Annotated in this window: 59 protein-coding genes, 1 pseudogene and 1 riboswitch (2 of these 61 cut by a window edge); of the genes and pseudogenes, 18 read left to right on the top strand and 42 right to left on the bottom strand. The window is 34.8% G+C overall.

Going from position 1 to position 57,671, the window contains the following annotated elements; genetic code table 11:
- From fliI to ACYVEC_RS10480, 14 genes are all read right to left on the bottom strand, one after another.
- A protein-coding gene (gene fliI, locus ACYVEC_RS10545; RefSeq protein WP_098557270.1) for a flagellar protein export ATPase FliI crosses the window boundary here: on the bottom strand, positions 1–196 show its start. 1,109 nt of this gene lie to the left of the window's left edge; only the first 196 of its 1,305 coding nucleotides appear in the window; it begins with the start codon at positions 194–196; the stop codon falls past the left edge of the window.
- Positions 193–882, bottom strand: coding sequence for a FliH/SctL family protein (locus ACYVEC_RS10540; protein ID WP_033660054.1), 690 nt, complete (start codon positions 880–882; stop codon positions 193–195). The genes fliI and ACYVEC_RS10540 overlap by 4 nt, the downstream gene beginning before the upstream one ends.
- Positions 869–1,873 (bottom strand): flagellar motor switch protein FliG, encoded by a 1,005-nt coding sequence (locus ACYVEC_RS10535; RefSeq protein WP_000883361.1) that lies wholly within the window; start codon positions 1,871–1,873, stop codon positions 869–871. The genes ACYVEC_RS10540 and ACYVEC_RS10535 overlap by 14 nt, the downstream gene beginning before the upstream one ends.
- Positions 1,874–1,886: 13 nt before the next feature.
- Positions 1,887–3,461 (bottom strand): flagellar M-ring protein FliF C-terminal domain-containing protein, encoded by a 1,575-nt coding sequence (locus ACYVEC_RS10530; RefSeq protein ID WP_098557269.1) that lies wholly within the window; start codon positions 3,459–3,461, stop codon positions 1,887–1,889.
- 22 nt (positions 3,462–3,483) lie between these two features.
- Complete coding sequence (fliE, locus tag ACYVEC_RS10525) at positions 3,484–3,783, bottom strand: flagellar hook-basal body complex protein FliE (protein WP_063224078.1); 300 nt, start codon at positions 3,781–3,783, stop codon at positions 3,484–3,486.
- 16 nt (positions 3,784–3,799) lie between these two features.
- Entirely contained in the window at positions 3,800–4,213 is a 414-nt protein-coding gene (gene flgC / locus ACYVEC_RS10520) for a flagellar basal body rod protein FlgC (protein ID WP_000484673.1), read from the bottom strand.
- 20 nt (positions 4,214–4,233) lie between these two features.
- Positions 4,234–4,641: a flagellar basal body rod protein FlgB gene (gene flgB / locus ACYVEC_RS10515; RefSeq protein WP_063224180.1), complete on the bottom strand. Its 408-nt coding sequence runs from the start codon at positions 4,639–4,641 to the stop codon at positions 4,234–4,236.
- A 369-nt stretch (positions 4,642–5,010) separates the two neighbouring features.
- Positions 5,011–5,283, bottom strand: coding sequence for a hypothetical protein (locus ACYVEC_RS10510; RefSeq protein WP_001058080.1), 273 nt, complete (start codon positions 5,281–5,283; stop codon positions 5,011–5,013).
- On the bottom strand, positions 5,273–5,641 hold the full coding sequence (locus ACYVEC_RS10505; protein WP_098557267.1) for a flagellar export chaperone FliS: 369 nt from the start codon (positions 5,639–5,641) through the stop codon (positions 5,273–5,275). The genes ACYVEC_RS10510 and ACYVEC_RS10505 overlap by 11 nt, the downstream gene beginning before the upstream one ends.
- 22 nt (positions 5,642–5,663) lie before the next feature.
- Positions 5,664–7,082, bottom strand: a complete 1,419-nt coding sequence (locus ACYVEC_RS10500; protein WP_199677571.1) for a flagellar hook-associated protein 2 — start codon at positions 7,080–7,082, stop codon at positions 5,664–5,666.
- Between the two features lie 19 nt (positions 7,083–7,101).
- Positions 7,102–7,965, bottom strand: coding sequence for a flagellar hook-associated protein 3 (locus ACYVEC_RS10495; protein WP_460506309.1), 864 nt, complete (start codon positions 7,963–7,965; stop codon positions 7,102–7,104).
- Between the two features lie 41 nt (positions 7,966–8,006).
- Entirely contained in the window at positions 8,007–9,305 is a 1,299-nt protein-coding gene (gene flgK, locus ACYVEC_RS10490) for a flagellar hook-associated protein FlgK (protein WP_097949033.1), read from the bottom strand.
- 17 nt (positions 9,306–9,322) lie between these two features.
- Positions 9,323–9,775, bottom strand: a complete 453-nt coding sequence (locus ACYVEC_RS10485) for a hypothetical protein (protein ID WP_460506306.1) — start codon at positions 9,773–9,775, stop codon at positions 9,323–9,325.
- Positions 9,776–9,791: 16 nt separating this feature from the next.
- Entirely contained in the window at positions 9,792–10,256 is a 465-nt protein-coding gene (locus ACYVEC_RS10480; RefSeq protein ID WP_000946323.1) for a YaaR family protein, read from the bottom strand.
- A 143-nt stretch (positions 10,257–10,399) separates the two neighbouring features.
- Here ACYVEC_RS10480 and ACYVEC_RS10475 point away from each other — a divergent pair, with 143 nt between their 5' ends.
- A complete protein-coding gene (locus tag ACYVEC_RS10475) occupies positions 10,400–10,897 on the top strand; it encodes a hypothetical protein (RefSeq protein WP_001020094.1) in 498 nt (165 codons plus the stop codon).
- Between the two features lie 39 nt (positions 10,898–10,936).
- Positions 10,937–11,719: a protein-glutamate O-methyltransferase CheR gene (gene cheR / locus ACYVEC_RS10470; protein ID WP_142332888.1), complete on the top strand. Its 783-nt coding sequence runs from the start codon at positions 10,937–10,939 to the stop codon at positions 11,717–11,719.
- A gap of 33 nt (positions 11,720–11,752) precedes the next feature.
- Here the strand turns inward: cheR and ACYVEC_RS10465 are convergent, their stop codons facing one another.
- The 7 genes from ACYVEC_RS10465 to ACYVEC_RS10435 all read right to left on the bottom strand — a co-directional run bounded on the left by ACYVEC_RS10465 (position 11,753) and on the right by ACYVEC_RS10435 (position 19,890).
- Positions 11,753–12,469 carry a hypothetical protein gene (locus ACYVEC_RS10465; protein WP_098557260.1) on the bottom strand — a complete coding sequence of 239 codons (717 nt, stop codon included), beginning with the start codon at positions 12,467–12,469 and terminating at the stop codon, positions 11,753–11,755.
- Positions 12,470–12,496: 27 nt separating this feature from the next.
- Positions 12,497–13,858, bottom strand: coding sequence for a hypothetical protein (locus ACYVEC_RS10460; protein ID WP_063224085.1), 1,362 nt, complete (start codon positions 13,856–13,858; stop codon positions 12,497–12,499).
- 29 nt (positions 13,859–13,887) lie between these two features.
- Positions 13,888–15,531 carry a flagellar motor switch protein gene (locus ACYVEC_RS10455; protein WP_275718717.1) on the bottom strand — a complete coding sequence of 548 codons (1,644 nt, stop codon included), beginning with the start codon at positions 15,529–15,531 and terminating at the stop codon, positions 13,888–13,890.
- Positions 15,532–15,704: 173 nt separating this feature from the next.
- Positions 15,705–17,708 carry a chemotaxis protein CheA gene (locus tag ACYVEC_RS10450; protein ID WP_063224086.1) on the bottom strand — a complete coding sequence of 668 codons (2,004 nt, stop codon included), beginning with the start codon at positions 17,706–17,708 and terminating at the stop codon, positions 15,705–15,707.
- 129 nt (positions 17,709–17,837) lie between these two features.
- On the bottom strand, positions 17,838–18,206 hold the full coding sequence (locus tag ACYVEC_RS10445; protein ID WP_000940570.1) for a response regulator: 369 nt from the start codon (positions 18,204–18,206) through the stop codon (positions 17,838–17,840).
- Positions 18,207–18,356: 150 nt separating this feature from the next.
- Positions 18,357–19,034, bottom strand: coding sequence for an OmpA family protein (locus tag ACYVEC_RS10440; RefSeq protein WP_060630271.1), 678 nt, complete (start codon positions 19,032–19,034; stop codon positions 18,357–18,359).
- A gap of 22 nt (positions 19,035–19,056) precedes the next feature.
- Entirely contained in the window at positions 19,057–19,890 is an 834-nt protein-coding gene (locus ACYVEC_RS10435; RefSeq protein ID WP_016088546.1) for a flagellar motor protein MotP, read from the bottom strand.
- A gap of 172 nt (positions 19,891–20,062) precedes the next feature.
- Here ACYVEC_RS10435 and ACYVEC_RS10430 point away from each other — a divergent pair, with 172 nt between their 5' ends.
- On the top strand, positions 20,063–20,665 hold the full coding sequence (locus ACYVEC_RS10430) for an HD domain-containing protein (RefSeq protein WP_063224087.1): 603 nt from the start codon (positions 20,063–20,065) through the stop codon (positions 20,663–20,665).
- A gap of 27 nt (positions 20,666–20,692) precedes the next feature.
- Here the strand turns inward: ACYVEC_RS10430 and hfq are convergent, their stop codons facing one another.
- Together hfq and ACYVEC_RS10420 are read right to left on the bottom strand one after the other, a co-directional pair.
- A complete protein-coding gene (gene hfq, locus ACYVEC_RS10425) occupies positions 20,693–20,881 on the bottom strand; it encodes an RNA chaperone Hfq (RefSeq protein ID WP_000400658.1) in 189 nt (62 codons plus the stop codon).
- 55 nt (positions 20,882–20,936) lie between these two features.
- On the bottom strand, positions 20,937–21,155 hold the full coding sequence (locus ACYVEC_RS10420; protein WP_002096752.1) for an aspartyl-phosphate phosphatase Spo0E family protein: 219 nt from the start codon (positions 21,153–21,155) through the stop codon (positions 20,937–20,939).
- Between the two features lie 239 nt (positions 21,156–21,394).
- Here ACYVEC_RS10420 and ACYVEC_RS10415 point away from each other — a divergent pair, with 239 nt between their 5' ends.
- The 6 genes from ACYVEC_RS10415 (at position 21,395) to ACYVEC_RS10390 (ending at position 26,040) form a co-directional block, all read left to right on the top strand.
- Positions 21,395–21,514 (top strand): YjcZ family sporulation protein, encoded by a 120-nt coding sequence (locus tag ACYVEC_RS10415; RefSeq protein ID WP_000120179.1) that lies wholly within the window; start codon positions 21,395–21,397, stop codon positions 21,512–21,514.
- Between the two features lie 166 nt (positions 21,515–21,680).
- A complete protein-coding gene (locus ACYVEC_RS10410; protein WP_098557412.1) occupies positions 21,681–22,148 on the top strand; it encodes a VOC family protein in 468 nt (155 codons plus the stop codon).
- A 7-nt stretch (positions 22,149–22,155) separates the two neighbouring features.
- Positions 22,156–23,370: an MFS transporter gene (locus tag ACYVEC_RS10405; protein ID WP_063224089.1), complete on the top strand. Its 1,215-nt coding sequence runs from the start codon at positions 22,156–22,158 to the stop codon at positions 23,368–23,370.
- 128 nt (positions 23,371–23,498) lie between these two features.
- Entirely contained in the window at positions 23,499–23,948 is a 450-nt protein-coding gene (locus ACYVEC_RS10400; protein WP_098557411.1) for an ArsR/SmtB family transcription factor, read from the top strand.
- A gap of 19 nt (positions 23,949–23,967) precedes the next feature.
- Positions 23,968–25,188: an MFS transporter gene (locus ACYVEC_RS10395; RefSeq protein WP_275718716.1), complete on the top strand. Its 1,221-nt coding sequence runs from the start codon at positions 23,968–23,970 to the stop codon at positions 25,186–25,188.
- Positions 25,189–25,314: 126 nt separating this feature from the next.
- Positions 25,315–26,040, top strand: coding sequence for a sulfite exporter TauE/SafE family protein (locus ACYVEC_RS10390; protein WP_098557410.1), 726 nt, complete (start codon positions 25,315–25,317; stop codon positions 26,038–26,040).
- A gap of 88 nt (positions 26,041–26,128) precedes the next feature.
- On the opposite strand, the gene nfsA is transcribed toward ACYVEC_RS10390, so the two are convergent.
- The 3 genes from nfsA to ACYVEC_RS10375 form a co-directional block, all read right to left on the bottom strand.
- Positions 26,129–26,863 (bottom strand): oxygen-insensitive NADPH nitroreductase, encoded by a 735-nt coding sequence (gene nfsA, locus ACYVEC_RS10385; RefSeq protein WP_048561285.1) that lies wholly within the window; start codon positions 26,861–26,863, stop codon positions 26,129–26,131.
- A 233-nt stretch (positions 26,864–27,096) separates the two neighbouring features.
- Complete coding sequence (locus ACYVEC_RS10380; RefSeq protein ID WP_000678041.1) at positions 27,097–27,414, bottom strand: DUF4870 domain-containing protein; 318 nt, start codon at positions 27,412–27,414, stop codon at positions 27,097–27,099.
- A gap of 149 nt (positions 27,415–27,563) precedes the next feature.
- Positions 27,564–28,142 carry a YdcF family protein gene (locus tag ACYVEC_RS10375; RefSeq protein WP_063224093.1) on the bottom strand — a complete coding sequence of 193 codons (579 nt, stop codon included), beginning with the start codon at positions 28,140–28,142 and terminating at the stop codon, positions 27,564–27,566.
- A 160-nt stretch (positions 28,143–28,302) separates the two neighbouring features.
- On the opposite strand from ACYVEC_RS10375, the gene ACYVEC_RS10370 reads away from it, so the two are divergent.
- Positions 28,303–28,968 carry a DUF421 domain-containing protein gene (locus tag ACYVEC_RS10370; RefSeq protein WP_275719598.1) on the top strand — a complete coding sequence of 222 codons (666 nt, stop codon included), beginning with the start codon at positions 28,303–28,305 and terminating at the stop codon, positions 28,966–28,968.
- A 35-nt stretch (positions 28,969–29,003) separates the two neighbouring features.
- Here the strand turns inward: ACYVEC_RS10370 and ACYVEC_RS10365 are convergent, their stop codons facing one another.
- The 3 genes from ACYVEC_RS10365 to ACYVEC_RS10355 form a co-directional block, all read right to left on the bottom strand.
- On the bottom strand, positions 29,004–30,359 hold the full coding sequence (locus ACYVEC_RS10365) for an MATE family efflux transporter (RefSeq protein ID WP_063224095.1): 1,356 nt from the start codon (positions 30,357–30,359) through the stop codon (positions 29,004–29,006).
- A gap of 129 nt (positions 30,360–30,488) precedes the next feature.
- Positions 30,489–31,334, bottom strand: a complete 846-nt coding sequence (locus tag ACYVEC_RS10360; RefSeq protein ID WP_063224096.1) for a MerR family transcriptional regulator — start codon at positions 31,332–31,334, stop codon at positions 30,489–30,491.
- A gap of 97 nt (positions 31,335–31,431) precedes the next feature.
- Positions 31,432–33,105, bottom strand: a complete 1,674-nt coding sequence (locus tag ACYVEC_RS10355) for a ribonuclease J (protein WP_063224097.1) — start codon at positions 33,103–33,105, stop codon at positions 31,432–31,434.
- Between the two features lie 331 nt (positions 33,106–33,436).
- Between ACYVEC_RS10355 and ACYVEC_RS10350 the strand changes: the two genes are divergently transcribed.
- Entirely contained in the window at positions 33,437–34,600 is a 1,164-nt protein-coding gene (locus tag ACYVEC_RS10350) for a cation:proton antiporter (protein ID WP_060630255.1), read from the top strand.
- Positions 34,601–34,662: 62 nt separating this feature from the next.
- On the opposite strand, the gene ACYVEC_RS10345 is transcribed toward ACYVEC_RS10350, so the two are convergent.
- The 8 genes from ACYVEC_RS10345 to ACYVEC_RS10310 all read right to left on the bottom strand — a co-directional run bounded on the left by ACYVEC_RS10345 (position 34,663) and on the right by ACYVEC_RS10310 (position 41,217).
- Entirely contained in the window at positions 34,663–34,941 is a 279-nt protein-coding gene (locus ACYVEC_RS10345; protein WP_063224098.1) for a DUF3986 family protein, read from the bottom strand.
- Positions 34,942–35,022: 81 nt separating this feature from the next.
- Positions 35,023–36,372 carry an aspartate aminotransferase family protein gene (locus ACYVEC_RS10340; RefSeq protein ID WP_142332833.1) on the bottom strand — a complete coding sequence of 450 codons (1,350 nt, stop codon included), beginning with the start codon at positions 36,370–36,372 and terminating at the stop codon, positions 35,023–35,025.
- 178 nt (positions 36,373–36,550) lie between these two features.
- Positions 36,551–38,101 carry a solute symporter family protein gene (locus ACYVEC_RS10335; RefSeq protein WP_063224100.1) on the bottom strand — a complete coding sequence of 517 codons (1,551 nt, stop codon included), beginning with the start codon at positions 38,099–38,101 and terminating at the stop codon, positions 36,551–36,553.
- Positions 38,102–38,103: 2 nt separating this feature from the next.
- The gene (locus ACYVEC_RS10330; RefSeq protein WP_275719599.1) at positions 38,104–38,445 is read right to left on the bottom strand and encodes a DUF485 domain-containing protein; all 342 of its coding nucleotides are present in this window, start codon (positions 38,443–38,445) and stop codon (positions 38,104–38,106) included.
- Positions 38,446–38,691: 246 nt separating this feature from the next.
- Positions 38,692–39,321: a sterol desaturase family protein gene (locus tag ACYVEC_RS10325; protein ID WP_063224102.1), complete on the bottom strand. Its 630-nt coding sequence runs from the start codon at positions 39,319–39,321 to the stop codon at positions 38,692–38,694.
- An 83-nt stretch (positions 39,322–39,404) separates the two neighbouring features.
- Positions 39,405–39,698: a hypothetical protein gene (locus ACYVEC_RS10320; RefSeq protein ID WP_063224103.1), complete on the bottom strand. Its 294-nt coding sequence runs from the start codon at positions 39,696–39,698 to the stop codon at positions 39,405–39,407.
- 19 nt (positions 39,699–39,717) lie between these two features.
- The gene (locus tag ACYVEC_RS10315; RefSeq protein ID WP_063224181.1) at positions 39,718–40,350 is read right to left on the bottom strand and encodes a LysE family transporter; all 633 of its coding nucleotides are present in this window, start codon (positions 40,348–40,350) and stop codon (positions 39,718–39,720) included.
- Between the two features lie 138 nt (positions 40,351–40,488).
- Positions 40,489–41,217 (bottom strand): YqcI/YcgG family protein, encoded by a 729-nt coding sequence (locus ACYVEC_RS10310; protein WP_063224104.1) that lies wholly within the window; start codon positions 41,215–41,217, stop codon positions 40,489–40,491.
- A 261-nt stretch (positions 41,218–41,478) separates the two neighbouring features.
- Between ACYVEC_RS10310 and cspB the strand changes: the two genes are divergently transcribed.
- Both cspB and ACYVEC_RS10300 read left to right on the top strand, forming a co-directional pair.
- Positions 41,479–41,676 carry a cold shock-like protein CspB gene (gene cspB, locus ACYVEC_RS10305; RefSeq protein ID WP_001161725.1) on the top strand — a complete coding sequence of 66 codons (198 nt, stop codon included), beginning with the start codon at positions 41,479–41,481 and terminating at the stop codon, positions 41,674–41,676.
- A 119-nt stretch (positions 41,677–41,795) separates the two neighbouring features.
- Positions 41,796–42,044, top strand: coding sequence for a DUF2564 family protein (locus tag ACYVEC_RS10300; RefSeq protein ID WP_000534400.1), 249 nt, complete (start codon positions 41,796–41,798; stop codon positions 42,042–42,044).
- 34 nt (positions 42,045–42,078) lie between these two features.
- On the opposite strand, the gene ACYVEC_RS10295 is transcribed toward ACYVEC_RS10300, so the two are convergent.
- The 3 genes from ACYVEC_RS10295 to ACYVEC_RS10285 form a co-directional block, all read right to left on the bottom strand.
- Entirely contained in the window at positions 42,079–42,255 is a 177-nt protein-coding gene (locus tag ACYVEC_RS10295) for a zinc-finger domain-containing protein (RefSeq protein WP_000358801.1), read from the bottom strand.
- Positions 42,256–42,267: 12 nt separating this feature from the next.
- On the bottom strand, positions 42,268–42,927 hold the full coding sequence (locus ACYVEC_RS10290; protein ID WP_060630245.1) for a ribonuclease H family protein: 660 nt from the start codon (positions 42,925–42,927) through the stop codon (positions 42,268–42,270).
- Between the two features lie 151 nt (positions 42,928–43,078).
- The gene (locus ACYVEC_RS10285; RefSeq protein WP_063224105.1) at positions 43,079–43,564 is read right to left on the bottom strand and encodes a QueT transporter family protein; all 486 of its coding nucleotides are present in this window, start codon (positions 43,562–43,564) and stop codon (positions 43,079–43,081) included.
- Positions 43,565–43,570: 6 nt separating this feature from the next.
- A riboswitch (PreQ1 riboswitch) is annotated at positions 43,571–43,615 on the bottom strand.
- 132 nt (positions 43,616–43,747) lie between these two features.
- Between ACYVEC_RS10285 and ACYVEC_RS10280 the strand changes: the two genes are divergently transcribed.
- The 3 genes from ACYVEC_RS10280 (at position 43,748) to ACYVEC_RS10270 (ending at position 45,995) form a co-directional block, all read left to right on the top strand.
- A complete protein-coding gene (locus ACYVEC_RS10280; protein ID WP_063224106.1) occupies positions 43,748–44,620 on the top strand; it encodes an aldose 1-epimerase family protein in 873 nt (290 codons plus the stop codon).
- Between the two features lie 69 nt (positions 44,621–44,689).
- On the top strand, positions 44,690–45,076 hold the full coding sequence (locus ACYVEC_RS10275) for a reverse transcriptase-like protein (protein WP_000573873.1): 387 nt from the start codon (positions 44,690–44,692) through the stop codon (positions 45,074–45,076).
- A 13-nt stretch (positions 45,077–45,089) separates the two neighbouring features.
- Positions 45,090–45,995, top strand: a complete 906-nt coding sequence (locus ACYVEC_RS10270; RefSeq protein ID WP_063224107.1) for a DMT family transporter — start codon at positions 45,090–45,092, stop codon at positions 45,993–45,995.
- A 2-nt stretch (positions 45,996–45,997) separates the two neighbouring features.
- On the opposite strand, the gene ACYVEC_RS10265 is transcribed toward ACYVEC_RS10270, so the two are convergent.
- A complete protein-coding gene (locus tag ACYVEC_RS10265; protein ID WP_063224108.1) occupies positions 45,998–46,258 on the bottom strand; it encodes a DUF6123 family protein in 261 nt (86 codons plus the stop codon).
- Between the two features lie 181 nt (positions 46,259–46,439).
- Here ACYVEC_RS10265 and ACYVEC_RS10260 point away from each other — a divergent pair, with 181 nt between their 5' ends.
- Entirely contained in the window at positions 46,440–47,000 is a 561-nt protein-coding gene (locus tag ACYVEC_RS10260) for a cysteine hydrolase family protein (RefSeq protein ID WP_063224109.1), read from the top strand.
- A 34-nt stretch (positions 47,001–47,034) separates the two neighbouring features.
- Here ACYVEC_RS10260 and ACYVEC_RS10255 read toward each other — a convergent pair whose 3' ends face one another.
- Positions 47,035–47,895, bottom strand: a complete 861-nt coding sequence (locus ACYVEC_RS10255; protein ID WP_199677574.1) for a GNAT family N-acetyltransferase — start codon at positions 47,893–47,895, stop codon at positions 47,035–47,037.
- A gap of 122 nt (positions 47,896–48,017) precedes the next feature.
- On the opposite strand from ACYVEC_RS10255, the pseudogene ACYVEC_RS10250 reads away from it, so the two are divergent.
- Positions 48,018–57,671 (top strand): annotated as a pseudogene (locus tag ACYVEC_RS10250) (cell surface protein) (it continues 5,341 nt past the right edge of the window).

The following is a 57,671-nucleotide window of genomic DNA, read 5'->3' as shown; positions in this document are numbered from 1 at the left end:
TCTCTTTTTCAATTGCAATTACTTCACATAAGACGCTATGTTCTCCAACGAGACAAACATCACCGATTTTCGCCTTTGGCCCTTTCGCTACAAAAAACTGCTCTTGTACACTATGAACTTTACCGACTTTCGTATAAAACGGCGTTTCAATAAATGTATTCCATTTTTGGTTTTCATTCATTAATAGTCGATTCATACATTTTGCTCCTCAAATAACTTCTCTTCTTCCCATTTCTGGCGAAGTTTCGCAAATATAGGTGCAAATTTAAATTCAAAGAACTCTTTCTCTTCTTCTAGAACAAATTCACCAAACTGTAAGGAGAAATCATATTTCCATTCTACTAATTGTAGCAACCAATACTCTTTCGTATTTTCCTTCTCCTCTTGAATACGTTCAAATGTTTCTGGGTGTACGGTAATGATTAATTTTTCAAACGAAGTAGGCAACGTTTGAACGATACCAGTTAAAATGGGTAACACATCAAGCAATCGTGAATCTACTGCTTGATTCACGATTTTTTCTGCTAGATGAAAAGATTGATTCCATAATAATTCTGTCCATTCATATGCTGTTTCTTGTTGTTCTTTTTGAAACTGCATACGCGCTGCTTCCATCTGTTCCATTTGTTCATGAATATGCATTTGAAATTGTTCTTTATCTTGCAATAGCTGTTGACGCTCTCTTTCTAGCGTTTGCTGTTCTTGCCTTAGCTGATTCATTTCCATATGTAACGATTCTTGTTGCGCACGAAGTTCTGCATGATCAACTTGTAATTCTTCCTCTTCTATATGAACTGCGGCTGGCTTTGGGAATTGTAATTCATACGTTTCTTCAGAAAAAGAAACAGAATTCTTCGGAATTCTGTTTTTAAATAAGGACATCATCTTCACCTCTTTGAACGATAATTCTTCCTTCCTTCTCTAGCTTTTTCACTGTGCCTGTAATCGTTTGCTGTGCCTTTTCAGCATCCGTCATCTTAAGCGGTCCTAAGCCATCTAATTCTTCTAGAATCATCTCTTTACGGTTTGAAGACATACATGTAAATAATTTCTCTTTAATTTCTTCTTTTGCAATTTTAAGTGCTTTCGCAATAACGCCGTTATCTGTAATTTCTTCTAATACACGACGAAGTGCAAGATCTTCAAGTCCGAGTAAATCTTCAAATACAAACATGTTTTCTTTAATTTTCTCAGATAACTCATAATCCATTTCATCCAGCTTTTGAAAGACTGTTTTTTCAACACCTCGTGAAACATTATTTAAAATGTTTACTATTGTTTTCAAGCCATCCGTTTTATTAATTGCATTAAATGCCATATTATTTAATTTTGATTTTAATAAATCACCAATTTGATTTATTAATTCACCATCAACTTGCTCTAGCTTCGCAATCCCCATTACCGTTTCTACTCGCTTATGATCTGGTAATCTCTCAATTAATTGAGAAGCAAGCTGTGGTTTAATATAAGAAGCAATAATCGCAATCGTTTGTGGCGACTCATCATTAAGTACAGTAAGAAGTGGTTCTAAATCTGTAAGTGAATTTAAGAATTCAAACGGATTATCTTTGTTATACCAAAGATCTTCCAATAATTTTTCTAGTTCGTCTTCTGGCATATTTTTAAATATGCGACGAATATATTCTTTATCTGGAGTCACTAGGTTTAATTCTTTTACATTTAATTCATACAAGAACTCCCCTAGTACATTTTCTAGCGTTTCCGGTTTATATACACGAAACTTCGCGATTTCACGAAGTAATACTTCTTTTTCCTCAGCCGTCATATATTCAATGACTTTTGCTGCCACCCCTTCTTCTAATGTACGAATAAGGATGGCAGCTTTTTCTTTGGAGGAGATTTCATCTAACATCGTTGTTCCTCCCTTACTGTCCATTTAACCATTTTTTAATTACTTTTGCAGTTCCTTCTACATGTTCTTTCGTAGCATCATGCACTTGTTCATCTAACGTTGGTTCTTTCGGTTCTTCTGGTTCTGGTTTTGGCTCTGGTACTATTTTTTCTTCAGGAATTTCCATGATACTTTCATTACCTGCAGCAATTTCCTCTTCTGCTAAGTATTCTTCATATTCCTCTTCTTCTTTCTTTCTCTTACGTCTTACTAATAAGAACCATACTAAACCACCAATCGCTAATAAACCAGCTGGAATTCCACCGAATAACCACCAGTTTATACCGCTTTCTTCTGGTTCTTTCTTCTTCTCTTCTTTCGGCTGATCAAACTGAACAGTTACAACGTTAACTTGACCGTTTGTAAAGTTTCCATTCGGATCAGCTTGAAGCCCAGCGGCTGTGCCGATTGCTTCTTTGAAAGTAGTCATATCCATTTTTCGTTTTACTAACGTATCATTGTCTACCCATACTACAACATTTGTTTTTGTTAATTCTGGATGTTTCTTAATTGTTTCAACTGTTTTATCTATCTCATAGTTTTCAATTTTGTTACCATTTTTATTATCATAGACGATTTTACCATTTTGGTTATTGTTCGTACCGTAATTTGGTACTTCACCGTTCGCTGTTATACCAGCGCCTTGTTTCGTCTCTGCTCCTTCTTGCGCAGTAGAGCTTTCTTCTTGCTCTTGTTTACTACGAAGTACACCTTTATCACCATATTTTTCTGACTGGCGTGTAACTTCATCATAGTTTACAGATACTTTCGTATTCACTTTATATTCATTCGGTTTAAACATCGTCATTAATGTTGCGTCAATATCTTGCTTTAGCTTACCTTCAATTTGATGTTGCATCTCTACTTCTTTTTCATAAGAAGAGGAACTAGTAGAATGCGCTTCATCTGCTCCTTTTGAGATAATACCTTTTTTGCTATCAATCACACTTACTTCTTCTGCTTTTACACCAGGAACTGCTGCACTAATCATTTGCTGTATACCCGCAACTTGATCAGCAGTTAATAATTGGCCACGCTTCACTCCAACCGTAATCGCAGCTGTTCCTTTTGCTTTTTCTTCATCAAAAATTGTCTCTTTTTCAGGTAATGTAATTTGAACATTTGCCGTTTCAACTGTCGCAAAGTTTCTTACGATATCTTGCTCCAATTGCTTTTTCGTACCGACAATTTGCTTCATTTTTTTATCTTGCTCACTTGAACCGAGCGAGCTTTCTAATAAAATTTCCTCACCGCTTTTAGAATTAAACGGTAAGCCCATCCCATTCATTTCTTTTCGAACCCATGGAGCATCATTTTTTTGCACACGAATCGATCCATCGGCCGCTAACTGATAATCAACACCTAACTTTGATAATTCTGCTGTAATCTCTTGCTTATCTGCATCATTTAAATTTTGATATACAACAACATATTTATCTGGCAAGGTGAAGTATAAAAGTGCTCCTGTTACAATCGCTAAAAGCGCAGCACCAATTACTAACTTATGCCACGTTTTTAACGATTGGATAACATTTTTCATCTTTTCCATTTAAACACACCCGTCCACTTTCCTAAATTTGCATATTAATTAGTGACTTATAATTTTCAATAAGATTATCACGTACGAGAGCAGCCGTTTTCATTTGAGATTCAGCCTTCTTCTGCTGAATTAAAACGTCATGCGTTTCTCCTACCCCTTTAGTTAGTAAATCATATACTGCTGTTTGCGCATTGTTTTGCGTTTGATTCATATCTTCCAATAAATCAATAAACTTTTTCCCTTCAACTACAGATGTTTGAGAAGTTTTCGGTGCACCAATTGACTGAATTGCTCCAAATGGTTGCGTATTTAGCATTGATTGGATTTTCATATTACTATATTCCCCCTTATCCTCGGCCGATTTCTAAATCTTTATCAAGCATTTTTTTATTCGCATTTAATACACTTGTATTCGCTTCGTACATTTTTTGGGCAACCATTACATTCGTCATTTCAGCAGTCACATCAATATTTGGATAACGTACATACCCTTCTTCATTTGCATGCGGATGTGTTGGGTCATACACTAAGTTCTCAGTTTTATCTGCTTCAATACTTTTTATTTTCACCCCATTAGTAGGAGATCCATCTAACATATTTGCAAAACTATTGTTTGATTCTAGCACTACACTACGACGCTCATATAAATCTGCCCCCGGAGCAGCCGTTGTATTTGCATTTACAATATTGTTAGAAGTAACTTCCATCCACTTTCTCGCTGTCGTTAGTCCTGAGCCACTTGCATTAATTGCCTGAAACATCATTGTCTCTCCTTCTACTTTTAACGTCCGCGTGCCGCTTGGTTAATTGCATATTGTGTATTAATCGCGTTAATTGAAATACCGTATAACTGATTTGCTTTCATTAAATCTAGCATTTCTGTCGTTACATCCACACTATTTCCATCTTTATTCGTTTGCATTGATTTTGTTTGAATCTTTGCATATGTATTTTTCATATTTACTGTCGGTAAGTGCATTTCATTCGTTTGATATAAATCTGGATTGCTCTTTAAGTCTGCAACATTGTTCTTATATAATGCACTACTTTTATTCATTTGCTCAGCAAATGTTACATCTTGTGCTTTATAGCCGGGTGTATTCGCATTTGCAATATTACTAGAAACAGTATTTCGTTTCGTCACTAAATAATTCATATAATGGCCTACATCACTCACTAAATCTGGCATATTCCACACCCTTTCTTTTTTAACTTCATGATCCACTGATGGAAGTTTCACTTCATTATTTATTTTCTTATATGTGTTTATTAAAATATTAACAATCATGTACCCTTACATATTTTATTCCATTTTTCCATTGTTGTCTTTAGAAAAATACAAAAATATAAAAAAGAATACAAAAAAACTGTATACACGCAATAATCTATGAAACATTTCAATATATGATCTACAAACTAAAGTTCATTTTCACATTATTTAGATTACTACTATTTTTTCATTACAGTCATAAAATGAAACCTCAACCAGCGGAAGTCTTTATTTAAACAAAGGAATGGATCCCCTCTTAAAAGGGGAATCCGTTTCTAAACTCTATCACTAAAATTTACCGTAAAATGAATTTGCTTTCATGCGCCCATCATTTGTCATAATCATTTCTTCTAAAATCTTTTGCTTATCTCGAATATGCTGTGCCGCCTTAATAATGAATGGGCTTACTTCTGCTGCAACTTGCGCACGTGTTTCCTCATCCAATGTCATCATCCAGCGATTTAACATCTCACTCTTCTCAGCAAACTCTCCATCTGACACTTGCAATTCACCGATTTCATTAAAACAGCCGACAAACGTCCGATAAATATCATTGTTCATTTTCAAGTGCTCCGCGATAACCATCTATTAAATCTTGTAACACTTTCACAATAGCATCCATGTCTTTTGCTTCACGCGTTACTTTCATCATTTGAATTTGAATGCTAATCCAATCGTATAAGCCATATAAACTATCATATAAATCTTTCGTAATTTCAGGATTTAATTGAAGTTTTAATTCTTCAAAAATACGTTCTAACTTTTCAAGAAGCGCATCTCCTTCTTGTAGTTTAAAAGCATTTAACAGTTCTTCTAAATTACGAAACTCTACAATACATCTTTCATAAATAAAAATTGTATTTTTAATTGGATTACTCGTCATAATATCATTTTGCATATAACGTTGCCATGCTTGCATACGATCACTTCCTTAGCTTTCATTAATCATCACTTTTTTGTTTTGTCATTGCTTTAATTGTTTTTAATTGGCTATCAAGCGCCGCTAATGTACTTTCTAGCTTTTGATACTTCTTCACAATTTCATTTTGTTTGTCCAAATTTTGCTTTTCAATATCTTGAATCTTTTTATCTAAATCACTTACACGTGAGTCAATGTTTTTTACTCGTTCTCCAACTACACCTTTATCACCAAATAACTTATCAAGTGGTTCTTCCATCATTTTTCCTAAACCGTTAGAACTAAAGAAAAATTGCTTCGCTGCATCCGGTTTTTCTTTTAACGCTTTCGTTAATGCTTCGTCATTAACTTCCATCGTTCCATCTTGCTTTAATTGAATACCAAATGAGAATAAGTAATTGTCATCTTGTGAAAATGTTACGACATTGTTCATAGCTTGACGCACACTTTGCATAATAGCTTGTCCTTGGAAGGCCCCACCTTTACCAGCAAAGATATCTACTGTAGCAACAGCTTTATTATAATCTGCAACCATCTTTTTAATAATATTTGATGCGTCTGTTACGTTTGAGTCACTTACTGTGAATTTTAGATCTATGCCTTTTGCTTTTTGGTCTACATCTGTACCAGTTCCGCCTTCTGGTTTATTTTCCACCTTTGATTCCGTTACTTTCAATAGCTCAATCTTTACACCTGGCAATGCTTCAATTGTATTACTATCACTTTTCCCCTCAACACCATTAATGCTGTATTTTGCATCTAACGCTTCATTAATAGTATTTAGTTTCATCTCTGTCGTAGGTTTGTTATTCTCATCTATACCTTCCACTTTCGAATAAAACAAATCTGTAAGTACATTAGGTGGTGTCTTTTCTAATTTAATTTCATTTGTTGCCCCTTCTTTTTTCGAGGTCATGAAAATTTTATTTCCAAGTGTATAAGCCGATACACCATAATCTCCATCATTAATTTTATTAATTAAATCTTTATATGTCATATCAGTTGTTACTTTTAGTTCTTTATCACCTAGTTTTAATGTTTCATCTTTAGGAAGCTTTGCATTTATATCTTTAATTTCATTAGAAGCTATTTGATGACGCTGTGCAAGCTGAGTAATCGTCATATTAAAAGTGCCAGCAATCGCACCACCATCAGCTTTTACATCTATATAGCCTTCTTGCGTTGTCGTTACTTTTTTTTCATTCCCTTTAAAAGCCGCTAAGTTTTTAAAAGTTTGTGTGAAAGAGCTAAATTCCGATTTCAAACTTGTATATAGTAGTTTATCATTTGTAAGGTCGTTCTTTTCTTTCGTATACGGTGTTTTCCTCATATCTAACGCTTGCAGCTCTAATTCTACTAGATTAGAAGTATCGATCATATTATTTCCAAGGTTCCAAATCTGTTGTCTACCACCAATACCTGTCATCGTTGTTCCTGCCATTTTTCTCACTCCTTATAGATTACATGTAGTCTAAAATACTCGTTTTACTCATCGTACTAACTGCTTTAAGCGTTGCCTCATACGTTGCGTTTATATAAGCTAAATCAGAGATGGCAACCGCTAAATCGACATCTTCAATGTCTTTACGGTTTTCTTGAAGTGCTAAGTTTTGCTCGCTTAAAATTGTTTTGAACGTCTCCATTGTGTTCATTGTCGAACCAACTTCAGTTGTACGATTAATGATGCCATCTAAATTTTTCTTATTTTCTCCTAATAAAGGCTGTAATGCTTTTTGGTCACCTTTTTGCATCGCTTCACTCATCTGTTTTAACGTATTTATAACAGGGGATAATAGCGCTTCGCCGTTACGAAATGCTTTTAATTCATAACCGTCATTTAGTTGCCAGTTCACATCATTTTGTCCACCTTGATACGTACCATCTTCTGTAAATGGTGGCTTCTCTGTGCTATCACCACCGAAAATATAACGACCTTGCTCTTTCGTATTTGCTAAATATACAACTTGTTTTAAAATTTGATCAATCTCTGCACCGATGGCTTTCAATTCTTTTTCACCATTTTGCTCACTTAATGCCTGCAACATTAATTGATCTGCTCTTGTTAAAGATTTAAAAACACCTTGTAAAGTATTTTCAGTTTGTGTTAATACATTTTTCGAATCCGCTAAATCTTTTTGCATTTGTTCAATATTCGCCAATGAATGTTGAATCGCAAATGATTTACTTGCCGCAAGTGGATCTTCACTCATAAAAAGGTTTTTCTTCCCTGAAGTTACTTGATTTCGGTGGTATTGTTGTTGCACATTCAAATCCATTAACTGATTCTTTGCCCAGCTTGCATTTTGAAATGTAGATACTCTCATTTCTATCTCCTCCTTATATATTTCCAATCAATTACTATCACTTATCGAATAATCGAAAATAGACTATCAAACACTTCATTCATCGTAGTAATAGCTTTAGAGTTTGCAACGAAATATTTTTGGAAGGCCATTAAATTAACCATTTCCTCTTCCATATTAACGCCTTCAACACCCATCTTTTCTTGCTGAATCCCCTCTAATAAATCCCCATGAATTTTTTGATAAGCATTCACTGCACTTTTATCAGATGCAACACCAACTACAAATTGGTCTAATGCTTGTTTATAAGAAAGACCTTCTTTATAATTTCCATCTGTAATTGCTGCTAGTTTATTTGCTGTTTCAGCTGATATTTTCATTTTCGAAACATCTTTTGCAAATTCAGGGTTTAATTTCATATCTTTCGCTTGATCTCCAACGAAGAACTCTTTCCCCATTACTGTGTTCACTTCATTCTTTACAGAACTCATTAGTTCTTCAAGGTTTTTCTTATAACTAGCAATCTTCGCTTTTGTATCGATCGCTGATTGGATTGCTCCACTAGTTAAAGGAATTTCCGAACCGTAAATTTCAGCAGTCATTGGTTCTTTTTCTTTATTTAATTGAAGTGGATATGTATCTTGTCCATTTACTGTTAAAACACCATTCATTCTAACACTCGCGATATTAGGATTCATAGATTCATAAGACACTTCTATATTTGCATACTTAGACATTTCTGTAATGATACGATCACGTTCATCCAAAAGTTGATTCGGCACTTGTGTACCTGCTTGTCCAATTTTTTTATTCGCTTCCGCTAAACTACCAGCAAGACGGTTAAATTCATTGACATGCGCTTCAATATCTTCTGTCGTTTGTGCTTCTGCTGTATCTAAACCTTTCGCTAGACGATTTACTTGACTTGTAAACTTCCCAGTTTCAGAAATTAATGTATCGTAGTAATTTGGTTGTTCTGGATTTTTTGCAACTTCACGAAAGGCATTAAAGAAGCCATCCATTAAACTAGATAATGAATTCTTTCCTGTCGTTCCAACCATAGATTCTACACGTGATAAAGTCGAATTCATGTAGTTATAGTATGAGAGTTGGGATAATTGATCGTTAAACTGTTTCGTCTTCACTTCATCTGTAATACGGTCAACACCTAACGTTTGTACACCGTAACCTATTTTTTGTTCCGGTGAATAGCCCTGACTTGCTCCAGCCGATCCGTAATTCACCATTTGACGCACATAACCAGGCGTATGAATGTTTGATAAATTTTGTTTCGTCGTTTGTAATCCCATTTGTGCCGCTAACAAACCCGATAGCGGCGTATTATAATCAGATAATCTCATAATGTTTCACTTCCCCTTTACAATAGTTCGTTCATAAAGATTTGTGAATTATTGTTTCGCTCTAAATTATATTCAGAAACGGAATCCACAATACTTTCTGTAGTTTTTAATAGTACGTTTAAGTAATATTGATTTTTCAAAAGAATCATTTTTACATTCTCTTCTAATTCAGCTACATTTTTTTGTAATTCTTCCATTTTTCCAATTTCTTCGTTAGAAAAATACGAAAATAACGCACTTACGCGAAATGATTCCACTCCCTGTTCTTTACAAAACTGAACAACCATTTCTTCAAATGAACTTGATAACTTTTTTAAACCATCAATGTACTGCAATTGCTCTACTTGTAACTTTTGAACTGCATTTACATTTTTATGCTTCAAATTCTCATATATTTGTTCACCGAGCGTTTGAATGTTTTCATATGCTTTTTGAATAATAACGAGCTTTTCATATAATTGTATGTACATATAGCTTCCTTCCCTTTTACAAGACTAAATTTACAATTAAACCGTGTATTTCTCCAATTTGATTTAACATTTCTAAATGTCCCGTTTTCGTATTAATTAAATTCATAACATCTTCTAACTCATTTAATCCCATTTCCGCCTGTTTCACAATCGTCATTTTCTGTGAATATCCGTAACGCGGATGACGAGACATGACATCTTTATATTGCAATACATTATCTACGTAAAAATTCAAAAATGATTTTACTGTATTTTTGTATTCCATTACATTATCAAGCGTTAATTCCATTTCAATTTTCTCTTTAATTTCTCCAATGTTATCGACAAATGCTTCCATTTGTTCTAGCAATTTGTCTTTTTTCGGATCTGCATGCAAATTATCCGAAAATGCAAGTCCTGTCCTGACATTTGCTTCTTTCGGCATTTGAGTAGCAGGCGGTATATGCGATAAAATTGGATTATGCGAGATCGAACGCAGCATATATATCACCTATTTATTTTATTATTTCTTCCTAAACTTAATCGTAAAATCCAGTTATTTATAATTATACTCTGAACACTAATATTTTGCAGTTATTTTTTATAAAAGATATGTTACAATTTAGCATGAGGTGGCACAAATCTATGAATATTTTTCTTTGTGGTTCAAATCAATTAACAGCATTAGATCAGGAAGAAATAAAAAAATTTTTAACTGACTATGCTCACAAACATAAAATTTACATATTATGTTATAAATCTATTGAAAATGAGATTCTTCGTTTTTTCATCGAAAACGAAAGACTCGCTCAAAATTTATGCCTTTACACGCTACAGCCGTTACAAGCATTAACAGATGAATTTCAAGAGGTCGTTGATTACTTAAAAAAACACGGAGCCGAGTATGTCGCTTTTGATCATCCTTCCGACTCCATTTACCGCTCCGATTATATGTTTTTTGTAAAACAAATAATCGAAGATACCGATTTAGTTCTCTGTTTTTATAATGGGGACAAACATACATCTGTCATTCCCGTTGACGTTGCAAAAGAAGCAGGAATAGATGCTGTTATTTATGATTTACCAGGTTTACATGAAAAACAGATGAAAAAAAACTTTGAACAAAAAATCCGTATGATGTAAAGGGGGAGGCACAATATCGTTATTGTGCCTATTATAAATATGATAATTGAACAAGATTATGATCATTTTATCGCGAGTTTCAAACAACAATTCAATATGGATATCGCTTCATATAAACAAGATAGAATGCGTCGTAGAATCGATGCTTTTATTTCGAGAAAGGGCTTTGAGAACTACACTAGTTTTTTAAGCAATTTACGTACCGATCAAAATTTATTTTTAAGTTTTATTGACTATATTACAATTAACGTTTCAGAGTTTTTTAGAAATAAAGAACGGTGGCAAACATTAGAAACGAAAGCACTACCAAAATTACTTGAACAAAATAACGGAAAATTAAAAGTATGGAGTGCCGCTTGCGCTGCTGGTGAGGAACCATATACACTCTCTTTAATTTTATCGAAACATTTAGCTCCATTTCGTTTTGAAATCCAGGCAACAGACCTTGATTTTCACATTTTAGAAACTGCAAAACGCGGTCAATATACAGAACGTTCTTTAAAAGAATTACCTATCGATTTGAAAGAGCGTCATTTCACAAAAGAGAATGAAATATATTCATTACATCAAAACATTAAACAAAACGTGACGTTCAAACAGCACGATCTTTTAATGCAGTCGTTTGATACAAATTATGACTTAATCATTTGTCGTAATGTAATGATTTACTTTACTGAAGAAGCAAGGGTAAAACTTTATGAAAAATTTAGTCGCGCTTTACGAAAAGGCGGCGTATTATTTGTTGGTAGTACTGAACAAATTTTAACACCTGAACGTTATAATCTTCAGCGATTTGATACATTCTTTTACGAAAAAATATAAAAGAGGTCGTCACAATGTAAAGTGACGACCTTTTTATATAACTCGAATTAAAATAATAGCAACAATCCATACAAAGAGAAAAAGAAACGTCATAGACCATTTATGTTCTTGCATCGTATGTTTTAAAGCCTGTGATAATTGTGTCATATTCATTTCTGCAAGTGCTCTCCATACGCTTACATCCCGCTCTTTAGCAGTGCGATCTGTAACGCTAATTAAAATGGTTTCGTTAGACAATTTCGTTATATAAGCAGTAATAACCGTTACCATTAAATTTATATTTCCTTCTGACGAATCACTTTCTACTCTAGAAATAAGTGCACTTACATCTAATAACGGAATATGTACCTTTCTACCAAATGATAGTTGTACTTCTGCGAAATCATAAGTTCCATCTAACAAAGGAAGTTCTTTTATATGCGCTTGCTTAACAAGTCCTTGCAAGCTTCTCATTACTTGTTCAAATATTTTATCTGTTTGCTTTCCTTCTCCAGATAACGTATGTAACTTTTTAAAGAGTTGCAATACTGTATCCATCTCTTTAGAAAGCATTTCCTTCATAACCTTTCCATCACCTAAACTTGCAAGCAAAATGCCTATTTCATTATTTTTCGTAATAATTTTAGAATGTCCAGTAAACACTAAATTACTACGCTTTCGTTCTTTCTGAATTTCATGTTCCGAAATAGCTGCAGGCTGTTTTAATGGTTGTAGCGTCTTATCTTCAATTGTCGTACGTTTAATTTCCATTTAAGCGCCTCCACTACTATGAAATACTTAGCCCCATTCTTTATTACTCTTTAAAACTAAAAATAGTACGAATAAACCTGACATGATAGCAAATACATTAGAAGCTTCTATTCCCTGTTCACTTTTTGCTTCTTTCTTCTCTTCTGGCTCTTCTTTTTTTTCTTTCTTTTTAGAAACGACTTGATTGTTATTTTTATTATCTTTATCTTTTTGAGCCTTCGCTTTATTTACTTCCTTGTTGTCTGTTAGAGGCTCTTTTATAAAATAAGTAATTTTTTCTTTCTCTATCAATGGTTCTTTTATTGGATCATTTACTTTCTCTTCTTTTTTTGGAATTTGAACAACTGGCGGTTTTTCTTCCAGAAGCGGGATCTCTACTTTCGAGTCTTCCTGCTTCTCAGTTTCTTTCTCATCCGTTTCTTTCTTATCCTCTAATTTATCTTCATTCTCTCGTTCTTCTATCTTTTTATCATCTTCTGTTTTTTGCTCCAAAACAGAAACGATATACTCACTTTCCTCAACCAGTTTATTTCCGGCCGCATCCACTATCTCTACAAGTAATTCGTATGAGCCAATTGGCAACGCATCCGTTATTTCAAATACTTTTTGCCAATCCATATCGCGCTTATTGTAATCTAATAAAAATGTAGTCTCTTTATTTTCTTTCCCCTTTAATGTCACGCGGACCTCTTTCACAACCGATTCTTTGTCTGCCGCCTTCACTCGCACACGTATAGAATCGCCTTGTTTCCGTTCAATTAACTTCTCTTTCGCTTCATCAATAGTAACTGTATGTAACTTCGGCAATTCTTTATCTATAGTTGGCGTTTCATTTTTAATCTGAACGAGCGGGACTTTCACTTCATTTTCAGTGAGTTCTTCTTTCTCATTTTCTTTATAGCTTTGAATGAGCTGCAGGTTCCAATTACCTTGCAAATCAAAAGTCTCGACTTTGTAGTTAGCAATCCATCGCTTTGTTTCCTCTTCATACTTAAACGATAGCATTCTTTCTTGTTCATACTGATCGCCGTTTTTTGGCAAGCGCAAAATACCTTTTATACTTTGAACATTTTGCTCTTTCGGCTCTACAATAACCCGCACTTCTTCGCCAACTTTTAATTCCGGCTTATTTACTGTAATAACCCCTTGATCCGTCTCTATCTTTTTTTCGACCTCTTGTTCATTTGCTACTTCTTGTTGTTCCTCTTTACCTTGATTCACTTCCACTTGCTCTGGCTGCTCTTGAACTTCTTTGTTTTCTTCTTGTACATTCATTTCATTTAGTTTTTGATCTGGCTCAATTTGTTCTTCCGCCTGACTTTGCAGAGGGAAGAACAGACACACATTTATAAATAACCAGCTCATTAGAAAAAACTTTACGTTTTTCATCTACTAGCTCAAACTCCTATTTCAACGACTTATAGCGATTTCGTCACTTTTACTCCGAAAAACCCATCTACATTTACAAGTTCACCATACGCCACCAATACATCATTTACATAAATACGAATTGGCTCGTCAATATCCTCATCTAGTACAACCGCTTCATTCTCTTGTAAACTTAAAATATCTTGAATTGTTTTCACTGTGCTTCCAAATACAAATTTCACATTCATTTCTACATTTTGTAAGATGGATGTGTCCATGTATACTGGTTCCATTTGTTTTACTTCTTTAAATTCAATAGGTTGCACAACAGGTTCTACAATTTTTTCTTCTTCAATTTCTTCCGTAACAATCTCTTCTTCCTCTTCCACCATTGGATATAGAAGTCTTCTTACCATTTCTTTCGCTTCTGAAACCGGTAAAATTTGATACATTTTCGATTGAAGCAGGTCGCCAATTTCAAGGTTAAACGTAATTTGAACGAGTTCGTCCACTTTCATTGACTCTCCCAAATATTCCATTTCTTCTTTTAACGTTACGAATTTAACATTTGGCGGTGTCATGTCCATTTTTTCTTGAAACATTTCTGACATCGCCGTTGCAGCATGCCCCATCATTTGGTTCATGATTTCTTTAATACCGCTCAGTTCTAATTCACTAAGCTCCTTCTCTGGATCAACTTCCCCTGTTCCCATCATCATTAAATCTACCATTGTTAAAGCGACATCTTTCGTAAATACGAATACATTCTCATTCTTTAGTCCTTCAACAAAATCAACATTTAAAATAACAAACGGGACTGGTACTCCGTCATAATGACGAACATTGATTGATTCTACATTGGGCGTACTAATTGTAACTGGCTGATTTAATAGTGTTGACAATACTGTTGAAGCGGAACCAATTGAAATATTTGCAATTTCACCAAGGACATCTTTCTCTTCTTGAGTTAAATGCTCTTTTTCAAATTGTTCTTCTACAATCTCAGTTTCCACTACTTCTGCTGGCTCATCTTTTTCTTCTACTCCACCAGATAATTGCATTAATTTATTTACCATTTGTTTCGCATGTTCAACTGAAACAATTTGCACAAGTTTAGAGTTTACAAGATTATCTATCTTTAAATCAAACGATACTTTAACAATCGTTTGATTCCCATCAATCTCAGAAATTTTCTCCATTTCTTCTGATAACTTTACAACTTTAATTGTCGGCGGAGACATATCTACTGTATCTTGAAAGAATTCTGACATAGATGTAGCTGCGAACCCCATCATTTGATTCATCGCTTCTTGTACAGCACTTAGCTCTAATTCACCAAGTTCTTTTCCATCTTCCACTTCACCTGTTCCCATCATCATTAAATCAGCAATGGATAATGCAACATCTTGCTTAAGGACAAGAAGGTTTTCCATATCTAATCCTTTTGTAAAATGAATGTTTAATACAACGTGTGGAACTTCGACGTCGCTTGAATCATATAAATCTACCAATTCTATGCGAGGAGCAGTAATGCTTACTTGCCTATTTAAGATTGTTGATAATACAGTCGAAGCTGAACCAAATGATATATTTGCAATTTCGCCAAGAATATCGCATTCTTGAGGCGTTAAATGCTCATTTTCTTTTTCTAGCACAATTGTGCTCGTATCCCCTTTTGTGTGTTGCTCAGGCATTTTCTCTGCCTCCTCATTTCTGTTTTTCTATCAAATGATATAAACTCTCATTTTATTTTAACAAACTTATTATATAAAACGTTAATATGTATTTATTCCCATTTTCAAATTAGTAACGATTAACCAAAAAGCTCCCCAATTGTATACAAGTGGGGAGCTTTCCTTCATTCCTATTATAAACCTTCTGGGTTTAAAATGAGGACCACTCGTCCATCACCGAGAATTGTCGCACCAGAGAAATAATTAGAACTCTCTGCAAAGAAGTCACCTAATGACTTTAGGACTATTTCTCTTTGACCGATAATTGTGTTTACAATAAGTCCATAGCTGCGATGTGTATTACGAACAATTAACACAGGAACCATTTGACTATCATATGACGCAAACGCCTCATCTACTGTTTTCTCACCAAATACAGTACTTAAATGCTTCACTTCAATAATTTGATTACGGTAATTTAACACATCTTTTCCTTGTAAGGATTGGATGTCTTCTCTCTTAATCCGAATTGCTTCAACAATATTACCAAGAGGGAAAGCATAACGTTTATCATTCGTTTGAACAAGCATAGATTGAATAATGGACAACGTTAATGGAAGTTCAATTCTAAATGTACTACCTTTTCCTTCTTCAGAATCAATAATTAAATGTCCACCTAAACTATGAATCGTATGTTTCACAACATCTAATCCAACGCCACGCCCAGAAAGGTCTGATACAACTTCAGCTGTACTAAATCCTGGTTGGAAGATTAAATCAAATACTTCACGGTCCGTTAATTTATTTGCCTCAGATTCTGTTACAACACCATTTTTAATCGCTTTTTCTAATACTTTTCCTTTATGAATACCGTTTCCGTCATCCGTAATTTGAATTACGACATGATTTCCACTATGGAACGCTTCTAATTTAATCGTACCTGTCTCATTTTTACCTGCATCACGACGTTGTTCAACAGTCTCAACACCGTGATCAATTGCATTACGGATTAAATGAACGAGTGGATCACCGATTTCATCAATAACAATTTTATCAACTTCAGTATCTTCACCTGTAATTTGTAAATCGATTTTTTTCCCTAAATCTTTCGCTAACATACGTACCATACGTGGGAAACGATTGAAGACTGTTTCAATTGGTACCATACGCATGTTTAGTAGTACATTTTGAATATCTTTTGAAATATCGCCTAATCGATTTAAATGCTCAATTAACTCCTTATTTTGAATCCTTTGTGCCAATTCATCAATGCGCCCACGTTCGATTACACTTTCTTCAAACATATTCATTAATCTTTCGATTTTCTCTAATTGGACACGAATTGAACGATTCTCCACTTTAGCGTTTTTCGTCTTCGCATTGCTTTTAGCTGGTGTAGCACTAGCAGGTTGCTTCGATATTTCTTTAGTTGATTCCACCTGCGTAGCCACTTGTTTAACTTCTTGTACCACTTCTTGTGTAGCCAACTCTTCCGAAACTACTTCTTTTGATGTATGCCCTTGCTTCACTTCTACTTTCTCAATTTCAGAAACATGAAGCACTACTTGTTTTAATTCTTCTTCACTTTGATCAGTATCCATAAATACTGTGAACTCAAAACCGAAAGCATCTGCCTCAATTTCTTCAATACTTGGAACTGTTTTTTGTACATTACCCACATTTTGCAATACTTCAATACACATAATCGCACGTACTGCTTTTAAAATAGCTTGTTGCTCAACAGTTATATGCACTTCATGTGAAACTGCATCATCATTATTTATAGGTTCTTGCTCAATATATCCAGCAGGATTTTCTACATTGCCATTCAATAATGCTTCTAATTTCTGCTTAGTTGTAACTACATCAATATTGCCCATTCCGCCTTGTTGCACATCTGCAACCATCTTCTCTAGATTATCAATGCACTCAAAAATCACATCAATAATCTCCGCATGTACAACTATATTCCCATGACGAATTTCATCTAAAACGTTTTCCATTTTATGCGTTAAATCCGCCATTTCCGTAAATTCCATACTCGCTGACATACCTTTGAATGTATGGGCTGAGCGGAATATTTCTCCCACAACATCCATATCGGCAGGATTTTGTTCTAAAGTTAGCACATTTTCATTTAGTGATTGTAAATGTTCTTCCGATTCCTCAAAAAATATATTTAATAGATCTGTTTGCATTTTAATCCCCTACCTGTCTAACAAACATTTCATTTATGTATAACAATTTAGTGTTTTAAAACAAGAAAAAAGGGGGCCACACGCATATCCGCTATCAATGTTTAGATTCCTTGTGGCACCCCTTCTATATTAGCTGTTTGCTACTTTTGTTAAAGCTTCAATTACTCGATCCGCTTGGAATGGCTTTACAATAAAGTCTTTTGCTCCACCCTTAATTGCATCTAATACCATACCTTGTTGTCCCATTGCAGAACAAATAACAACTTTTGCACTTGAATCAATTTTAATAATTTCTTTTAATGCTTCAAGTCCGTCCATTTCTGGCATAGTAATATCTAATGTTACAATATCTGGTTGAAGTTCTTTAAACTTCTGAATTGCTTCTACTCCATTCTCTGCTTCACCAATAATTTCAAATTCAGAATTACTTTTTAATAAGTTTTTAATCATCGTTCGCATAAACATCGCATCATCTACAACTAAAATTTTATGTGCCATTCTTTTTAATTCTCTCCTTCTATGTATAAGTATATCTTAATATTTCATCTTATCATTCTCACTCATTATACAAAATAAAATGATAAAATTTAATATTTTTTAAAAAGAATTTTCGTATTTTTATTATTTTATTATTAAAATGATAATATACTATTCTTTTATGTAAATGACAACGCGACGGTTTTTCTCCCAATTTTGCGGTGAATCATTTGGTACAACTGGCTTTGTGTCTGCATATCCTACCGCAGCTAGCCTTTTATCATCCACATTATACACTTCGATTAAGTGGTGAATCATATTTGCTGCTCTTGCTGAAGACAACTCCCAGTTAGAAGGGAATTTGTCATTATGAATAGGTCTACTATCTGTATGCCCTTCCACAACAATCGGATTTGGTACGGATTGGAAAAACCCAACTAATTGACTTATTATCTCTTTCGCTTCTGGTTTAACGTTCGCGTCACCCGTATCAAATATTAAATTATCTACTATAACGACGCTTACTCCCGTATCCTCTCGATATACATTCACTTGACTAATACCGTTATTATCTACATATGCTTTTAACTTTTTATATAATTCGTCCATTCTCTTTTTAGAGACCATTTTTTCATCATTTTTTTCATGTGAAATATCTGGTATTGTATTTTCCATTACTTTTGCATCTACTTGCTCCACATCACTAAACTTTTCAAGCATCTTCGACAATTTTACTGCATCCTGCTTTGATGTAGCAACTAGTAATACAAAGAAAGTTAATAATAACATCGTTAAATCTGTAAAAGTTGTCATCCAACGAGGCGATCCCCTTTGCGGTCGTTTTATCATCACCTTACCACTCCTTGAAATATTAGGCTGCTCGTTTTACTTTTTTTATCTTTGTTTCGTATACGTATGTATCCAGTTTTAACTTTAATTTAGAAGGAATTTGTCCACGATACAATTCTGAAATTGCTTCAATAACAAACTTCTTCTCTGTATATAAATCCTCAATACCACGATACACTTTTTCAGCAAGAGGGATTGCAATCATATTTGCAAGTACTGATCCATACAATGTCGTTAACATCGCAACTGCCATCCCTGTACCAATTTGCGATGTATCTTGCAAGTTTTGAAGCATAATGATAAGACCGATTAAAGTCCCTATCATGCCCCAAGCTGGAGCGAAATCGCCAATTTTATCTAATAACGCTGCTCCTTTTCTTAACTCATATACTTCTGTTTCAATATCTTTCATTAATACTTCTTTTAATTCATCTTCATCGTAACCACTTAACATTAATCGAATTCCTTTTTGAATAAAAGGATTGTCTACTTGCTCTCCATCAACTTCTAAAGAAAGCAGGCCATGTTTTTTAGACTTTTTCGAAAAATCAACGAACAAATCCGTTAACTGTTCTAAATCTGCTTCTCTTCTATGTAAAACAGTAAAAATACTTTTCGTATATTTTTTTATTTCTCCAAATCGATATGCCACAACAATTGTCGCTGTTGTTCCCCCTATGACAATTAAAATAGATGAAACATCTAAAAAGTTTTTAAAAGCTTTTATTCCACCGCCACCAATCATAATTGCCGCTATCACTATAGCAAAACCTACTATAATGCCAACTGGGCTAGAAATGTCAAACTTCCTTTTTCTTCTTTGTGGTCTAGCTAATCCTTGATTTTCGTCTCCCATATTCCTGCCCTTCCCTTTTCATTTTTATAAAACATTTTTTTATTTTAATAATGCGTTTTCACATATAATATGTATTATACGCTTATCATCTATTTATCGCAATATACTCATAGAATTGACACATTTTATTTCCATATTAGAATTACAGTATAGAAATATGAGGAGGATCACGATGGAACATAACATTTTACAGGTCATTGCACTAGCAGAAAAACTAAAATATGAAATGCGGCATAGCTGGCTTTCTAACGGACGTCAAGAAAGCGTTGCTGAACATACGTGGCGCATGTCTCTAATGGCCATTTTAGTTGAGCCTTATTTGGATCAAAAAGTCAATGTTGAAAAATTACTTAAAATGGTTATTATTCACGACCTAGTCGAGGCAGAAGCTGGTGATATTCCTGCTTTTGATACAATGAATAGTCATGAATTACAATTACAAAAACAAATAAATGAGCAAGAAGCAATTTTAAATATTAAACGCACATTACAAGGTTCTCTCGGTGAGGAATTATATGATTTATGGATGGAGTTTGAAGCGAAAGAAACGTACGAAGCAAAAGTTGCTAACGCACTTGATAAACTTGAGGTGAAAATTCAGCATAACGAAGCTGATATTGATACGTGGCTACCAATCGAGCATAAAATGACATTCCAAGTAGCAAAGCATACAAACTTTGATTCTTTCCTATCTAAATTACAAAAACTCATCGAGCAAGATGGAGAAAAGAAATTACTAGCTGCCGGCATTGACGTTGCAGCTTGCAAAAGATAATGAAATAAGACACTCAATATGAGTGTCTTATTTCATTATTGTTGATACAGCCTGCTTGTAAATAAGTTGTTGTTTTCCATCAACTAACATTAAAACAGTAAATTTGTCTATCGCAACAATTTCTCCTACTATTCTAACGCCACTCTTTAAAAAGATTGTAACAATACCTTTTTCTTCTTTTATTTGTTTATACAGCTCTTCTTGTAAATGTTCCAAATACTGTTCTCTCCTTCTTTTATGAAATATCTTAATATAAAAAACTACAAATTTTTTATTTATGTACTTTATCTTTTACATTCATAAACTTATTAATTAGTATATCTAAATCTCGGCTAAATAACAAAACTTTATCATGATCCAACCCGTGTCTAGCAACAAGTTGAATTAGCTCTTTCTTTTTGTTTTCTATTTTATTATGTAATTTTCCCATCTCCATCTCTTTACTAAAACTCCCTTTTCCCATAATATTACTTGTAAAATTATAGTACAAATCCTCTCATAAAAAAATATAAAAATGGTTTTTTTTACAATTTTTATATTTTTTTATGAACAAATTGCAAAATATATAACGATTCATTCATACATCCCTAGCTCAATATACACTTAAAATGACCACACAGGCGTTTGTCTAATTACAAAAGAGACTGGCTCCTTTTCCACACAAAAAACATACTGTATACAGTAGTCCATGAATTATATAGATTAACTTATTTAAAAGGAGGAAAACATATGAGCTATGGTGGAAGTTGCGCTGGTTTCGGCGGTGGATTTGCTTTGCTAATCGTACTATTCATCCTTCTAATCATCATCGGATGTAGCTGTTGGGGTGGCGGCGGATACGGATACTAATATATCCTATCCTTAACAAATGAACGAAAAACTATACGAAAACAGCTCATATTTGAGCTGTTTTTTCATACTTTCGTATGAATTTATATCCTTCTTATTTGTGATTTCAACTAACAAAATATCGTTTACTATGGAATAAGAAACATTTTTATTAAGGAGGATTACCATGATTAAAGGTCTTTACGAAGCGCATTTACCCGTCCGTAACTTAGAGAAATCAATATCTTTTTATGAATCACTTGGACTGAAATTATATAAAAGAGGAGATGATATTGCTTTCTTTTGGATTAAAGAAAATGAAAGTTGGCTCGGTCTTTGGGAAGGCACAGAATACAAAGTGAATTATCACCCCTCTTTACGACACATAGCCTTTCAAGTAAGCTTACATGATTTAGAAAATGCGATACACTGGTTAAATCAAAAAGGAATTTCAGCACGAAAAGACTTTGGAATGGAACCAATTGAACCAATTGTTTTTCCAGAATTAGCACATGCCGCTGTATACTTTAACGATCCTGATGGAAATAGTTTAGAATTGATTGCACAATTACCTGTTGGACTTTCTACAGAAGAGAAAGTGTATTTAAGCGAATGGAAAAAACAAGTTCAAGCATCATCATTACATAAAGATTAATCCTTTTATGTCAGTTTCTTATTCCGCACTACTTAAAACAAATAATAACTTCAAAAAACTATTTTACGGTCAAACATTAAGTGTACTTGGGGATTGGTTTCACACGGTAGCTTTATTAACATTCGTCTATAGCATAACGGAATCTCCGTTTATGATCGCACTTACTTTTATAAGTAAAGGTTTACCCCAGCTTCTTCTTAGCCCTTTTATTGGCGGTATTGTAGATCGTTTTTCTAAAAAGAATATTATGATTTTTACCGATATTTTACGAGGCATGCTCGTCCTCACTTACTTATTTGCACCATATAAAATTGAGATTATTTTCATTGCTAATATATGTTTATCTGTACTTTCTTGTTTATTTGAGCCGGCTAAACAAGCAACTTTAAAGAATATCATATACCAAAATCATTTCGTAACTGCGAACTCTCTTTCTAGTACAATGAATGGTTTTATGTCTATTATGGGGGCTTCTTTAGGCGGAATAGTTGCACAATCTTTCCATATTGAGTTCGCTTTTTTAATGAACAGCCTGTCGTACTTTATTTCAGCCTATTTTATTTATAATATGAGTATCTCTACTCATGATACTTATAACAGGAAAAAAACATTTTTTACTGATATAAAAGATGGTTATACATACATATTGCAAACAAAAATCATTTTAATATTAATTCTTGTCGGCATTTCATGGGGCATTATTGGAGGTTCTTATCAGCTGCTTCTAACAATCTATGCTGAAAAAATTTTCTACACTAACATTGGAGTTTTATATTCGGTTCAAGGGGCTGGGCTTATCATCGGCAGCCTCCTCGTTAATCTTTATATCTCTCATAATAAAGAGAAAATGAAAAAAGCATTTGGTTGGGCCTATTTCCTACAAGGAATTTTCTTTCTCGGATTCATTTTATCTGATCAACTTATTATCGGTATCATTACATTGCTCTGTATGCGCATAGCAGGAGGCATCATCGTTCCACTTGATACGACATTACTTCAAACTTACACGCACGAAAATATGATTGGTAAAGTTTTTTCATTTCATTACTCAATTTATGGTTCGCTTATACAGTTATCTATGTTCATTACAGGGTGGCTATTAGAAATTCTTTCTCCTCAAATTATTGGTAGTTTTCTAGCTATATGTTGTATTTTAGTTAGTTTTATATGGCTGTTTTTATTTTATCGCGGGGAATTTAATGAGGAATCTACCTCCAATTAATAGCATGTTTATGTACATGCTATTTTTATTTATGTCGAAATATAAAGGAAAAAGACGATTTATTTCCCTTACGTTCTAATTTTTTAGAATGTACAATAAATTTAGATTATAAGAAAGGGGATGCCATAATGTTTGACGATAGACTTACTATTTCAGCTGAGCAGCAGAAGCTCATTTCTAATGCAACTCGTATTCAAATCCTTCACCTTTTAAAAGACGAAGCACTCACTGCAAAACAAGTAGCTACTAAACTAAACAAAACTGCTGGAAGCGTACATTATCACGTTCAAATTTTATACGATGGAGGGTTGCTTGAATTAGTAGAAACGAAGGAAAAACGAGGGATTATTGAAAAATATTATAAAGCAAAAGCATCTCACTTCTATATTGAAGAGAGCGGCACAGAAGGAACGAATACAGGTAGTCATATTGTATCTCATCTATTTTTAACTCCGGAGGAATTACAACAGCTTACTTGGGAGATTACACAAGTTTTATTACGCTGGGAAAACAAAACCGCTCGTCAATCAAACTCTGAAGAAGAATACGCTATTTCCTGCAAGATTAAAAAACAATGAAAGAAAGGGCCATTTGTTCATGAAAAATAAATTATTATTATTGTCAGGAACAGGAATTTCTCGTTTAGGTGATTTTATGTATCTTATCGCTCTAAACTTAATGGTGTTAAATAGCACAAACTCCCCTGCTGCTGTAGCAGGATTATGGATTGTAGGTCCAATTGCCACCGTTGTTACAAAAATATGGTCTGGTAGCATAGTAGATCGATTAAACAAACGGGCCATTATGCTCATCACAGATATAATTCGAGCAGCTCTCATTGGGTGTATTCCACTATTTGATTCTATTTGGGCCATTTATATTTTTATCTTTTTGACTCGTATTGCTACATCATTTTTCGATCCAGCTTCATTTTCTTATAAAACAATGCTCATACGAGCTGAAGAACGCGCTCAATTCAACGCTTGGAATAACTTTTGTACAAGCGGGGCTTTTATTATCGGTCCAGCCCTTGCTGGAATACTTCTCACCACGTACTCAGCATCCTTTGTTATTTACTGCAACTCACTTTCCTTTCTACTTTCTACCATTCTCATTTACTTCTTGCCGAACATTACATTACAAACAAAACAAAACGAAGAAGTTGCAAATACTTTCGTACAAACATTACGAAGTGATTGGAAACAAGTTTTTTCATTCGCTCGAACTGAAACTTACATCATTCTTATATTCGTTTTATTTCAAGCGACTATGCTTGTTTCTATGGCGCTCGATTCACAAGAAGTTGTATTCACAAATCAAGTACTGTCTTTATCCGACATGGAATATAGCATGCTTGTTAGTATAACTGGTGCTGCTTATGTTTTCGGTTCATTTCTTGTTTCTCTCTTTGCCAAACGATTACCAATTCAACATTGTATCGGACTCGGTATGATTTTCACAGCAATAGGTTATGTAATTTTTGCCTTTTCAAATTCATTTATAGTTGCAGCAGGCGGTTTCATTTTACTTGGCATTTCTTCATCATTTGCTGGTACTGGCTTTATCACATTTTATCAAAATAACATCCCTGTACATATGATAGGACGTATCGATAGCGTGTTTGATTCCATAAAAAATTTCATCCAAATATTTTTCGTTTTAGCAATTGGGGCATCCGCACAATTTCTTTCTGTTCAAATTACTGTAATAAGTAGCTCGTTACTCATTCTTTTCCTTTCCTGTTTATTAGCACTCCGAGTAATGACTCCTTCACGTGAAAAGTATTTTAAAGCTACAGAATCGTCATTAGAATATTAACTGCAACATAAAAAGCGGCTATTTTGCCGCTTTTTTCCCGTATTAAAAGATAGTAAGCCCCCCACTGATTAAAGTTTCTCTTTATGTTAAAATATGCATTGGATCTGATTATGTAGGAGGGCTATTTTGGAGATTATATTCATTTTTATATGTATTATATTAGTAGCTTCTATTTTACAAACAAGTACAGGTTTTGGCTTTTCTATTATGGCAACCCCTTTCTTACTCATGGTATTTCTACCACAAGAAGCTATACAAATAAATATCATTTTATCATTAATTATTTCCATATCACTCATTTGGAAAATAAGAATGGATATTGATTTTATTCTACTGAAAAGGTTAATTTTCGGAAGTATAGTTGGTGTACCTTTTGGTATTTTCATTTTCATTACCATTAACATCAACACGTTTAAATTAGCAATTAGCATCCTGCTCTTACTATTAACGTTGATGCTAATATGCAACCTTAAGATTAAATCAACAAAATCTAGAGATTTCTTAGTGGGCGGATTATCCGGTCTTTTAACGACAAGTATCGGTATGCCAGGACCACCCCTGTTACTGTACTTTACAGGAACCGATACGAAAAAAGAGAAATTGAGAGCAACTACTTTAGCTTTTTATCTATTTATATATTTCATTAGCCTACTAACTCAAATACTCTTTACTGGCACAAACAAAACAATTTGGGAATCAAGTTTTTACGCTATTCCAATCGTATTTCTAGGTTTGTATATAGGTCAAATTATTTTTAAATGGCTTAATCAACGGGTTTTCAAAATATTTACGTATATCCTTTTGAGTTGCACGGGTATGTATCTTCTTATTGAAAGTTTGCATTTGTTATAAGTAAGTTTTTCAAGATAAAAAGATTAAAGCTTTCTTCATATTATCTCCTCCAAAAAAGGCAAACCTGCATTCAGGTCTGCCTTTTTACTCATTTCTTATTAAGTCCTTTTTCACTTAAAAACTCTTTCATATGCATTCTTTTTTCTTTGGACATAAATGAGCTCATTGATTCCGTCCATGCTACGCTTTTCTTGTTTGATGATCTTTCTTTATAATACGCACTCATCGTTTCATCGTATTCATTTAATAATTCATCATATTTCTTTTCATCATATCCATTTTCATGAAGGATTGCTGCTACTGGTAAACGTGGTTTCACTCCATGATCTTCATCTGGCACACCGACTGTCATTCCGAATACAGGATATACTTTATCTGGTAAATGAAGCAATTCACTCACTTCTCTCGGATTATTACGAATACCACCAATATAACAAATGCCGTACCCTAACGATTCTGCTGCTAACGCTAAGTTTTGCGCAAAGAGTGAAGTATCTACCGTTGCCACGATAAAGTCTTCTACTCCTTCATGCTTTATCTCTGTGCTATGTTTTTCACATGCCATTTCAAGTCGTTTTAAATCTGCACAACAAACAAAGAATGCTGCGCAGTCTTTCACGTGACGATTTCCAGATAGCTCTGCTAATTTAGCCTTTAGGTTTTGATCTGTTACATATATAACAGAATAGGCTTGTACAAAATGTGAGGAAGCCGCATGCTGCGCAGCTTGCACCATTCTTTCTACTACATCTTTCGGAATTGATTCTTCTTTATATTTACGAACTGAAACGTGTTGCTCCATCTTATGTATGATCTCATTCATGAAAATCACTCCTTTTTTCTCTTCATAATGAAAAATTAACACATCTTTTTCAATATTCACAACTTATAAGCACAAAAAGAGCAATTCTTTTTAAATTGCTCTTTTTTAAAACGTTTATCAATACGGTAAATGAAATTATATCAACGATTTTTCGAATATATCAACGATTCGACAAGGGATATCGACTTACCGACAAATAACGACAGATTCACATCATATTATTTCTTATCTTATTACGCCGTTTTCAAAACTTTAATACCTTTTACGATATTCCAAATGAAGTAGTAAATTCCTACAAGAATGAACACTGCATATGTGATCATCATTCCAATTCCAGCACCGTCAGATTGATTGAATCCTAAACCGTATATTCCTGATATCGCTAATCCTCCGAATAAAATTGCGTACGGGAAAATATGTGACCAAAATGCTTTTTTCGCGTGGTATTTCACTTCATCCTCTGCAACGAAGTACACGATAATTGGTAGTAAAAATGGTGCAAAAAAGATACTAAAGTAACATAGTGAAGATAATATATTATTTCCTTTCATCCGATTCACCTCTAAATAGTTTTTGTTATCTTCATTATGTCAGGAATCTATTCCAGAAACTATCGCTTTACCTTTCATGAACATGACATATTTGTAAGATTTCCCTCAAAAATAATCCCGCCTGGACTTCCAGACGGGATTACTTTTCTCTATATTCGATTCATAAACCAATATTGCGTAATGGCTAAATACTCTCGTATATTCGATGAAATGACAATTCGCCTCGGCGTTTCGGCTGATAGCCCTTCTAATTGTAAACCTTGTTTTGCTGCTATTTTTTTCGCTCTAAACATATGGAAATCGTTTGTTACGATCATTCCTTTTTTCATATTGTCCGGAATTAAAGGTTTTGAGTATTTAATATTCTCATCTGTACTCGTTGACTTATCTTCCATTATAATGCGGTCTTCTGCAATTTTTAGTTTCATTAATCCATTTTTCATTGCTAATGCTTCTGAAATATCTTCTCCTTTTCCTTTCCCTCCAGACACAATAGCGATTGTTTTCTCATGTGATTTTAAATACTCAGCTGCTTTATCAATACGATATTGCAATGAGTAAGATGGTTTCGTCCCGTTTACTTTCGAGCCTAACACAATTATATAATCCGCATCGTAGGTGGCATTCATATGCCCATGCTTATAAATGTTATATTGTAAAAATCCCGCATAAACAGCGCAAACCATTATGATTGCTATAATATATTTAATTATTTTCTTCTTTTTCATATCTGTATACTCCTATGTTTTTTGCTTCTTTCATCATAATATCCATTTATTTGTTTGTATACAGACAAATTCCAATTCACCCTAATTTATCCTCTAGAAAGTAATATTTATATTCCTTTCGGGAACAGTAAGTACAACTTTGCACGAAGGAGTGTCCCTATTGCTTCTCTTTTTATGTAACGTATCATTCTTTTTTATCTTATTTTTATTATCACTTAAGATGCTCGGTCAATCTGCTTTAGCACAACTAACTCCTCATGATTTTGGTGCTATTATCTTTTTATCTTATTTAGCTTTTCAAGCCATACCAGTCTCTGGTGCTTTGCAAGCTTTTCTTGGTATGGTCGTTATTACATGTTTGCATTTAATCCTTACAAAATTAAGCCTATTCAACAAACTAAATCGTTTTATTCTTGGACACCCTATCATTTTAATTAAACATGGTGACATTATTTTTGAGAACCTACAAAAAAGTAGATATCCCATTGCTGAACTACTTTCTAACCTTCGCGTTGCAGGATACCCGAGTGTTCACGAAATTGAATATGCTATTTTAGAAGCAAATGGAGCCATTAGTATTTTGCCAAAGCGTGAACTTGTACCATTAACTCCAAAAGATTTGAACATAGATGTTAAATATGCTGGATTACCAATTGCCCTTATCGTTGATTCACAAATTCAATACGATAACTTAAAGTTAATTCATAAGGACAAACAGTGGTTATATAAAGAGTTAAAAGAAAAAGGAATTACAAATATTAAAAACGTTGCCTTTGCTTCTGTTCAAGAAATAGATGGATCTTTTGCAATTAGTTTAAAAGAATAGAAAATCCCCTTAATTGCTTAAGGGGATTTTCTTCATTATATTACTTCCTTCTCTCCCGCCATGTTTAATGGAACAGGATGTTTCATACGATTCATCGTAAATAGGATAATCGCTGTTATTACTTCCGCTACTGGCATAACGAGCCAAATTCCGTTTATTCCAAATAACTTTGGCATAATCCATAACAATGGAATAACAAATAGTAACCCTCGGCTCATTATAATAAGCGCGGATTTTTTCGTTTGTCGCACTGATTGGAAGTACTCTCCATACACAATGTTATAGCCTAAAAATACGTATTGGATAAAGAACAAACTAATACCTGTTAATGTTAACTCCAATAATTCTGGAGATTGGACATCAAATAGACCAATAATATATTTCCCGAAGAATAATCCGACAATTATCGCAACGCCCCCAAGTACAACTGCAATTTTCACAGCAAACTGTAATCCTTCACGCAATCTTTCTGATAAATTTGCACCGTAATGGAAACTAGCAATTGGTTGCAATGCAGCACCTACACCGAAGAATAATAGTAATGTCATCGCATGAATGCTATTGACCATCGCATAGGAAGCTACTCCTACTTCTCCTGCATATTGGACGAATGCTATATTAAAACCAATCGTCACGATTGCCACCGTACTTTCTGTTATAAAGCTCGGAAAACCTATTATCATAATTTGTTTAATCGTATCCCATTCAAAATGGAATTTCGTCCACTTTAAAATACTACTTTTTCTAAAGAAATGAGTTAATAATACAAGGAAACCAATCGCTGCCGAAAGAATAGTTGCTGAAGCAGCACCTGTTACGCCCCATCCAAAAATAAAAATAAAGATATAGTCAAACATTATGTTTAATACAGCCGTTACAACAAGACCTGCCATTGCTAAATTAGGATTTCCATCATTTCGTATAAATGTACTTAAAATATTTTCTAAAACGTATATCATCCCAAATGTTAATAACACGTGTAAATAGTCTAACGCATACGGTAAAATCACTTCATTCGCACCGAATAAGTATGCTAAATCTTCTATTCTCCATAAACAAATCGCTGCTAAAATACCTACGATAATTACTGCTACCGTCATAGATTGAGTAAAAATAGACCTTGCTCTTTCTATTTTATTTTCACCTAGTGCAATAGAATATAACGTTGCCCCGCCCATTCCAATCCATAATGAAATAGAGAAGAAAATTGAAAACGCTGGAATAGCGACGTTTACTCCTGCTAAACCGTTTGCTCCAACTCCCCTACTAATCATAACCGCGTCAATTACAATATTAACTGACATTAATACCATCCCGAGAACAGCTGGTATTAAATAAGAAATAAATAAACTTTTAATTGGTTTTTCTCTTAATTTTTCTGTTACTTCCATACTATTATGCTCCTTTTTTCAACGCTCTGTTCACAGTTTAAACCTTCAAGTAACTTGAAGGTCAAGAGAGAATTAAAAAATAGGTAACTTAATTATCGTGTTAAATGCCAATTTGTAATTATAGGAGTTCTACAACTTATTGCTTTGTTTTTTCATTATAGGAATTTGAATTTCCGTTACTTGCTCATCTGGATTTTCTGTTACAGACCAATCAATTAATGCAATCTCAATCGCATCTCCACTTACTTCGTATCCTTCTTGATCAATGTATGCAAGTAATTCCTTGTACGTTGCATCTGTTTCTTCATAAGGTCCATGATGATAAGAACAAGCATATAAACCTTCCTTAATCTCATCTGAATTATGCACTTCATACGGCATATAATCCAAAAGAATAAACACGCTACTATACGCTTGAAACTCCTTTTGCATTAATCCTTTTTTTGCAACGGTTACACCGATATCTCCAGAAAATAAGCTATCATCCATTTGCCTCATATTTTTTTGCAACGAATGAATATAGTACTCAAACATATCATCCGTCGTATTTGGGGCAACTGCGATTGCTGTAATTTTCCGCTGCGGTATCTCTTTAATTACCATTTGTTCAGCTTTCGCTTTTGTTGCTTCCTTAATTAAATGAATTCTATGCTCCATTTTCGCCAAAGCATACTCAATCTCTCTTTGTTTTTTTAACATCATTTCTTGTTGTTTTTCCAGTAAATTGAGTGCGTATGCTGGGTTTCTTTCATCAATATATTTCTTAATTTCCTTTAATGGAATATTTAATTGACGTAAAAATTTAATCGTATCTAATAGTGAGAACTGATCGATTGTGTAATAGCGATAATTCGTTTGCGGGTCCACAATGGACGGATGAAAAATTCCTTTTTCATCATAATAACGTAAAGTAGATTCCGCTATATTATGCATTTTTGCCATTTCTCCAATTGTAAAGCGTTTATTTAATAACATCTTTTATTCCCTTCCAATTTCTATTTATTTCATTATATGTTCATTTTGTCTTCAAAACAAAAAAGAATTCCCATACGAGAATTCTTTTTATTCATTATTAAACCTCTATTATTATAGGAAGAATCATCGGCTTTCTTTTCGTATTCGTATATATATACTTCCCTAAAGCTTCTCTTACTTCTCTTTTCAAAATACCCCAGCTATTCACTTTCTCTTTCTTTAAATTATTAATCGTACTAACAGCTAATTTATTTAATTCCTTCAAAAATTCTTCTGAATCACGAACATATACAAATCCACGAGAAATAATATCAGGACCTGAAATTATTTCTCCATCCACTTTATTAAAAGTAATAACTATTACGAGCATTCCATCTTCTGAAAGTTGTTTACGATCACGTAATAAGGCATTTCCAACATCACCAATTCCTAATCCATCTACATATATATTTCCTGCCTGTATTTTTCTAGATTGAATTGCCACTTCGTTACTTATATCTACAACATCCCCATTACGAACGATAAATATATTTTCTTTTTCAACACCAATTGATTCTGCTAATAAACTATGGTGATGTAGCATTCTGAACTCTCCATGAATGGGAATAAAATATTTCGGCTTCATTAATGTGAGCATTAATTTCAGTTCTTCTTGATACGCATGACCAGATACATGGACTCCAGTAGAACTACCGGATCCATAAATCACTTTGGCTCCTAAAGCAAATAGATTATCAATAATTCTCGAAACGTTACGTTCATTTCCTGGAATAGGAGTCGCGGCTATAATAACCGTATCTTCTGGTAATACATCAACTTGTCTATAGTTTCCACTTGCTAAACGCGCTAAAGCTGCCATTGGTTCTCCTTGGCTTCCTGTACAAAGTATTGCGACCTGCATTGGATCTAAACGATTTACCTCACTCGCTTCAATTAACATACCGTCTGGAATATGTAAATACCCTTTCTCTAGAGCAACTTCTACTACATTTACCATACTTCTACCGAGCAAAGCCAGTTTTCGATTTGTTCTTATACAAGCTTCAACTATTTGCTGAACACGATTCACATTAGAAGCAAATGTAGAAATAATTACTTTTCGATTTGCTTTCATAAATATTTCCTCTATCCGTTCCCCTACCGATCTCTCTGATGGAGTAAAGCCTGGTCGTTCTGCATTTGTACTTTCAGATAGTAAAGCTAGCACACCTTCACTACCTATTTTAGCCATTTTATGAATATCAGGATGTTGATTATTTACTGGTGTTAAATCAAATTTAAAATCACCTGTATGTACTACAGTACCTTCTGGTGTATGGAAAGCAATACCGAGACAATCTGGAATACTATGATTCGTTTTAAAAAAAGTCGTCTTAATAGAAGCAAAATCAATTTCTGATTCTGAATGAATAACGATTAATGCTGTATCATCTTGAAGATTATGTTCCTTTAATTTAATTTCAATTAAACCCAGTGTTAACTTTGTCGCATAGATTGGTACGTTTAGTTGTTTTAAAAAATATGGTATTCCGCCAATATGGTCCTCATGCCCATGTGTCACTACTAACCCGCGAATTTTTTCTTTATTCTCTTGCAAGTATGTGATGTCTGGAATTATTAAATCAATTCCTAATAAACTTTCATCTGGAAATTTAGATCCACAATCAATAACGACAATATCATTTTCATATTGAATAGCATACATATTTTTCCCTATTTCATTTACTCCACCTAAAGCAACAATAGACAAGTTGTTTTTTAATGACTTCAAATTATAAGTCCTCCCTTTCACAGTTATAATTCGTGAAATCGTATTTAGGCTTTATTATTTGTAATGGAAAAGAACTTCATACTATTTCATAAATATAAAATTCACACGCTACTCTTATACCTATATCCCCAATAGCACAGCTTCTTCCTCAAAAAGCTCCCATTTTTTCATTGATTTTTTGTAAAATCTATTATATATTAATTACAGGTTCAAATTACGAGTTCAAAAGAACTTGTAATTAGACCCTTTGTTTAATGGGTTTTACATATTTTCATTAGGCAAATTCCGAGAAATCGTATGATAAAAATAAAAATGATGAGGAGAGGATCCGATGGAATTCGAATTTTTCTTTCAAATTGCACTTATTTTATTAAGTACAAAGCTTGCTGGTGATCTTAGTGTTAGATTAGGTCAACCTTCTGTACTAGGTAAATTAATTGTCGGTATCGTTATCGGTCCAGCTGTATTAGGTTGGATTGAAAATTCAGAGCTTTTAACACAATTAAGTAATGTCGGTGTTATTCTTTTAATGTTTATGGCAGGACTTGAAACAGACTTAGAAGAATTAAACGCAAATCGTAATTCTTCTTTAGCTGTTGCACTTGGAGGTATTATTCTTCCATTCGTAGGTGGTTATGTTTCTGGTCTTGTTATGGGAATGGAACAAGGAAATGCTGTATTTTTAGGATTACTTCTATGTGCGACAAGTGTTAGTATTTCCGTACAAACACTTCGCGATTTAGGAAAGATGAAAACACGTGAAAGTACAACGATGCTTGGTGCTGCTGTATTTGATGACATTCTTGTTGTTATTTTATTAGCATTTGCAATGAGCTTCTTAGGTACAGACGATGTTAACTTAACAATGGTTATCTTGAAGAAAGTTGTATTCTTCGCTTCTATTATTTTAATCGGATGGAAAGGTGTTCCTGCGATCATGCGCTGGTTATCACCACTACGCGTATCTGAGTCTATCGTGAGTGCGGCTCTTATCATCTGTTTCTCATTCGCATATTTCGGCGAACTATTAGGAATTGCTGGTATTATTGGTGCTTTCGCAGCTGGTATCGCTATTTCTCAAACGAACTACAAACATGAAGTAGAAAAGAAAGTAGAACCAATTGCTTACGCTATGTTCGTTCCCGTGTTCTTCGTAAGTATCGGTATGAATATTACATTTGACGGTATTGGCAATCAAATTTGGTTCATCTTAGCATTAACAATAATCGCTGTATTAACGAAACTAATTGGTTGTGGATTTGGTGCACGAATGACTGGATTTGACGCTAAGTCTTCTGCAATTATCGGTGCTGGAATGGTTTCTCGTGGTGAAGTTGCACTTATCATCGCAGGAACAGGACTTTCTTCAGGTCTACTAGCACAAGATTACTTTACAGCTATCGTTATTGTCGTTATTTTAACTACAATGATTACACCACCAATGTTAAAATACACTTTTGGTGCAAAAGATAAAGCAATGAAAGCAAGTAAATAAGTTTCATATAATAAAAGGAGATTGCTATCTTATAAGATAGCAATCTCCTTTTTATTATATCTTTAAACAATCCCGTTCTTTTTTAACCATTTTTCAAAAATAATTCGTGCTTCTTCATCATCAATATCATTACGAAATGAATACACCATAATGCCATAATCATCTATATATTCACCTAACTTCATTTCCTCCACTTTCTTATAAAAATCGTCTACCTCATAGCGAGGAATATAAGCATCCCAAATTAGTTCATGTATTCTTTTGTACGCTGTCAGTTCCAAATCATATCCATCTTCATAATATCCGATTTGATAATGTTGACTAGGATCATATTTTGTCATAAAATTCCCCTCCCTAAAAAAAATTATCAGATTTCACATAATAAATAAAAGCGAGCTGTATATTACAGCTCGCTCGATTCATTAAATGCGCTCCATCGCTGTCTTCAACGTTCCAACAACGAAAGCAATCTCTACACTTGAAATAACAAGAGGCGGCGCTAATGTTAAGACGTTATTATATCCTGCTGTTGTCATACCGTTTCGTCCTATAATTAACCCTTTTTCTTTACAAGCATTTACAACACTTGCGATTTTATCATTATCAATTGGCTCTTTCGTCTCTTTATCGTTTACTAGTTCAATTCCAACTAGTAGACCTTTTCCTCTAATATCCCCAACAAGTCGATGCTCTCCAATTTCTTCTTTTAATTGCTCTAATAAAAGCGAGCCCATTTGTGCAGATCGCTCAATTAAATTTTCATTTTCCATAATCTCTAAGTTTTTAAGTGCTAATGCACAAGCTGCTGGGTTCCCACCAAAAGTATTAATATGACGGAAGAATTCATATTCTCCCTTGCCTTTAAATGCTTCATATATTTCTTTTTTCACAGCTGTCGCTGATAACGGTAAATATGCGCTTGTAATCCCTTTTGCCATTGTAATAATATCTGGCTTCACATCATAATTCATAAATCCAAATGCTTTTCCTGTACGTCCGAAACCGCAAATCACTTCATCACTAATAAGTAGTGCACCGTGTTTTTGACACGTTTCATGAACAGCTTTCATATAGTCTTGTGGCGGCATTAAAATGCCCCCGCCCGTAATAATTGGTTCCATAATAAAAGCTGCAATCGTTTCACTTAATTCCCATGTCATGACACGGTCTACTTCTTTTACACATTCCACATCATAAATGTTCTCTCTTTCTATTCCAGGCATACGATAACAATCTGGCGGCGTTACATGTAAAAATCCTGAAGCAAATGGCTCATATTGATATCTACGCTGTGCTTGTCCCGTCGCTGCCATCGTTGCCATTGTATTTCCATGATACCCGCGGTAACGTGACATAAATTTATAACGATGTGGTTCACCTTTTTGCGCATAGTATTGCCTTGCTATTTTAAAAGCTGTTTCGTTCGCTTCCGAACCACTATTAGAGAAGAAAATAACATACTCTCCTCCAAGCCACTCATTTAATTTTTCTGCAAGCTTTATAGCCGGTTCATGCGATTGTGACATCGGAAAGTATGATAATGTTTGTAATTGCTTATATGCCGCCTCTGCGAGTTCTTTTCTTCCATATCCACTATTCACACACCAAAGACCACTCATTCCATCTAAATATCTTTTCCCCTGTATATCTTCAACCCAGCACCCTTCTGCTTTTGCCCCTACCATTGTACTATTTGGACTAAAGGGACGCATTCCGTGCCAAACATATTGCTCGTCTTTTGCTAATAACTCATCAGTCTGTTTCGTTTTCATCATTTCTTCCACCTTCCATAACAACTTATTTTTCACAAAAGCTGCACTGGTGCCATGATGATTTAAATTTCTCCCTGCTTATTTTCATTCCACAAAATTAAGACAAAATCCTACTAACAATACAGTAATATTTACATGAAAAAGGAGCTTTTCTTATCTATCGAAAAGCTCCTCTTTTTTAATGCGAGGATGCATCGCTAATACCATGACCAGTATTAGATTTCACAAGAATTTCATCAAATTTCGCTACATCTTCTTTCTTACTAGATAAAACGGTTCCTAAATATGCTGCCAGGAATCCGAGCGGGATCGAAATAATTCCAGGTGTCGTATATGGGAATATCGCTTCCCCAACAAATATAGCTTTTCCAGCTACAGGGTTCCAAACATTTGGACTTAACGCTACAAGAACAATAGCTGATACAAGACCAACAATCATACCAGAGATGGCACCTGTTGTATTGAAGCGTTTCCAATATATTGTGAATAATATAACTGGTAGATTTGCACTCGCTGCAACTGCAAATGCTAACGAAACTAAAAATGCTACATTTAATGTTTGGGCAAATAACGCTAGTATAATAGACAATACCGCTACTCCAATAGACGCATAACGAGCCATGGATACTTGCTCTTTTTCCGTTGATTTTCCTTTACGAAGAATCTCATTATAAAAATCATGTGCGAATGCTGATGCTGCTGTTAATACAAGTCCTGCCACTACAGCTAAAATTGTTGCAAAGGCAATGGCTGATACGAAAGCAAATAAGAAATCTCCACCTAACGCTTTAGCTAATAAAGGTGCTGCCATATTACCAGCAGGGTTTGCTTTAATAATCGCCTCATTTCCTACAAACGCCGCTGCTCCAAACCCTAAGAAAATTGTCATAATATAAAATGCACCAATTAACCACGTAGCGTATACAACAGATTGACGTGCTGTTTTTGCATCACGTACTGTAAAAAAGCGAACAAGAATATGTGGTAATCCTGCAGTACCAAGGACTAGTCCTAAATTTAAAGAAAGCGTATCAAGACCATCTTTATACTTTACTCCTGGATTTAAAAACGAATCTTTTAACGGCGTAGCTGTTTTCATTTGAGCGAACATTTCAGTCACACTGAAATTAAATTTTGAAAAAACAATAACAGAAATAATAAATGTACCAGCCATAAGTAGTACAGCCTTTACAATTTGAACCCAGCTCGTAGCTGTCATTCCTCCAAAAATAACATACACAGTCATAAGTGTGCCGACGATTAATACAGATGTTGTATATTCAATACCTAATAATAGTTTAATAAGTGCACCCGCACCAACTAATTGTGCAATCATATAAAAAATTGAAATCGTCATCGTATTAAGCGCTGCAACTCCACGAACTTTTTTCGCATCAAAACGTGCCGCAATCATATCCGCTAACGTGTACTTTCCTAAATTTCTAAGCGGTTCTGCGACAAGGTATAGAACAACTAAATAAGCAACTAAAAAGCCGATACTATAAAAGAATCCATCAAACCCAGTTAACGCTATCGCTCCAGCTATACCAAGAAATGATGCAGCAGACATATAATCTCCCGCAATGGCCAGACCATTTTGCCAACCAGTTAATCCCCCTCCAGCCGTATAAAACTCACTCGCATTTTTCGTTTTTTTCGATGCAAAATAAGTTATGACGAGTGTACCAAGAACAATAATTAAAAATAGTGCAAACGCAGTCGTATTCAAGTTCAGCCCCTCCCTTTTTGTATATCTTGTAGAATTTTTTGCGAGATTTCATCAAAGGATTCCGCCTTTTTGCTATAAATCATACATAAAGCCCACGTCATAATAAATTGCGCAAACGCAAATACCCACGCCCACGTAACATCACCAAATGCCGGTGTATTGAGCACCTTTGAATACGATGTTAAAATAGGTAACGCAATAAAAAAACTTAAGAAGAAAATACTCATCGGAATGATAAACTTCTTTTTCGTATTTAATAGCAATTGAAATTCTTCTGACTGAACAACTTCGGTATAATTCACCTCATTTTGTAACTTACGTGCTGAAGTATCATCTCGTTTCATTCTCCGATCCCCTCTCTTACTAGAAATACATTTCCCTCTTGTATACCTAAAGACTAAATTTTATAAATATTCAGAAACTTATTTTCATTTTAGACAATCCATACATTCCTGCAAAGATTTTTCGATAGACATTTTTCGGCAAATTCCCCTAAGTTTTTAATATACTATCTCAACATAAACTTTTTGACTTTTCAATCCACACTAATCAAGCTTTTATTCTGGTTAAAACAAAAACAGAAGTAGAGCTTATTGCACCACTTCTGTTTTTTTCTCTTTTTCTAAATTACGAGCTGTTTCGCTTAATTCAACGTCTTTCCCATCTTTAAGCGTTCCAAATATGAAATCGAATACTGGATTCGAGACACCGAACCAAAACTTTTCATTTTTATAATGGTGTAATATGTGCTGTTTTTTGAGCCATCTTCCAAACTTAGTAACGGGACGAATCGGCTTATGTGCAATATAATGTTTCCATTCATAAACAAGAAGCATGATAATCATTCCGATTCCGAATGAAAGTGTAACAGTAACACTTTTTGTTATAGCGTATGATATAAGTAAATATACAGTAAAGCTAGGTATACTAAACCATACAGGCAAAAATAAAAGTTTTAAATCATCTGGATACACGTGATGATCATAATGTAATCTTCTTAACATTTTTAATAAAAATACGTTTTTAGGTGGCTTTAAGTGAAATAAAAACCGATGTGTCATATATTCGTTAAGCGTATAAAAAACAATCCCAAACAAACACGCTAACATACCGACCCATGTGAAAAATTGCATTTTTAAAATAATGATAAAAACAAATAGGATACTATACATAATAAAGATATCATGTTGTAAAAAGAACTCTTTCCCCACTCTCTTCATCTTCCTTCCCCCTTTTTCAAAAAAACAGCCGCAACATATCGTTACGACTATTTCTTTTATTTTCTATTCTTATTCTATTCACTTTACAAATTTGCCTGTTGCTCTATTGTCGAGAAAAAATTATTCGATCCAAATATATTTTGCTTTGGAATAATATGTTCCACCGCAAACACTGTTACTTCTCCTCTTTGTACCTCTCCAATAATGAGCCCAAATACTTCATGATTTACCGCAAACGTTGGTTGCTTTGTTTGTAGTAATCTTGCTGCATTATAAAATACCGCTTCATATAGTGGATTCCTATTAGTAATTTCTTTTCGAATTTTTGGTGCTAACGTAATAATAATTTCTTTTCCGTTAATAGTGGTTCGATACATAAAAATCTCCCCTTCAATCTTATGTGAACAACTGTAAAGCTTTGTATGCAAAATGGATAGAATATCCTACTAAAATAATACCTGCTCCGGCTGTTATATAGCCGAGTGCTTTTTGCTTTAATAAAGTTCTGCCAAAATGGACAGAAAAAGCAATATTTAAATTCCACAAAATAATACCAACGATAATACAAAGACTGTACAAAAAGGCTTCTTGTTTCGTTACCTTCGTAAGCAATGAGCTAAGTGTACTTCCGTATATACCAAACCAAAAAACAAGATTTAATGGATTGGATATCGCAATTAAAAAACCTGCCATAAACGATTGTTTAAGGCCACCTACCTCTTCCTTTTTATATTCCATATTCGAGTGAGAAATTCCTTGTTTTACACTTTGAAATCCTAAATAAAATAATAAGAAAAACCCTATGCAATACATAAAAGCTTGTACATATGTATACATAAACACAGAAGATAAACCGAAGTAGATGAGAAGCATAAACAAAATGTCTGCAGTCATGCCACCAATTCCAACAATCCAGGCATGCCAAAAACCTCGTTCAATTCCTCGTTTTAACATTTCAATATTAATCGGACCGACTGGCGCCGCTAATGAAATACCTAATACAATTTGTTGTATAATCGCTCCAAACATCGTTCTATCCTTTCTACTTCCTTTACTATTAAGTAATGATGTAATGATTAAAAATAGACTAGCTTTCATCAAAATATTCACTACTAAAATACCCTTTTTTATCCAAAATATGCAAAAGAGCCATTCAGATGATGGCTCTTACTTTTCTATCTTATGAAGAAAAGGACATTTTCCTTTTATCGGCTCTACATCGTCTCCTATAAAGTATTGTTTCCATTCCCGATGTTCGTGATCACCATAATGACTAATGTTAGGATGTTTCGGCAGCTGATCCCACTTTTCAACTCGATCTCGGACCGTTTGTCTTGAATATGCTCCTTTAGGACGGTCGCCTTCTAATCCATCAAAAATGGTACGTGGCTGAAACCCAATAACAAGAGAATTTCCTAAATGCCTAGTTTTTCGTTGTTTATAAGCTGGCGCATTTCCAAATGCGAATATCGGTTCCCCGCCAAATGAAAATTCCCATAAGTAATGATCTGGGTCTTCAGGAATTTGCTTCGGCCATGTTTGATTATCGTTTTCATGTAAATATTGTAGTACTTTCCAAAAGTAATCACGATAATATTCGATTGATTGTTCCTCACATTCCGGTTCCACAAAAAGAAAAAAGCCTCTTCTTACAATTGGGCGTTCTTTCATTAACTCTAAAAAAGATAACATTGTATGCGGCAAATGACTCCAATCATTATGAGAGAGAAAGGAATAACGAAGTTCATTCTTTTTCAAAGCAGTTAAACCAAAAAAACATGGAAAAGTTGGTTCTAATACGATGTTTGAAAAATTTTCAAATTCTTTCGCAACCCAATTCGGTATATCCGTTCTCATTCTCATTCCGTCATTATCTAATAAATAAGACTCATTCATTCTTTCACCTCATTATGTATAGCATTCAATTAAGGCTATTACATACTCGGCCTGTCCTATACCTATTTAAAATTCGGTTGAAAATTATTTAAAAATACAAAAAAATAAAATCGCTTACTTGACTAAATTCTCCCAATTCGTGTATATTTAAATTAATCATTTAGCAGAATATTCAAGATTATAGCATTTTTAGTTTATCTTATCTTTTCAAATGGATTTCACTAAATGAAAAAAGCAAATGTTTTTAGGAGGAATTGTAACATGCAAGGAAAAGTAAAATGGTTTAACAACGAAAAAGGTTTTGGATTTATCGAAATTGAAGGCGCTGACGATGTATTCGTACATTTCTCTGCTATTCAAGGAGACGGCTACAAAGCTTTAGAAGAAGGTCAAGAAGTATCTTTCGATATCACTGAAGGAAACCGTGGACCTCAAGCTGCTAACGTAGTAAAACTTTAATCCAACATATGAAAGGAGGTTACCTTACTTGGTAACCTCCTTTGTTATTCCTTTGTATATTTCCGTTTTACAGAGCAAAAACTATGTGAAATGCGCAATATACAAAGGAGGCAGTAAAAATGGGATCAGAAGTAAATGATTTTGAAGAAGTGAAATTCCGTGTAGAAACGGCACAAAAGATGGTGGGTTCAGCAACAATTTCAATGGATCCAGACACTTTAGAGCATGCCACAACTGCTGTAGAAGCAGCTCGCTCTCAGCTTGAAATTATGAAATCTGTTGCAGTAGATTTAGATGAGCCGTTTCTAATGAATGAGGAAAAAAAATTAAGCAAATGCGAGCAGCAATTAAACGAAGCAAAGCACTAAAAAAACATCCAGAGAATGTTCTCTGGATGTTTTTTCATGACAACTGTTCCCCATACTTTTTCAATGTTTCTCCAACTGTACATTGCCTAATACAAAATGAATGAGCATAATATTTACTATTTGTCTTTCGATTATGTTCTCGCAAAAAACACCCTTCACAATACGTTTCTAATAAGTCATTTACCTCTGTAATGAGTTGCTTTTTATCCACGGTTGCACCTCTCTATTCGGTTATTTCTTTATGACTATCAATGACTGTTCCTTCTAATGCTTGCGTTGCTAATTGATGTGCTTCTTTATTTTGTTTTCTAGATATTGGCTCGCATACAAGTTTTAATTTCATTTGCTTCGCTTTTTGTTCAATTTGGTCTAAATAATGATTTAAATGCTCATCATAGCAAGGCCATTCTCCAGCCAATTGTTGCAATACCACTTGAGAATCCCCGCGAAGTGTAACTGCTTCATACTTAATCCCTAATTCCTCGAGTATATTCATACCGTATAATAATGACGCATATTCGGCTTCATTATTATCATATATACCTTCTATATATGCGTTGCGGCGAATTCGGTAGTTTTTATTTCCTTTTTTATAGTACACACATATACCTACTCCAGCTTCTTTCGTCTGCACATCATAACCACCATCAAAATAAACGAGTATTTCTTGGGGCTCATCCTCCACTTGCTTACTCAGTTTTTTCATCTCTTTTAATGACCATTCTGCATCCATTTCATCGTAAAATAATAATTCTTTTACTCTTCCTGTTTTCTCGAAATCCTCTGCAAATTGCAGTACATCTTCTATGTTCATATAATCTGTCGTTAATTCCGTCTGCAAACCGCGCTTTGTTTTATACAACCAATGAATTTTATATTTCATACTAGATTCCCCTTATGTAAGACTTCTTATATGTATCCAGCTAATGAAAGCCTCACTTTATTTTATTATATTTTATCAAGAGTCTCTGAATTATATTCAATATTATCACATGCAAAAAGAGCTATCCCTTTAGGAATAGCTCTTTCATCTATTACATAAATCTTTCAAATTGTACTCGCTTATTAATCCAGTACATTACAGGCATACCAATGGCCATTACAACAAATTCACCGGCTGCACATGTTAACCAAGTCAACATAAATGGTAAATCAAATGCAAGATGAAGTTCAATTGCAATCATAAACATTGTAATTGTAAAGATAACTGTATTAAAAATCATACGAGCCCAAACACCTTTAATGAATCGCATAGAAATAATGGTTGCAACTAGTGCAAGAATAGATTGCCCTACTCCAAATACTAAATCGTAAGCGATCATAGGTGAGAAAAAGAGATTCGTTAAAAATACACCTAATACAATTCCGTAAATTGCTTTCTTATTAAATACAACGAGATGATTAAACATCTCTGAAATACGAAACTGTACACTCGTAAAGCCAAATGGCTGAATAAGCATAGAAACAGCAATATATAATGCCGCTAAAATACCATTACCGACTAATGTTCTAATATTCATGACAAAATCTCCTTAGTTTTTTTACGTGGGATGGTTTCGAACCACGTTATTCGTTTTTTAAGCAACAAGATTATATTTTACGCGGTAGCCCCCCTTTCGTCAATAGATTCCTATCATGAACTACCTTTTTTCTTTTAGACAACGTATAATGAAATATATGAAAGATTTAGGAGGTTTTACTTCATGACTGCAACAATTCAAAATGAAAACGTGATCGTTACCATCTCTGACAAAGGTGCAGAATTACAAAGCGTTCGCTTAAAAGCAGACAATACAGAATACTTATGGCAAGGTGATTCTACTTATTGGGGACGCCGTGCACCAATTTTATTCCCAATTGTCGGCCGATTAGTAGATAATACATACTACGTAGATGGTAAACCTTATTCTTTAACACAACACGGCTTCGCTCGTGATCTTACATTCTCTGTAAAAGAACAAAGTGAAACGAAAATCACTTATATCGTTACTAGTAATGAAGAAACATTAAAAAAATACCCATACGAATTTGAATTACTCGTGTCTTATGAACTAGAGGGACAAATCGTTCATGTAACATATGAAGTGAATAATCCCACTTCAAAAGAAATGTTCTTCTCAATCGGAGCACATCCTGGTTTCAACTTCCCGTTATTAGAGGGCGAATCATTTACAGATTATCATTTATCATTTAATGGTTCTGAACGCTTAGAAACAAGTGTATTAGAAGGACCTTACCTTTCAAGTAAAAAGCAATTAATCGCTGAAAATACGAATGAATTACCACTTACATACGATTTATTTAAAAATGATGCGCTTATTTTTGAAAATATGAATACGGATGAAATCTCTATTCGTTCTCATAAACATAATAAATTTGTAAAAGTAGAATTTGACGGATTCCCATTTGTCGGCGTATGGACACCAGGCGAGAATGCACCTTTCCTATGTATCGAACCTTGGTACGGTATTGCTGATGAAGTAAATCCAGCAAAAGATTTCAAGGAAAAAAAAGGAGTTCAATCTTTGCAAGCGAATGAAACATTTACATGTCGTTATAGCATTACAATTGGCTAATTACTCTATCCCCTACTTCAAAGAAATATATAAGTAGGGGATCATCTTATAATTTGGAGGTTTCTCATTTTGATTGAAGTATATATTGATGGTGCATCAAAAGGAAATCCTGGTCCTTCTGGTGCAGGAGTATTTATTAAAGGAGTTCAACCAGCTGTACAATTATCATTACCCCTCGGGACAATGTCCAATCATGAAGCAGAATACCACGCTTTACTTGCGGCATTAAAATATTGCACGGAGCATAATTATAACATTGTCTCTTTTCGTACAGATTCGCAACTTGTCGAGCGAGCTGTTGAAAAAGAATACGCAAAAAATAAAATGTTTGCACCACTATTAGAGGAAGCACTGCAGTACATAAAAAGTTTCGATCTCTTTTTTATTAAGTGGATTCCAAGTAGTCAAAATAAAGTCGCTGATGAATTAGCTAGAAAAGCTATCTTACAAAATTAACGGGGGTATGAGTGTGAAAAAAGATTGGATTGCTCCTCTTGCTTTATTATTTGTCTCTTTTATTTGGGGAGCTACATTTGTCGTCGTTCAAAATGCTATGTCTTTCGTTGGCCCATTTACTTTTAATGGTATTCGCTTTTTATTCGCCGGAATTATTTTATTATTCGTTCAAATGATTTTCTCAAAAAAAGCTTCAAAACACGATATAAAACAGAGTAGTCTCGCGGGATTAATCGTTGGATTCTTTTTATGCGTTGGCTATGTATTACAAACATTCGGCTTACTTTATACAACTTCTTCAAAAGCAGGTTTCTTAACAGGGCTTAGTATCGTTATGGTACCAATTTTGTCTTTTATCTTTTTAAAACAAAAAGCTACCATTTTTATCGTAATGGGCATTGCTGTAGCAACAGCAGGTTTATACTTATTAACGGCTGGTGATTCTTTTCAATTAAATATTGGAGATATACTCGTTCTCGGTTGTGCAGTTGCTTTCGCTGCTCATATTCTTGTTAACGGCTTCTTTTCTAAAAAAATATCACCTTTATTGTTAAGTACGTCGCAAGTATTAGCTGTCGGTATGTTTTCTTCTATTTGCGCCTTTCTGTTTGAAGATTGGGAAAAATTATTTTCAGTAGCACTATGGACGAATTCTTCCTTTTTATTTGCTCTATTCCTAACTTCCCTATTCGCGACATCCATTGCTTTTTTCATCCAAACATCAGCACAAAAACATACATCTCCAACGAGAGTAGCCATTATTTTCGCAATGGAGCCCGTTTTTGCTGCCTTAACAGGCGTTCTCGTTGCAAACGAACAACTGTCTATTTCTGCTATTATCGGATGCCTATGTATTTTCCTAGGCATGGTTTTTGTTGAATTACCTTCCAAAACAAAAAAAGAAGCGCAGGCTGCGTGAAGTTACGCTTGTAACTTCCGCATAAAAGCCTTAGCGCTTTTTTTATCTGTAATTTCTTCCTCTTTCAATCGTTCTAATAACGCAACAAAATAACTGCCATCAAACTGAAATTGATGTTTAATTGTCGCTTCTATCGCTGCGTTAACAATTCCATCAGATGCACCAGTATATCCTTGTCCGAACATAATAAACCCTTGTGCTTCCTCTGATAATTTAAATCCTTTCGTATGTAAGAATGAAAGATAATCTTCTACTGTTTGCATGTTATTCCCACCTACTCAAAAATTCTCCACTTCTTATCATACATGTTTTTACACGCTATGAGAATGAAATTTATTTGACAACTTTGTAAATCAGTCTTTACTTCATTAATAATGGAGGATTTCCTTATAATATGGAGGAATATGTACAGTGGAACTTATTTCATATTAAAGGGGAGACACGATGAAACAAGCACTATTAATCATTGATGCTCAGCAAGAATTAATGGATGGAAATGAAAAAGAAAATGAAGTTTTTCGTAAAAAAGATCTATTATCTACAATAAATACAGCCGTACAGAAAGCACTAGATGCAAATGCCCTTGTTGTTTTCGTAAGAGATATCGATGTTGCTTCTGGTAGCGGAGAAGGATTTGAAGTACATAATCAAATTCAAGTGCCTCAGTCTGCAATCCTTATTAATAAAGCAGCAACAAATTCATTCTATGGCACTTCTTTACTTGAAACTTTAAAAGTAGAAAAAATTAACCATATCGTTATCGGTGGATGTAAAACAGAACATTGCATCGACACCGCTGTTAGGACAGCAACTGTACAAGGCTTTGACGTTACATTAATTAAAAACGGTCATTCCACAACTGATTCTAATGTGTTGACTGCAGAGCAAATTATTGGTCATCACAATAAAATTCTACACGGTCATTATAATGTTGACCATTTTTCTATGGTGAGAGATGTCGAGGAAGATCTCTTTCAGCCAACTCACAATCAGTATCGTGATTAACGAAAAAGAATCCTTCGTTCAGAAGGATTCTTTTTCATCCAAAAATTTGCGCTGCAATGCTATATAACTCATTATTCCTTTTTAATAATTGATTGCTATTTTTCATCATTATTGGTGGTGTATTCACCTTTTGAAAACCAGCAATCTCTAACTCTTTCAGAAAGTCGTCCTTTCCTTTTGGTACATCCATTCTTAATCTCCCATCATGCCCTCTTGCTAAAGCATGTACTATTCTCATTGCCATTGCATCATTTTTAGCAACGATCGGTCCTATTATTTTATTTTCTGGCGTTTGTATACTTATACCGTATCCTACTACATTTTCTTTTGTATCCTTTACAACGACACACTGTTCACTTTGCATAATTCTTTGTTTTAAAAACTCGTTTCGACTTATTCCAAATGCGCCTTCATCTATTTTTATTATCCTTTCTAAATCCTCCTCTTTATAACCCTTCATATATTCTTCATCTTCTGCACATTTATAATTTGTATTGTACGAGTTACATATGTATTTAGAAACATAACTTACTACCCTAAATCCTAATTTTTTATATAAAGGCTTTCCCTCATCTGTAGCAATCAGCATAATTGAAGTTTGAGCTGATACGCTATTCATGCAAGAACTCGTTATCGCCTTTCCAATCCCTCTTCCCTTATAATCCGGATGTACAATTACCATTCCTATTGACGCTAACGCCTCTCCGTATAATATAATTGCAGCGCTTGCAATAAGTTTTTTTCTCTCATTCCATACGCCATATACAATACCTGAGTTAAAAATCGTTTCAACTTCTTCTCTGTTATAATCCCAACCAATATAAGAAGATAACGCAACAATATCATTTATATCTTCTTTTCTAAGACGCTCCACTCTTATTTTCAATCCAATCATTCTCCAACCCCTTATTTAGACATTTAAATCATTATTACTAAATCAACTCGTACATGTTTCCCTTTATTTGTCACATACATATCCTATTTTGACCAAGACTATATTGTAAATGAGGTGACAACATGCCCATTACGAATCGATTTTCTACCACCACAAACGGCGCACTCGCTATTACAGGAAATACTTTAGGCTTAAGTAAAATTAGTAATCAAAACCGTGCTGGTACAATCGGGGCAATTGGTGCATTCGCAACTACGAATACCGCTTTACAAGTACCTACTTTTCCTGCTGGGACAACGTTAAACTATACACAAAATAGTTCTACCGCTATTTTAAATATCCCTGCTGGTAGTACGATTCTTTACGCAGAACTCATTTGGGGTGGCAACTACTTATCTCGTGATCAAAACATTACGAATGTTTTAGGAAACCCTATTTCTTTTACAACACCTGTTTCAACATACTCAATTACTCCTTCTGCTGTTACTGCTTCCAATCAAACATTCGTTTCCGGATCCGTCACATTTGGATTCTATACACGTTCTGCAGATGTAACATCTCTCGTTCAAGCTGGAGGATCTGGCTCTTATACAACCGGCTCTGTCCCTGGACTTGTAGACCCTATAGATGCTTCTAACGGAACAATTAATTCGGCTGGATGGACACTTATCGTCGCTTACCAAAATGGAACATTACCTGCAAGAAACTTAACGATTTATGTAGCAGGTAACCGTGTTTCTGCAGAAACTGGTAGTGCCGATGTATCTGTCTCAGGTTTTTTAACACCTTCAGGGGGACCTGTAAGCGGGAGATTATTTTTAAGTTCTACTGAAGGGGATGCTGATTTAACTGGAGATCAAGCTTTATTTGGACCAAATTTCAGTTCATTAAACGCTTTATCTGGGCCAAATAATGCGATAAATAATTTCTTCGGTTCTCAAGTTAATAATGCTGCTGGAAATTTAGATACAACTGGAACATTTGGAACGCGAAACCAAAGCGCTTCTACAAGTACAAATATATCCGCAGGAAGACAAGGCTGGGACATTACTTCCATTGATATTTCTCCTTATTTAACAAACTCCCAAGTGTCCGCCGCAATCCGTTTAACAACTAACGGAGATGCATATATGCTAAATACAGTCGGGTTACAAATTAATATAAACTCACCTAACATACAAGCAACGAAAAGCGTGAATAAAAGTGTTGCAGCAATTGGAGATATTCTCACTTATACAGTTACTATCCCTAACACCGGGCTTCTTCCCGCCAATAATGCTATTTTTATAGATAGTCTCCCTAACGGTACTTCTTTTATACCTGGCACTGTAACAGTAGATAACGTACCACAAACAAATGCAAATCCTACCGCCGGTATAACTCTTGGAACAATTAATAATAGTGCTTCTCGTACAGTAACTTTTCAAGTAACTGTCGTTTCTCTCCCAAGTCAAAACCCCATCGCTAACACTGCTAATATTACATTTCAATATACACCAATCGCCGGAGGAACAACTTTTAATGGTCTTGCAACAAGCAACTCTGCTGGAACACAAGTTAACCTCGCAGATATTAATGGCACAAAATCAGTTAACAAACTTTTTACCGATATTGGTGAAACGTTAACTTATAGTATCGCCTTAGCTAATATAGGAAATATCGCTGCAACTAACGTTATATATACGGATCCGATTCCTAGCGGGACTACTTTCATTCCGGGGAGTGTAACTGTTAACGGAGTTAATCAGGCTGGAGCAAATCCCGCTACTGGTATATCAATTGGAGCTATTGCTGCTAATTCTACGACTACTGTTTCATTTCAAGTACTCGTTCCTTCTATTCCCCAAACAAATCCAATATTAAATAGTGGAACAACAACATATCAATACATTCCTGTACCAAATCAACCGGCAGTAAGTGGGACTGATACGACCAATATCGTATCTACTCAAGTGAATAACGCTACTGTAACTATGGCAAAAGCAGTAGATAAAAATTTCGCAGATATTGGTGATACACTAACATACGCCGTTTCCTTTACAAGTACAGGTAATACGAATGCGAACAACGTTATTTTTACAGATGCTATTCCTACCGGAACAACTTTTGTCCTTAACAGTTTAACAATAGATGGCACGACACAAGTGGGCGCAAATCCCGCTAACGGCGTGAACATTGGATCCATCCCAACTGGCACAACAAAAAATGTTTCATTTCAAGTAGTTGTAAATACAATACCCGCGCTAAATGTCGTATCTAATGGATCAAGCGCTTCTTATCAGTACACTGTCAATCCAAGCCAATCACCCGTTACAAAAAACATTTCTTCTAATCTCGTTTCCACTCAAATTAACAATGCGAATGTAGCATTAACAAAATCAACAAACAAACAATTTGCCACAATTGGTGAAACGATAAGTTATACAATTCTTATTACAAACAGCGGAAATACAGCTGCAACTAACGTGCAACTAACAGATCCACTGCCAAATGGAACGATTCTAACACCAGGTTCTGTAACACTCAATGGCGTTTTACAAAATGTAGACTCTCTCGTTGCTTTACCTATTGGCACAATTCCTGGTGGAGCTACTTTTACCCTTTCTTTCCAAGTAACAGTCATCAATATTACCGCCCAAAATCCTATCATTAATAATGCTTTCGCCTCTTATCTATATACTGTAAATCCAAGTCTGCCACCAACTTCAAAAACAGCAAATTCTAATTCTGTTACATCAACAATTAGACTAGCAAATCTTCATGCCAATAAATCTGTAAGTCAAACGTTTGCGGAAGTTGGGGATGTATTAACTTATACCTTTTCTCTTACAAACGATGGAAATGTTATAGCGAACAATGTAGTACTATCCGATTCAATCGCGAATGGTACTACCTTTGTACCAAACAGTGTTACGATTAACAATGTTACTCAACCAGGCGTTACACCAGCTAGCATCAATATCGGTAGTATCACTGCAGGTACTACAATTACAGCTTCATTCGAAGTATTAATAACTAGCATTCCAAACCCAAATCCTATTTCAAATAGCGCTTCTATTTCCTATAACTTTATCGTTGATCCAAACGCTTCCCCTGTAAGTAAGAACACAACTTCAACCACTACATTTACTCAAGTAAATGACGCAAATGTCATTTCAGCAAAAACAGTGGATCGAGCGTTCGCTACTGTTGGGGATGTATTAACTTATACTATTCTTTTAACGAATGCAGGAAGCGTTACTGCTGATAGTCCAACTTTCATAGATACAAATCCAGATGGAACTACCTTTATTCCAAACACTTTCCTTATTAATGGTGTGCTCCAAAATAACGCAGATCCGAACATTGGTGTTCCATTACCTTCCATTCCTGCTAACGGTGAAATTACTGTTTCTTATCAAGTAACTGTCACCTCTTTACCAGCCCAAAACCCAACAATAAATTCATCTAGTACAGAGTATAGCTTTATTCTAAATCCAGGTGATCCACCAACTATAGAAACATCTTTAAGTAACACTGTCAGTACACAAATTAATTTAGCAAATGTAATTATTTTCAAAGATGTAGATTTAACTATCGCCGATGTTGGGCAACCAATCACATATACAATTGCCTTAGCTAACCCTGGAAATACTCCAGCAAATAATATTGTTGTTACTGATATACTCCCTCCTGGTACGACTCTCGTACCAAATAGTATTTTTATAGGTGGTGCTTTACAGCTAGGTGCGGATCCAAGTGTTGGTCTTCAAGTTGGTACGATTCCAGCAGGCGGAATTACAACAATTGTTTTCCAAATTAGTGCAAACAGTTTACCTTCACCAAATCCAGTTCAAAACAGTGCTGCACTTCAATATAGCTTTATCGCTGATCCAAATTTACCTGCTGTTGTTAGGAACGCTATTAGCAATATCGTAGCTACACAAATTAATACTGCTAATATTGTCGCTACGAAACTAACAAGCACAAATTTTGCTGATGGTGGCGATGTCATAACTTATGCAACGATTTTAACGAATAATGGCAATATCCCTGCCTCTAATGTAACGTTTACAGATATCATTCCAGCTGGTACCATTTTCCTTCCTAATACTGTAACGATTAACGGTGTCCCTATAGCTAATGCAAATCCTGCTAACGGCATTTTAATTGGTACAATTGGAGCGAATTCATCACGTACTGTTGCATTCCAGGTTTTTGTACCAACTATTCCTAGTGCAAATCCGCTTACGAATCAATCGAACACTACATTCCAATACACGTACGATCCATCCAAACCAGTTGTAACGCAGATGGTGGCCTCTAACACTGTACAGACAACTATTAATAATGCAACGATTATCGCTGCAAAGTCTGCAGATAAACAGTTTGCTAACGTAAATGATATTATTACGTACACGACTACTTTAACGAATAATGGGAACACCCTTGCATCAAATATAGTATTTACAGATGCCATTCCAAGCGGGACGTCTTTTATTCCAAATAGTGTAACCGTAAATGGTACTACACTCTCTAATGCAAATCCAGCAAATGGCATAGCAATTGATCCGATAAATCCTAATACAAATACAACAATCTCATTTCAAGTAATCGTAAATTCCATTCCTAGTCCAAATCCAATCCCGAACCAAAGCAATACAACGTACCAATATGTCGTAAATCCTAACTTACCTCCAGCATCCGCCAATACGCTAAGTAACGTAATAACAACTCAAATTAATAACGCTACTATTATCGCTACGAAGTCAGTGAATACACCGACAGCTGCAATTGGAGATATCGTTACTTATACGATTGCCGTTACGAACACAGGAAATATCCCTGCTAGTGCTACAGTTTTAACAGATGGACTTGGACCAGGGGCATCCTTCATACCGAATTCCGTTACGATAAATAACGTTTCCCAACCTGGATTAGATCCTTCATTAGGTATTCATTTAGACGATATTTCACCAGGAGGCACTACTTTCATTACATTCCAAGTGAAAATCCTAGCTATTCCACCTAGTGGAACTTTAACGAATAATGCTCTTGTAAACTACGAATATGCAGTGAATCCAAACCAAACACCAGCTGTTGGTAGTACAATTACGAATACGACGGTTACTCCAATTATTGATGCTACTTTAGTTTTAAATAAAAATGCGAGTACAACTTTCGCTACGATTGGTGATACGATTACATTCACTTCATCTGTTACAAACACAGGAAATACTACTGCAAACAACATTGTTTTTACAGATACAATTCCAAACGGTACTGCCTTTGTCCCAAATAGCTTTAAGATAAATGGTGTAACCATCCCGAATGCAAATCCACAAAACGGTATCAATATTGGTAACTTGAATGCAAACGCATCAGTTACACTCAGCTTTCAAATAAACATTACAACGCTTCCAAACCCTAATCCAATTCCTAACCAATCATCGCTTCAATATAGCTTTATTGTTGATATAAATGAACCGCCTGTTTCACGAACAGTTCAATCCAATAAAACTTTTACACAAGTAAATACCGCTTCCGTTATCGCAACAAAAACTGCAAGCAGTGCATTTGCCGCCGTTGGCGATACAATTACGTATACAACTACTCTCACTAATGGCGGAAATACTACCGCAAACACACCTGTTTTTATCGATATATTACCACCTGAACTTTCATTCGTTCCTGATAGTGTACAAATTAATACCATCCCACAACTTGGATTTAGGCCCGATAACGGTGTTCCTTTAGACTCAATTCCAGTTGGAGGAACGACAACAATTAGCTTTCAAGCTATCGTTGGCTCAATACCAGCTACAAATCCAACATTGAACCAATCTAGCACAACATACTCTATCATTGTTGATCCTACCCAACCGCCGGTGACAGAAACAGCTACAAGTAATCCAACTTTAGTTCAAATTAACGAAGCAATCATTCAAGCAACGAAAAGTGTGGACCGTATCTTTTCTGACGTCGCACCTGGAAATTCATTTTTAACGTATACTGTTTTATTAGAAAATATAGGGAACACGACTGCTACTAATATCATTTTTACAGATCCGATTCCAAATAATACAGTATTTATAGAGGATAGCGTTCGAGTAGGCGGAGTTTTATTACCTGGAGTAAATCCAGCGACCGGGATACCAATTGGGGATATTATTGCAGGAGATTTTATAAACGTTACCTTCCTTGTGCAAGTCGTTAGCATTCCAAATCCTATTTTTACAATCGGACCTGGAGGACCAAACTCACCAGTTGTAAACGGCGCTTCTATTGATTATCAATTTATGACAGGACCTAATTTACCACTTGTTTCACGAAATACGACATCTAATTCTGTTTCGACACAAATAAATTCTGGGGAAATTGTGGCAATCAAATCTGTAGATAAAAATTTCGCTACGATTGGCGATACAATTTCTTATACAATTACATTAAGTAACCCGGGAAATGTCACTTCACAAAATATAATTTTCACAGATATTTTACCTGAAGGAACAACATTTATTTCCGGAACTTTGACAAATGATTCTGGTACACAGCAAATTGGAAATCCAGCTAACGGCATTCAGATTGAAAATATAAATCCAAGTGGAACGGCCGTTATTACTCTTAATGTACTTGTTACAAACATTCCAAGTATAAATCCGATTTCTAATTTTAGTTCTGTACAATTTGCACATGTGGTCGATCCTAGCCAACCTGTCGTAACACAAACGAATGTATCTAATACCGTTTCTACAACCATTAATAGCGCAATATTAAATACGACAAAAACTGTTGATAAATCTATCATTTCTGTTGGAGATACGATTACGTATACAACTACTATTACAAATACAGGAAATACAACGGCAACAAATATAACATTTACGAGCGCAATTCCAGCTAGCACTACCTTTATACCAAACTCAGTCACAATAAATGGAGTTCAACAATCTGGTGCACAACCAGCACTTGGAGTAAATATACCAAATATCGCTCCTGGTGAAACAGTAACCGTTACTTTCCAAGTAAATGCTCTTTCTGTTCCCCCTTCAAGCTCGATTATGGGTAACGATACGATTTTATATTCTTATACTGTCGATCCAAACGGAGCTCCTGCGACAACTTCTACTTCAACGAATATTGTTACCAACCCTGTATTAGATGCTATGATTACGATGATTAAATCAGTCGATCAAACGCTTGTAACATTAGGTGATACCATTACCTATACGACAATTTTAACGAATAGTGGTAATACAAACGCTACAGATATTACTTTCACTGACCTTATACCAGATGGAACAACATTTATTACTGATAGCGTTACAATAGATGGCATCACGCAAATTGGTCTTAATCCTAATACAGGTATAACGATTGGATCAATTGCTCCTAACAGCTCAATATCTATAGCATTTCAAGTTACCGCTACTTCGACTCCTGTTCAAAATCCTATCACAAACACTGCTACTGCTTCCTACACATTCATTGCCGATCCAAATGCACCTATTGTTTCAAGAACTGTTACTTCAAACACAGTGTTTACTACAATTAATACCGCTACCATTCTTTCATTAAAACAAGTCGATAAATCCTTTAGTCGTATTGGAGACACACTCACCGATACTGTGCCGAGCGGAACTGCATTTATTGCAAACACGTTTTCTATTAATGGAATTCTTCAAAGTGGTGCAAATCCTGTGAACGGTGTAAATATCGGATCTATAACAGCTGGGACTACAGTAAATGTTTCATTCCAAGTTACTGTAACGTCATTACCAACCGAATACCCAATTGTAAATTTCTCATCGACATCATATCAATTAGTCTCACCACCTGATGCAGAAACTTCAATTAGTAATCCTGTTTCAACACAAATTAAAGAAGCAATACTATCCATGACAAAAAATGAAAGTATCTCTTTTGCAGATATCGGGCAAACTGCTTTTTACACTACTTCTATTTCAAATATAGGGAATACAGATGCAGCCAACATTGTATTCACAGATGTATTACCAAGTGGAATCATTTTTGTTCCTAACACATTAACGGTCGATGGTATTTTACAACCTGACGCGAATCCGAATACAGGTGTATTACTTGCAACACTTCCACCAAATGAAATATATAGTATCGTCTTTCAAGTTACAGTGAACAGCATTCCACCTATTAATCCAGCACCGAATACAGCATCAACGACATATGAGTTTACTGTTGATCCTGTTAACCCTCCCGTATCAAGTGCGGCTACTTCCAACACTACGCTTCTTCAAATAAACAACGCAAATATTATAAGTACAAAAACAGCAAATCTTACTTTTGCGGATGTTGGTAATACAATAACATTTACACTTAACCTCCCGAATACAGGGAATGTGGCTGCAACTGATGTTGCCGTTATCGATATACTTGATAGCAATTTAACTTTTGTTCCAAACAGTTTCACAGTTAATGGGCAAACCATTCCAAATGCTGATTTATCTACTGGTGTAAATATCGGTTCAATTAACGGTGGTACTGCGGCAATTGTCACATTCCAAGCTACCGTTACAATCCTCCCAATCAACAACCCTATTTCTAATTCAGCTCTTACCACTTATCGTTATATTGTTGATCCAGACCAGCCACCTATTACAATTTCCAATCAATCTAATACAACGACAACACAAATTAATAGTGCTATTCTTACTGCACAAAAAAGCACAAATGTATCTACGGTAGATATCGGGCAAGATATTGTCTACTCCGTTACAATTACAAATAGCGGAAATGTTAGTGCAACGAATGTTATTTTTACCGACGTTATTCCAGCCGGAACTTCCTTTGAATCAAATAGCTTTACACTTAATGGAACTATTATCGAAAATGCAAACATCATTACAGGCGTCCCAATTGGTGATATCGCGCCAAACGAATCTGCCATTGTAGAATTTCATATTACTTCAAATGAAATCCCGGCTATTAATCCAATTACCAATCAAGCTAGCGTTAGCTTTCAATATATCGTCAATCCAGCTAATCCTCCTGTTTCAAAAAACATTACTTCTAATAGCGTTATAACAAAAATTGAAAGTGCTATTTTAAACACGATTAAAATAGGAGATAAAGCATTTGCAACGATTGGTGATACAATTACGTATACAACGACTATTACAAATACAGGAAATATTCCAGCTAACAACGTTGTTTTCTCAGACCCTTTACCATCATGGACACAATTTGTTGCAGGATCAGTTGTTGTTGATGGCACTCCGTTACCATCAGCTTCTATCATTGACGGTGTTAGCATAAATACAATCAATCCAAATCAAACTGTAACAATCATATTCCAAGTTCAAATCGTAAGTAATCCAACAACGTTCACACCTGAACTCCAAAACTTAGGATTTGTTAACTTCCAATATAACGTAGGCAATGCATTACAGGCTCAGCCTGGCAATGTGGAAACGAATGTCTTCGTTACTGCTATTAATTCAGCAATACTTTCAGCTGTAAAAACTGCTAGTACAGCCTTTGCGAATATTGGAGACACGATCACTTATACAGTTTTAATTCAAAATAGCGGCAATACAAATGCTACGAATATAAATTTCTCAGACCTGATTCCAGCTGGAACGACCTTTATTGAAAATAGTTTTGCTGTAAATGGAAGTACCATTCCAGGTGCAAATCCAAATAACGGAGTTAATATCGGAACCGTTAGTACGAACAGTACCTTAACCGTTACTTTCCAAGTCATAGTTACATCTACTCCGCCTTCAAACCCAATTACAAACGTTGCATCTATTCAATTCGCA

The sequence above is a fragment of the Bacillus sp. MN7755 genome, from assembly GCF_054771475.1.
The sequence above is the reverse complement of the archived record's forward strand: the minus strand, read 5'-3'. Positions and strand labels throughout refer to the sequence as shown.

Bases quoted from the DNA above. Each gene is read 5' to 3' on its own strand.
- ACYVEC_RS10540 (WP_033660054.1), bottom strand. From the start codon at position 882: ATGTCCTTATTTAAAAACAGAATTCCGAAGAATTCTGTTTCTTTTTCT.
- ACYVEC_RS10535 (WP_000883361.1), bottom strand. From the start codon at position 1,873: ATGTTAGATGAAATCTCCTCCAAAGAAAAAGCTGCCATCCTTATTCGT.
- ACYVEC_RS10530 (WP_098557269.1), bottom strand. From the start codon at position 3,461: ATGGAAAAGATGAAAAATGTTATCCAATCGTTAAAAACGTGGCATAAG.
- fliE (WP_063224078.1), bottom strand. From the start codon at position 3,783: ATGAAAATCCAATCAATGCTAAATACGCAACCATTTGGAGCAATTCAG.
- flgC (WP_000484673.1), bottom strand. From the start codon at position 4,213: ATGTTTCAGGCAATTAATGCAAGTGGCTCAGGACTAACGACAGCGAGA.
- flgB (WP_063224180.1), bottom strand. From the start codon at position 4,641: ATGCCAGATTTAGTGAGTGATGTAGGCCATTATATGAATTATTTAGTG.
- ACYVEC_RS10510 (WP_001058080.1), bottom strand. From the start codon at position 5,283: ATGAACAATGATATTTATCGGACGTTTGTCGGCTGTTTTAATGAAATC.
- ACYVEC_RS10505 (WP_098557267.1), bottom strand. From the start codon at position 5,641: ATGCAAGCATGGCAACGTTATATGCAAAATGATATTATGACGAGTAAT.
- ACYVEC_RS10500 (WP_199677571.1), bottom strand. From the start codon at position 7,082: ATGGCAGGAACAACGATGACAGGTATTGGTGGTAGACAACAGATTTGG.
- ACYVEC_RS10495 (WP_460506309.1), bottom strand. From the start codon at position 7,965: ATGAGAGTATCTACATTTCAAAATGCAAGCTGGGCAAAGAATCAGTTA.
- flgK (WP_097949033.1), bottom strand. From the start codon at position 9,305: ATGAGATTATCTGATTATAATACGCCGCTATCGGGTTTGTTAGCGGCA.
- ACYVEC_RS10485 (WP_460506306.1), bottom strand. From the start codon at position 9,775: ATGTACATACAATTATATGAAAAGCTCGTTATTATTCAAAAAGCATAT.
- ACYVEC_RS10480 (WP_000946323.1), bottom strand. From the start codon at position 10,256: ATGCTGCGTTCGATCTCGCATAATCCAATTTTATCGCATATACCGCCT.
- ACYVEC_RS10475 (WP_001020094.1), top strand. From the start codon at position 10,400: ATGAATATTTTTCTTTGTGGTTCAAATCAATTAACAGCATTAGATCAG.
- cheR (WP_142332888.1), top strand. From the start codon at position 10,937: ATGATAATTGAACAAGATTATGATCATTTTATCGCGAGTTTCAAACAA.
- ACYVEC_RS10465 (WP_098557260.1), bottom strand. From the start codon at position 12,469: ATGGAAATTAAACGTACGACAATTGAAGATAAGACGCTACAACCATTA.
- ACYVEC_RS10460 (WP_063224085.1), bottom strand. From the start codon at position 13,858: ATGAAAAACGTAAAGTTTTTTCTAATGAGCTGGTTATTTATAAATGTG.
- ACYVEC_RS10455 (WP_275718717.1), bottom strand. From the start codon at position 15,531: ATGCCTGAGCAACACACAAAAGGGGATACGAGCACAATTGTGCTAGAA.
- ACYVEC_RS10450 (WP_063224086.1), bottom strand. From the start codon at position 17,708: ATGCAAACAGATCTATTAAATATATTTTTTGAGGAATCGGAAGAACAT.
- ACYVEC_RS10445 (WP_000940570.1), bottom strand. From the start codon at position 18,206: ATGGCACATAAAATTTTAGTTGTAGATGATGCGATGTTTATGCGAACG.
- ACYVEC_RS10440 (WP_060630271.1), bottom strand. From the start codon at position 19,034: ATGATAAAACGACCGCAAAGGGGATCGCCTCGTTGGATGACAACTTTT.
- ACYVEC_RS10435 (WP_016088546.1), bottom strand. From the start codon at position 19,890: ATGGGAGACGAAAATCAAGGATTAGCTAGACCACAAAGAAGAAAAAGG.
- ACYVEC_RS10430 (WP_063224087.1), top strand. From the start codon at position 20,063: ATGGAACATAACATTTTACAGGTCATTGCACTAGCAGAAAAACTAAAA.
- ACYVEC_RS10415 (WP_000120179.1), top strand. From the start codon at position 21,395: ATGAGCTATGGTGGAAGTTGCGCTGGTTTCGGCGGTGGATTTGCTTTG.
- ACYVEC_RS10410 (WP_098557412.1), top strand. From the start codon at position 21,681: ATGATTAAAGGTCTTTACGAAGCGCATTTACCCGTCCGTAACTTAGAG.
- ACYVEC_RS10405 (WP_063224089.1), top strand. From the start codon at position 22,156: ATGTCAGTTTCTTATTCCGCACTACTTAAAACAAATAATAACTTCAAA.
- ACYVEC_RS10400 (WP_098557411.1), top strand. From the start codon at position 23,499: ATGTTTGACGATAGACTTACTATTTCAGCTGAGCAGCAGAAGCTCATT.
- ACYVEC_RS10395 (WP_275718716.1), top strand. From the start codon at position 23,968: ATGAAAAATAAATTATTATTATTGTCAGGAACAGGAATTTCTCGTTTA.
- nfsA (WP_048561285.1), bottom strand. From the start codon at position 26,863: ATGAATGAGATCATACATAAGATGGAGCAACACGTTTCAGTTCGTAAA.
- ACYVEC_RS10380 (WP_000678041.1), bottom strand. From the start codon at position 27,414: ATGAAAGGAAATAATATATTATCTTCACTATGTTACTTTAGTATCTTT.
- ACYVEC_RS10375 (WP_063224093.1), bottom strand. From the start codon at position 28,142: ATGAAAAAGAAGAAAATAATTAAATATATTATAGCAATCATAATGGTT.
- ACYVEC_RS10365 (WP_063224095.1), bottom strand. From the start codon at position 30,359: ATGGAAGTAACAGAAAAATTAAGAGAAAAACCAATTAAAAGTTTATTT.
- ACYVEC_RS10360 (WP_063224096.1), bottom strand. From the start codon at position 31,334: ATGTTATTAAATAAACGCTTTACAATTGGAGAAATGGCAAAAATGCAT.
- ACYVEC_RS10350 (WP_060630255.1), top strand. From the start codon at position 33,437: ATGGAATTCGAATTTTTCTTTCAAATTGCACTTATTTTATTAAGTACA.
- ACYVEC_RS10345 (WP_063224098.1), bottom strand. From the start codon at position 34,941: ATGACAAAATATGATCCTAGTCAACATTATCAAATCGGATATTATGAA.
- ACYVEC_RS10340 (WP_142332833.1), bottom strand. From the start codon at position 36,372: ATGAAAACGAAACAGACTGATGAGTTATTAGCAAAAGACGAGCAATAT.
- ACYVEC_RS10330 (WP_275719599.1), bottom strand. From the start codon at position 38,445: ATGAAACGAGATGATACTTCAGCACGTAAGTTACAAAATGAGGTGAAT.
- ACYVEC_RS10325 (WP_063224102.1), bottom strand. From the start codon at position 39,321: ATGAAGAGAGTGGGGAAAGAGTTCTTTTTACAACATGATATCTTTATT.
- ACYVEC_RS10320 (WP_063224103.1), bottom strand. From the start codon at position 39,698: ATGTATCGAACCACTATTAACGGAAAAGAAATTATTATTACGTTAGCA.
- ACYVEC_RS10315 (WP_063224181.1), bottom strand. From the start codon at position 40,350: ATGTTTGGAGCGATTATACAACAAATTGTATTAGGTATTTCATTAGCG.
- ACYVEC_RS10310 (WP_063224104.1), bottom strand. From the start codon at position 41,217: ATGAATGAGTCTTATTTATTAGATAATGACGGAATGAGAATGAGAACG.
- cspB (WP_001161725.1), top strand. From the start codon at position 41,479: ATGCAAGGAAAAGTAAAATGGTTTAACAACGAAAAAGGTTTTGGATTT.
- ACYVEC_RS10300 (WP_000534400.1), top strand. From the start codon at position 41,796: ATGGGATCAGAAGTAAATGATTTTGAAGAAGTGAAATTCCGTGTAGAA.
- ACYVEC_RS10290 (WP_060630245.1), bottom strand. From the start codon at position 42,927: ATGAAATATAAAATTCATTGGTTGTATAAAACAAAGCGCGGTTTGCAG.
- ACYVEC_RS10285 (WP_063224105.1), bottom strand. From the start codon at position 43,564: ATGAATATTAGAACATTAGTCGGTAATGGTATTTTAGCGGCATTATAT.
- ACYVEC_RS10280 (WP_063224106.1), top strand. From the start codon at position 43,748: ATGACTGCAACAATTCAAAATGAAAACGTGATCGTTACCATCTCTGAC.
- ACYVEC_RS10265 (WP_063224108.1), bottom strand. From the start codon at position 46,258: ATGCAAACAGTAGAAGATTATCTTTCATTCTTACATACGAAAGGATTT.
- ACYVEC_RS10260 (WP_063224109.1), top strand. From the start codon at position 46,440: ATGAAACAAGCACTATTAATCATTGATGCTCAGCAAGAATTAATGGAT.
- ACYVEC_RS10255 (WP_199677574.1), bottom strand. From the start codon at position 47,895: ATGATTGGATTGAAAATAAGAGTGGAGCGTCTTAGAAAAGAAGATATA.